The 55,665-nt window shown below is 58.7% G+C and carries 55 protein-coding genes and 2 tRNA genes (2 of these 57 running past the window's edge); 31 read left to right on the forward strand and 26 right to left on the reverse strand.

The genetic code is table 11. The features are described 5' to 3' along the window. Window positions 1-363: the beginning of a class I SAM-dependent methyltransferase gene (locus ACR0NZ_RS09780; RefSeq protein ID WP_480518561.1), read on the reverse strand. 375 nt of this gene lie to the left of the window's left edge; 363 of the gene's 738 nt are visible here — the first part of the coding sequence; it begins with the start codon at window positions 361-363; its stop codon lies off the left edge, out of view. A gap of 390 nt (window positions 364-753) precedes the next feature. Between ACR0NZ_RS09780 and ACR0NZ_RS09785 the strand changes: the two genes are divergently transcribed. The 6 genes from ACR0NZ_RS09785 to ACR0NZ_RS09810 all read left to right on the forward strand — a co-directional run bounded on the left by ACR0NZ_RS09785 (window position 754) and on the right by ACR0NZ_RS09810 (window position 6,705). Then, complete coding sequence (locus ACR0NZ_RS09785) at window positions 754-2,328, forward strand: lysine--tRNA ligase (protein WP_480475248.1); 1,575 nt, start codon at window positions 754-756, stop codon at window positions 2,326-2,328. Between the two features lie 48 nt (window positions 2,329-2,376). Next, window positions 2,377-2,778, forward strand: coding sequence for a DUF4864 domain-containing protein (locus ACR0NZ_RS09790; protein WP_480518563.1), 402 nt, complete (start codon window positions 2,377-2,379; stop codon window positions 2,776-2,778). Between the two features lie 138 nt (window positions 2,779-2,916). Continuing rightward, window positions 2,917-5,205: a glycosyl hydrolase family 28-related protein gene (locus ACR0NZ_RS09795; protein WP_480518565.1), complete on the forward strand. Its 2,289-nt coding sequence runs from the start codon at window positions 2,917-2,919 to the stop codon at window positions 5,203-5,205. 140 nt (window positions 5,206-5,345) lie between these two features. After that, a complete protein-coding gene (locus ACR0NZ_RS09800) occupies window positions 5,346-5,672 on the forward strand; it encodes an antibiotic biosynthesis monooxygenase family protein (RefSeq protein ID WP_480475254.1) in 327 nt (108 codons plus the stop codon). 64 nt (window positions 5,673-5,736) lie between these two features. Next, complete coding sequence (locus ACR0NZ_RS09805) at window positions 5,737-6,144, forward strand: universal stress protein (RefSeq protein ID WP_480475256.1); 408 nt, start codon at window positions 5,737-5,739, stop codon at window positions 6,142-6,144. Between the two features lie 132 nt (window positions 6,145-6,276). Next, complete coding sequence (locus ACR0NZ_RS09810; protein WP_480518567.1) at window positions 6,277-6,705, forward strand: excalibur calcium-binding domain-containing protein; 429 nt, start codon at window positions 6,277-6,279, stop codon at window positions 6,703-6,705. Between the two features lie 15 nt (window positions 6,706-6,720). Here ACR0NZ_RS09810 and ACR0NZ_RS09815 read toward each other — a convergent pair whose 3' ends face one another. Both ACR0NZ_RS09815 and ACR0NZ_RS09820 read right to left on the reverse strand, forming a co-directional pair. Beyond that, window positions 6,721-7,428 (reverse strand): ORF6N domain-containing protein, encoded by a 708-nt coding sequence (locus ACR0NZ_RS09815; protein WP_480475260.1) that lies wholly within the window; start codon window positions 7,426-7,428, stop codon window positions 6,721-6,723. A 110-nt stretch (window positions 7,429-7,538) separates the two neighbouring features. After that, window positions 7,539-8,330, reverse strand: coding sequence for a formate/nitrite transporter family protein (locus ACR0NZ_RS09820; protein ID WP_480518569.1), 792 nt, complete (start codon window positions 8,328-8,330; stop codon window positions 7,539-7,541). A gap of 256 nt (window positions 8,331-8,586) precedes the next feature. Here ACR0NZ_RS09820 and ACR0NZ_RS09825 point away from each other — a divergent pair, with 256 nt between their 5' ends. Then, the gene (locus ACR0NZ_RS09825; protein WP_209507883.1) at window positions 8,587-8,877 is read left to right on the forward strand and encodes an antibiotic biosynthesis monooxygenase family protein; all 291 of its coding nucleotides are present in this window, start codon (window positions 8,587-8,589) and stop codon (window positions 8,875-8,877) included. Window positions 8,878-9,163: 286 nt separating this feature from the next. Here ACR0NZ_RS09825 and ACR0NZ_RS09830 read toward each other — a convergent pair whose 3' ends face one another. Beyond that, entirely contained in the window at window positions 9,164-9,694 is a 531-nt protein-coding gene (locus ACR0NZ_RS09830) for a hypothetical protein (RefSeq protein WP_480518571.1), read from the reverse strand. 2 nt (window positions 9,695-9,696) lie between these two features. After that, complete coding sequence (gene uvrB / locus ACR0NZ_RS09835; RefSeq protein WP_480518573.1) at window positions 9,697-11,883, reverse strand: excinuclease ABC subunit UvrB; 2,187 nt, start codon at window positions 11,881-11,883, stop codon at window positions 9,697-9,699. A gap of 269 nt (window positions 11,884-12,152) precedes the next feature. Between uvrB and ACR0NZ_RS09840 the strand changes: the two genes are divergently transcribed. The 12 genes from ACR0NZ_RS09840 (at window position 12,153) to ACR0NZ_RS09895 (ending at window position 23,201) form a co-directional block, all read left to right on the forward strand. Further along, window positions 12,153-12,464 carry an ETC complex I subunit gene (locus tag ACR0NZ_RS09840; RefSeq protein ID WP_480518575.1) on the forward strand — a complete coding sequence of 104 codons (312 nt, stop codon included), beginning with the start codon at window positions 12,153-12,155 and terminating at the stop codon, window positions 12,462-12,464. Continuing rightward, complete coding sequence (locus ACR0NZ_RS09845; protein ID WP_480518577.1) at window positions 12,465-12,941, forward strand: GNAT family N-acetyltransferase; 477 nt, start codon at window positions 12,465-12,467, stop codon at window positions 12,939-12,941. Between the two features lie 21 nt (window positions 12,942-12,962). After that, window positions 12,963-13,039 (forward strand) — tRNA-Arg (locus tag ACR0NZ_RS09850). A gap of 386 nt (window positions 13,040-13,425) precedes the next feature. Further along, window positions 13,426-14,439 carry an inositol 2-dehydrogenase gene (gene iolG / locus ACR0NZ_RS09855; protein WP_480518578.1) on the forward strand — a complete coding sequence of 338 codons (1,014 nt, stop codon included), beginning with the start codon at window positions 13,426-13,428 and terminating at the stop codon, window positions 14,437-14,439. A gap of 124 nt (window positions 14,440-14,563) precedes the next feature. Beyond that, on the forward strand, window positions 14,564-15,484 hold the full coding sequence (locus tag ACR0NZ_RS09860) for a sugar ABC transporter substrate-binding protein (protein WP_267364100.1): 921 nt from the start codon (window positions 14,564-14,566) through the stop codon (window positions 15,482-15,484). Between the two features lie 68 nt (window positions 15,485-15,552). Continuing rightward, window positions 15,553-16,659, forward strand: coding sequence for an ABC transporter permease (locus ACR0NZ_RS09865; protein ID WP_480475272.1), 1,107 nt, complete (start codon window positions 15,553-15,555; stop codon window positions 16,657-16,659). 1 nt (window position 16,660) lies between these two features. Continuing rightward, window positions 16,661-17,482: an ATP-binding cassette domain-containing protein gene (locus ACR0NZ_RS09870; protein ID WP_480475274.1), complete on the forward strand. Its 822-nt coding sequence runs from the start codon at window positions 16,661-16,663 to the stop codon at window positions 17,480-17,482. Between the two features lie 151 nt (window positions 17,483-17,633). Continuing rightward, a complete protein-coding gene (iolD, locus tag ACR0NZ_RS09875) occupies window positions 17,634-19,466 on the forward strand; it encodes a 3D-(3,5/4)-trihydroxycyclohexane-1,2-dione acylhydrolase (decyclizing) (protein ID WP_480518580.1) in 1,833 nt (610 codons plus the stop codon). Further along, on the forward strand, window positions 19,463-20,362 hold the full coding sequence (gene iolE / locus ACR0NZ_RS09880) for a myo-inosose-2 dehydratase (RefSeq protein ID WP_480518582.1): 900 nt from the start codon (window positions 19,463-19,465) through the stop codon (window positions 20,360-20,362). The genes iolD and iolE overlap by 4 nt, the downstream gene beginning before the upstream one ends. A gap of 47 nt (window positions 20,363-20,409) precedes the next feature. Beyond that, window positions 20,410-21,591, forward strand: coding sequence for a phytanoyl-CoA dioxygenase family protein (locus tag ACR0NZ_RS09885; RefSeq protein WP_480518584.1), 1,182 nt, complete (start codon window positions 20,410-20,412; stop codon window positions 21,589-21,591). A gap of 48 nt (window positions 21,592-21,639) precedes the next feature. After that, complete coding sequence (gene iolB, locus ACR0NZ_RS09890) at window positions 21,640-22,446, forward strand: 5-deoxy-glucuronate isomerase (RefSeq protein ID WP_480518586.1); 807 nt, start codon at window positions 21,640-21,642, stop codon at window positions 22,444-22,446. Continuing rightward, window positions 22,443-23,201 (forward strand): SDR family NAD(P)-dependent oxidoreductase, encoded by a 759-nt coding sequence (locus ACR0NZ_RS09895; protein ID WP_480518589.1) that lies wholly within the window; start codon window positions 22,443-22,445, stop codon window positions 23,199-23,201. The genes iolB and ACR0NZ_RS09895 overlap by 4 nt, the downstream gene beginning before the upstream one ends. A 15-nt stretch (window positions 23,202-23,216) precedes the next feature. On the opposite strand, the gene ACR0NZ_RS09900 is transcribed toward ACR0NZ_RS09895, so the two are convergent. The 3 genes from ACR0NZ_RS09900 to iolC are packed head-to-tail and all read right to left on the reverse strand — an operon-like array spanning window position 23,217 to window position 25,879. Beyond that, window positions 23,217-24,056, reverse strand: coding sequence for a class II fructose-bisphosphate aldolase (locus ACR0NZ_RS09900; protein WP_480518591.1), 840 nt, complete (start codon window positions 24,054-24,056; stop codon window positions 23,217-23,219). After that, window positions 24,053-24,889 carry a 5-deoxy-glucuronate isomerase gene (locus ACR0NZ_RS09905; RefSeq protein WP_480518593.1) on the reverse strand — a complete coding sequence of 279 codons (837 nt, stop codon included), beginning with the start codon at window positions 24,887-24,889 and terminating at the stop codon, window positions 24,053-24,055. Before ACR0NZ_RS09905 ends, ACR0NZ_RS09900 begins: the two co-directional genes overlap by 4 nt. A 9-nt stretch (window positions 24,890-24,898) precedes the next feature. Continuing rightward, the gene (gene iolC / locus ACR0NZ_RS09910) at window positions 24,899-25,879 is read right to left on the reverse strand and encodes a 5-dehydro-2-deoxygluconokinase (RefSeq protein WP_480518594.1); all 981 of its coding nucleotides are present in this window, start codon (window positions 25,877-25,879) and stop codon (window positions 24,899-24,901) included. A gap of 111 nt (window positions 25,880-25,990) precedes the next feature. On the opposite strand from iolC, the gene ACR0NZ_RS09915 reads away from it, so the two are divergent. Both ACR0NZ_RS09915 and ACR0NZ_RS09920 read left to right on the forward strand, forming a co-directional pair. After that, on the forward strand, window positions 25,991-27,094 hold the full coding sequence (locus ACR0NZ_RS09915; RefSeq protein WP_480518597.1) for a Gfo/Idh/MocA family protein: 1,104 nt from the start codon (window positions 25,991-25,993) through the stop codon (window positions 27,092-27,094). Between the two features lie 37 nt (window positions 27,095-27,131). Continuing rightward, complete coding sequence (locus ACR0NZ_RS09920) at window positions 27,132-28,265, forward strand: Gfo/Idh/MocA family protein (RefSeq protein WP_480518598.1); 1,134 nt, start codon at window positions 27,132-27,134, stop codon at window positions 28,263-28,265. On the opposite strand, the gene ACR0NZ_RS09925 is transcribed toward ACR0NZ_RS09920, so the two are convergent. From ACR0NZ_RS09925 to ACR0NZ_RS09945, 5 genes are all read right to left on the reverse strand, one after another. Beyond that, complete coding sequence (locus ACR0NZ_RS09925) at window positions 28,266-29,264, reverse strand: LacI family DNA-binding transcriptional regulator (RefSeq protein WP_480518600.1); 999 nt, start codon at window positions 29,262-29,264, stop codon at window positions 28,266-28,268. Window positions 29,265-29,489: 225 nt separating this feature from the next. Beyond that, the gene (locus ACR0NZ_RS09930) at window positions 29,490-30,272 is read right to left on the reverse strand and encodes a dimethylarginine dimethylaminohydrolase family protein (RefSeq protein ID WP_480518602.1); all 783 of its coding nucleotides are present in this window, start codon (window positions 30,270-30,272) and stop codon (window positions 29,490-29,492) included. 3 nt (window positions 30,273-30,275) lie between these two features. Continuing rightward, entirely contained in the window at window positions 30,276-31,880 is a 1,605-nt protein-coding gene (locus ACR0NZ_RS09935) for a 5-guanidino-2-oxopentanoate decarboxylase (protein ID WP_480518604.1), read from the reverse strand. After that, complete coding sequence (locus ACR0NZ_RS09940; RefSeq protein WP_480518606.1) at window positions 31,877-33,061, reverse strand: pyridoxal phosphate-dependent aminotransferase; 1,185 nt, start codon at window positions 33,059-33,061, stop codon at window positions 31,877-31,879. The genes ACR0NZ_RS09935 and ACR0NZ_RS09940 overlap by 4 nt, the downstream gene beginning before the upstream one ends. Next, the gene (locus ACR0NZ_RS09945; RefSeq protein ID WP_480475304.1) at window positions 33,058-33,714 is read right to left on the reverse strand and encodes a TetR/AcrR family transcriptional regulator; all 657 of its coding nucleotides are present in this window, start codon (window positions 33,712-33,714) and stop codon (window positions 33,058-33,060) included. Before ACR0NZ_RS09945 ends, ACR0NZ_RS09940 begins: the two co-directional genes overlap by 4 nt. Before the next feature lie 77 nt (window positions 33,715-33,791). Between ACR0NZ_RS09945 and ACR0NZ_RS09950 the strand changes: the two genes are divergently transcribed. Genes ACR0NZ_RS09950 through ACR0NZ_RS09965 form a run of 4 tightly spaced genes read left to right on the forward strand, consistent with a single transcriptional unit; the run spans window position 33,792 to window position 36,949 of the window. Further along, complete coding sequence (locus ACR0NZ_RS09950; protein WP_480518608.1) at window positions 33,792-34,589, forward strand: ABC transporter ATP-binding protein; 798 nt, start codon at window positions 33,792-33,794, stop codon at window positions 34,587-34,589. Between the two features lie 39 nt (window positions 34,590-34,628). Continuing rightward, window positions 34,629-35,393, forward strand: coding sequence for a transporter substrate-binding domain-containing protein (locus ACR0NZ_RS09955; RefSeq protein WP_480475308.1), 765 nt, complete (start codon window positions 34,629-34,631; stop codon window positions 35,391-35,393). Window positions 35,394-35,402: 9 nt separating this feature from the next. Beyond that, complete coding sequence (locus ACR0NZ_RS09960; RefSeq protein WP_480475310.1) at window positions 35,403-36,155, forward strand: ABC transporter permease; 753 nt, start codon at window positions 35,403-35,405, stop codon at window positions 36,153-36,155. Then, entirely contained in the window at window positions 36,152-36,949 is a 798-nt protein-coding gene (locus ACR0NZ_RS09965) for an ABC transporter permease (RefSeq protein WP_480518610.1), read from the forward strand. The genes ACR0NZ_RS09960 and ACR0NZ_RS09965 overlap by 4 nt, the downstream gene beginning before the upstream one ends. 322 nt (window positions 36,950-37,271) lie before the next feature. Here ACR0NZ_RS09965 and ACR0NZ_RS09970 read toward each other — a convergent pair whose 3' ends face one another. The 4 genes from ACR0NZ_RS09970 to ACR0NZ_RS09985 all read right to left on the reverse strand — a co-directional run bounded on the left by ACR0NZ_RS09970 (window position 37,272) and on the right by ACR0NZ_RS09985 (window position 42,893). Further along, window positions 37,272-38,687 (reverse strand): FAD-binding oxidoreductase, encoded by a 1,416-nt coding sequence (locus tag ACR0NZ_RS09970; RefSeq protein WP_480518612.1) that lies wholly within the window; start codon window positions 38,685-38,687, stop codon window positions 37,272-37,274. Between the two features lie 103 nt (window positions 38,688-38,790). After that, window positions 38,791-39,048 carry a DUF4242 domain-containing protein gene (locus ACR0NZ_RS09975; protein WP_209504668.1) on the reverse strand — a complete coding sequence of 86 codons (258 nt, stop codon included), beginning with the start codon at window positions 39,046-39,048 and terminating at the stop codon, window positions 38,791-38,793. Window positions 39,049-39,074: 26 nt separating this feature from the next. Continuing rightward, window positions 39,075-42,671: an adenylate/guanylate cyclase domain-containing protein gene (locus ACR0NZ_RS09980; RefSeq protein WP_480518614.1), complete on the reverse strand. Its 3,597-nt coding sequence runs from the start codon at window positions 42,669-42,671 to the stop codon at window positions 39,075-39,077. A gap of 146 nt (window positions 42,672-42,817) precedes the next feature. Further along, window positions 42,818-42,893 (reverse strand) — tRNA-Val (locus tag ACR0NZ_RS09985). A 256-nt stretch (window positions 42,894-43,149) separates the two neighbouring features. Here ACR0NZ_RS09985 and modA point away from each other — a divergent pair. The 3 genes from modA to modC are packed head-to-tail and all read left to right on the forward strand — an operon-like array spanning window position 43,150 to window position 45,724. Then, complete coding sequence (gene modA / locus ACR0NZ_RS09990) at window positions 43,150-43,929, forward strand: molybdate ABC transporter substrate-binding protein (protein ID WP_480495557.1); 780 nt, start codon at window positions 43,150-43,152, stop codon at window positions 43,927-43,929. A 5-nt stretch (window positions 43,930-43,934) separates the two neighbouring features. Next, a complete protein-coding gene (gene modB, locus ACR0NZ_RS09995) occupies window positions 43,935-44,627 on the forward strand; it encodes a molybdate ABC transporter permease subunit (RefSeq protein WP_480476900.1) in 693 nt (230 codons plus the stop codon). Continuing rightward, entirely contained in the window at window positions 44,624-45,724 is a 1,101-nt protein-coding gene (gene modC / locus ACR0NZ_RS10000) for a molybdenum ABC transporter ATP-binding protein (protein ID WP_480518616.1), read from the forward strand. Before modB ends, modC begins: the two co-directional genes overlap by 4 nt. A 2-nt stretch (window positions 45,725-45,726) precedes the next feature. Here modC and ACR0NZ_RS10005 read toward each other — a convergent pair whose 3' ends face one another. Together ACR0NZ_RS10005 and ACR0NZ_RS10010 are read right to left on the reverse strand one after the other, a co-directional pair. Continuing rightward, complete coding sequence (locus ACR0NZ_RS10005) at window positions 45,727-46,653, reverse strand: Hint domain-containing protein (protein ID WP_480518618.1); 927 nt, start codon at window positions 46,651-46,653, stop codon at window positions 45,727-45,729. Further along, window positions 46,654-47,166, reverse strand: coding sequence for a toxin-activating lysine-acyltransferase (locus ACR0NZ_RS10010; RefSeq protein WP_480518620.1), 513 nt, complete (start codon window positions 47,164-47,166; stop codon window positions 46,654-46,656). Between the two features lie 182 nt (window positions 47,167-47,348). Here ACR0NZ_RS10010 and ACR0NZ_RS10015 point away from each other — a divergent pair, with 182 nt between their 5' ends. Beyond that, window positions 47,349-47,756 carry a hypothetical protein gene (locus ACR0NZ_RS10015; RefSeq protein WP_480495565.1) on the forward strand — a complete coding sequence of 136 codons (408 nt, stop codon included), beginning with the start codon at window positions 47,349-47,351 and terminating at the stop codon, window positions 47,754-47,756. A 3-nt stretch (window positions 47,757-47,759) separates the two neighbouring features. Here the strand turns inward: ACR0NZ_RS10015 and hemF are convergent, their stop codons facing one another. From hemF to clpS, 4 genes are read right to left on the reverse strand one after another with little or no spacing between them, the layout of a single operon-like run. Beyond that, window positions 47,760-48,644 carry an oxygen-dependent coproporphyrinogen oxidase gene (hemF, locus tag ACR0NZ_RS10020; RefSeq protein ID WP_480518622.1) on the reverse strand — a complete coding sequence of 295 codons (885 nt, stop codon included), beginning with the start codon at window positions 48,642-48,644 and terminating at the stop codon, window positions 47,760-47,762. A 5-nt stretch (window positions 48,645-48,649) separates the two neighbouring features. Then, on the reverse strand, window positions 48,650-49,450 hold the full coding sequence (locus tag ACR0NZ_RS10025; RefSeq protein ID WP_480475342.1) for an SDR family NAD(P)-dependent oxidoreductase: 801 nt from the start codon (window positions 49,448-49,450) through the stop codon (window positions 48,650-48,652). Window positions 49,451-49,487: 37 nt separating this feature from the next. Further along, complete coding sequence (locus ACR0NZ_RS10030) at window positions 49,488-50,453, reverse strand: class I SAM-dependent methyltransferase (protein WP_480475344.1); 966 nt, start codon at window positions 50,451-50,453, stop codon at window positions 49,488-49,490. Between the two features lie 44 nt (window positions 50,454-50,497). After that, the gene (gene clpS / locus ACR0NZ_RS10035) at window positions 50,498-50,839 is read right to left on the reverse strand and encodes an ATP-dependent Clp protease adapter ClpS (RefSeq protein WP_480475346.1); all 342 of its coding nucleotides are present in this window, start codon (window positions 50,837-50,839) and stop codon (window positions 50,498-50,500) included. A 93-nt stretch (window positions 50,840-50,932) separates the two neighbouring features. On the opposite strand from clpS, the gene ACR0NZ_RS10040 reads away from it, so the two are divergent. Together ACR0NZ_RS10040 and ACR0NZ_RS10045 are read left to right on the forward strand one after the other, a co-directional pair. Continuing rightward, a complete protein-coding gene (locus ACR0NZ_RS10040) occupies window positions 50,933-51,634 on the forward strand; it encodes an HAD family hydrolase (RefSeq protein WP_480518624.1) in 702 nt (233 codons plus the stop codon). Between the two features lie 279 nt (window positions 51,635-51,913). Further along, complete coding sequence (locus ACR0NZ_RS10045; protein ID WP_480475350.1) at window positions 51,914-53,308, forward strand: D-alanyl-D-alanine carboxypeptidase family protein; 1,395 nt, start codon at window positions 51,914-51,916, stop codon at window positions 53,306-53,308. 54 nt (window positions 53,309-53,362) lie between these two features. Here ACR0NZ_RS10045 and ACR0NZ_RS10050 read toward each other — a convergent pair whose 3' ends face one another. From ACR0NZ_RS10050 to ACR0NZ_RS10060, 3 genes are all read right to left on the reverse strand, one after another. After that, the gene (locus ACR0NZ_RS10050) at window positions 53,363-54,610 is read right to left on the reverse strand and encodes a hypothetical protein (protein WP_480518626.1); all 1,248 of its coding nucleotides are present in this window, start codon (window positions 54,608-54,610) and stop codon (window positions 53,363-53,365) included. 150 nt (window positions 54,611-54,760) lie between these two features. Further along, entirely contained in the window at window positions 54,761-55,522 is a 762-nt protein-coding gene (locus ACR0NZ_RS10055; protein WP_480518628.1) for a LamB/YcsF family protein, read from the reverse strand. A gap of 12 nt (window positions 55,523-55,534) precedes the next feature. Further along, window positions 55,535-55,665, reverse strand: partial view of a 5-oxoprolinase subunit C family protein gene (locus tag ACR0NZ_RS10060; protein WP_480475356.1) — the final stretch only. The gene runs 868 nt beyond the window's last position; only the last 131 of its 999 coding nucleotides appear in the window; the start codon falls outside the window, past its right edge — the gene reads right to left on this strand; it ends in the stop codon at window positions 55,535-55,537.

Below are 55,665 nucleotides of genomic sequence, written 5' to 3' on the forward strand. Positions count from 1 at the left end.
GATAACGAAATCGACACCGGTCATGGCCGTGATGTCCAGGCGCAGGGCGCGGATGCGTTGCAGCAGAGCCCCGGTGCCGCAGCCGACGTCGCAGATGCTGTTGCCAACAATGTCGCTGGCGATCCGGTCAATGCAGGCGTCGGAATTGTCAGTACCATCATGCACGCGCGGGTGTTCCCGGTAGAGCGTTTCGTATTCTTCGTCCGTCAGAAAAGGCGCGCGTTCGCGGAACGCTGCCAGCCGGGTAATGTGTTCCCCCCAGACACGGCGCGCAAGCCAGTGAAAAGCGGCGCTGTCGCGAAGGATCGGCGGGACGATATCCTCGAGCACAAAGCGGATTAGGTTGCTGGTTTCGCGTCGCATCTAGTTTCCTTTGGTCCCGGGGAGGTTTCCCGGCGTCTTTCTATCGTAGCACCGCAGTGCAAACACGTGAAATATCCGGGTCAGGTCAAAGCCTGTCGCCCGTGTCTTTTATGTTTCGCGCGCCAAACCCATCTTATGAGTGTGGCTGGAGTAAGGCTTGCGGATGGAAAAACCGGTACGGGATTGCGGACGCTCCTGGCGTGGATCAGAGGCTGAGGGCGGGCAGTACAGTCATTTAGCGGCAAAACCCCGTGACAAGGCGGTTTTCCACGGGTTCCGGGCAGTTAAAACACGGGTGCTTTATTGACTCATGCTGCACTGGCACAATAGGAGGAGCCGGTCGGGTTGCGTGGTGCAGCCGCGACCGTTTCCCCAATGGAGCACATTGAAATGTCTGAACTGCGCGAAACCGCGATGTCGTCCAAGGCCTGGCCCTTTGAAGAGGCGCGCCGGTTGCTTAAACGCTATCAGAAAGGTGCTCCGGAAAAGGGGTATGTGCTGTTTGAAACCGGATACGGCCCGTCGGGCCTGCCGCATATCGGCACGTTCGGCGAGGTGGCGCGGACCACGATGGTCAAGCGCGCCTTTGAAGCGCTGTCGGATATCCCGACCAAGCTGATCTGTTTTTCGGACGATCTGGACGGGATGCGCAAGGTTCCCAGCAACGTGCCGAACCCCGAGGCGCTGGAAGAGCATTTGCAGCGCCCGCTGACCTCGGTTCCTGATCCGTTTGGCGAATTTGACAGCTTTGGCGAACACAACAACGCGATGTTGCGCCGGTTCCTTGATACCTTCGGGTTCGAATACGAGTTCTACTCGGCACGCGACTTTTATCGCTCGGGCCAGTTCGACGAGATTCTGAAGCGTGCGGTTGAACGCTACGACGACGTGATGGCCATCATGTTGAAAAGCCTGCGGGAAGAACGCCAGCAGACCTATTCGATCTTCCTGCCGATCCACCCGGAAACCGGGCGGGTTCTGTATGTGCCGATGAAAAAGGTCTGCGCCGAAACCTATACCGTTACCTTCGATGATGAAGACGGCAAGGAATGGACCGTTCCCGTCACCGGCGGCAACGTGAAGCTGCAATGGAAGCCGGATTTCGGGGCGCGCTGGGCGGCACTGGGCGTTGATTTCGAGATGTACGGCAAGGAACACGCGACCAACGAAAAGATCTATGACGGGATCTGCCGGGCCTTGGGTGGCCGCGCGCCCGAGCATTTCAGCTATGAGCTGTTTCTGGATGAGAACGGACAGAAGATTTCGAAATCGTCGGGCAATGGTGTGTCGATTGACGAATGGCTGACCTATGCGCCGACCGAGTCGCTGGCTTATTTCATGTACCAGAAGCCCAAGACGGCCAAGCGGATGCATTTCGACGTGATCCCGAAAGCCTATGATGAGTATCATCAGCAGCTGCGCGCCTATCCGGGGCAGGACCTGAAGGCCCAGTTGAACAACCCGGTCTGGCATATTCACGGCGGCGACGTGCCGGAATCGACCCTGATCGTTCCCTTTGCGATGCTGCTGAATCTGGCATCGGTTTCCGGTGCCGAAGACAAGGAGGCGCTGTGGGGCTTTATTCGCCGCTATGCGCCCGAGGCAACGGCAGAGAGCCATCCCGATCTGGACAAGGCTGCTGGTTTCGCCGTGCGGTACTTCAACGATTTCGTCAAGCCGACGCGCAAGCATCGCGCGCCGACGGATCAGGAGCGCGAGGCGCTGGAAGCGCTGAAAGCGGCGCTTGAGGCGTATGATGGCCCGACCGAGGATGAAGCGTTGCAATCGGTGGTCTATGCCATCGGCCGCGAGCGGTTTGATCCGATGAAAGGATGGTTCTCGGCGCTTTATGAGGTACTGCTGGGGGCCTCGCAAGGGCCGCGCTTCGGGGGCTTTATCGCGCTTTACGGCGTGCCCGAGACCATCGCGCTGATCGACAAGGCACTGGCCGGAGAGCTGGTCTGATTTGACCTGAACCGGCATGGGGCTATTCTTGGCACAGGAGGTGGCCCCATGCGTCGACTACTGCTTGCATTATCCCTGAGCGCCGGGCTGGCGTCGGGCGCATTTGCGCAGAGTGCCGAGATCGAGGCCAATATCGCGGCGCAGATACAGGCCTTCCGGGCGGATGACTTTGCGACCGCCTTCACCTTTGCCAGCCCCAGCATCCGGCGTCTGTTCCGAAACCCTGACAATTTCGGCGCGATGGTGCGCAATGGCTATCCCATGGTCTGGCGTCCTGCTGATGTGCGTTTTCTGGAACTGCGCGAGGTTGATGGCGCGCTGTGGCAGAAGGTGATGATTACGGACGGTAACGGGCGGGTGCATCTTCTGGACTATCAGATGATCCCGCTGACGGAAGGCTGGAAGATCAACGGGGTGCAACTGTTGGGTGCCGCTGACCCTGCGGCCTGAGGCAACACCACCGTCACGGTGATATGAGCCGTGATTAATTCCTTTTCGATATCCAGACTGTCGCGTTCGGGGCGGACCTGAACACGGGGTTTGAACGCGTCGCCGGATTTGCGCGACGCGATTGGGAAAGGGTTTTCAATGAACAAGGCAATCACCGACGGCATCGTGTTCATGCCGCCTCAATTCGCGAATGGTCTGACGGTTTGGTCTGCGGGGGACGGAACACCCGGATCGCCCACATATGGCGGGTCCGGCACCGGGGTATTTGTTCCGGCGGATGCGGATTTTGCCGGTTGTCTTGAAATCCTGAAGGTCAACACAACGCAGCAATTGCGTTACATGGGGCAGACGCCGATCCTGCCCGGTTGCTATTTGCAGATCAAAGCCCGGGTCAAGGCGATCAGTGGCCCGTTGCCGTCGGTGCGCATTGCAGCTTGGGCCGGTGGCGCGGGTGATGTGCACGTAGCAGGTGTTGTGGAGCAGGGGCCGGCCACCCAGCTGTCGGGCTATGGCACGGTACACGAGATCACCGCGATTGTCGGCACCGGCCAGCGCCCGGGCGTGGACATGCCCTGGGGGCTGGCCGCCCTTTACGGGCATTTCGGCCTGGATATCGAAGGGGCCAACGGCGCGCTGGTGCGCGTCGATGATCTTGAGATCACCGATGTCACCGGGTTCTTTCTGCGCGAGATGATCAGCCTGGTCGATGTTCGCGACTTTGGTGCCGTTGGTGACGGTGTGACGGATGACTCGGTTGCGTTTGAGGCGGCGGATCAGGCCGCCGGTGGCCGCCGGGTCTTTGTTCCGCAGGGCACCTATCACCTTGCGGAGAACACCAGCATCGATGCGGAGATTGAATTCGAAGGCACCGTCACCATGCCGGATGACAAGATGCTGTTGCTGACCAAGGATTTCCATCTGCCCGCATATATCGATGCGTTCGGAGATGAGGAGCTGGCCTTCAAGAAGGCGTTTCAGGCGCTGCTGAACAATTCGGGCCACGATTCGCTGGATCTGGGCGGGCGCAAGATTTCCGTTTCCGCGCCGATCGACATGGCCGCTGCGGTTCCCAACAAGCAAAGCGGCTTTTCCACGCGGCGCGTGATCCGCAACGGGCAGTTCGATGTCAAAAGCGGAACCGCCTGGGACACAGAAACCTTCACCTCTGTCGCCACCTATGACCCCCTGGACAAGACACGTCTGACCAACGTCGCCAATGTGGCCAATATTCCTGTGGGATCGCTGGTTGAGGGCAGTGGTGTCGGGCGTGAGGTTTACGTGCGCTCGAAAAACATAGGCGCCGGTGAGATAACCCTCAGCGCGCCGATCTATGACGCCGCCGGTACCCAGACCTTTACTTTTCAGTCGTTCAAATACCTGCTGGATTTCAGCGGTTTCGATACGTTGCGGAAGTTCGGCATGGAACAGATCGAGTTTCAGTGCAACAGCCGGTGCAGCGGTATTCGTCTGGCGGCTTCGGGCAGTACGTTTTCGCTGAAAGACTGTTTTATCAGTCGCCCGAAGGATCGGGGCCTGACCTCGACCGCGACGGGGTGCAAGGGACTGCTGATCGACAATTGCCAGTTCCTGTCCTCAGAAGAGGCGCTCGACGTGACGGACCGGAACTCCATCGGGCTGAACACCAACTCGAACGATGTGAAGCTGCGTCACAATCAGGCGGTGCGGTTCAAGCATTTTGCCGTTCTGGGCGGTGGCACCAATTTGGTTCTGGGCAACCATTTCTTTCAGGGCGACGGCATCCCGCAGGGGGTCCGTACCGCGGGGCTGATCATGATCGGTACCTACAACACCTCGACCATTGCCGAGAACTATGTCGACAACTGCTTTATCGAATGGACCAATGAACGGGATGCGGCACCCACCTATACCAGCGGGTTTTCGTTCAGTTCGATGAGCATCACGGATAATATCTTTTTCTCGAGCGATGCACCGGCCTGGTTCAGTTATATCATCATCCGTCCCTATGGCGCTGGCCATTACCTGAATGGCGTGACGGTGACCGGCAACAAGTTCCGCGCCACCAGCGGTTCGATCGATCGGGCGGAACGGGTCGATACATCTTTTGCCGATCTGGACAATAACAGGCATTCGAACGTGACCTACGAGAACAATACCTATCACGGGATTGCCAAGAGATCATCGAACCCGCTGCGCGTCCGCAGCCAGCAGAACTCGGTCGCGAATGTCTGGTCAGTTTCGGCAAACGGGGAATTGCCATTTGGCGGCAAGGCGCGCGGCTGCGATGGGGTCACTGCCATCGGGTCGCTGACCGGGGTGTTCAACAACCTTGTCTATTCGGTCCCTCATGTTTTGACCGAACAGGGGGCCAGTGGTGACAGTCTTATTCTGCGCTGGCCGGATCACCTGAAAGGCGAAGTCTCGGTCACGATGCGCATGGAGCGTTGAAACAGCGGCTGGTCGCCCATACCGGGTGGCCAGCCGCCTGACAAACGGGCGCAGAAAAGCGCGGATTGGCGCAGCGGCAAGGAAATAGGCGACGTTTCAATCTGATGTGCTAGGCTTGGGGAAAGAAATGGAGAATCCCGATGCCGAAAATCGCCAAAAACGCCAGTGTTCAGACAGTTATCACCACGTTTGAAATGACGCCCGGCACCTGTCAGGACCTTTTGGAGGCGCTGACCGACGCCTATTCCGAGTTCATCTCGAAGCAGCCCGGCTTTGTTTCTGCCGGGCTTCATGTGAATGATGCGCAAACCCGGATTGCCAACTATTCGCAATGGCAACGCCGCGAGGATTTCCTGGCCATGCTGCGGACCGCCGAGATGCGCGACCGCAACCGCAAGATCAACGAGCTGTGCAAGAGCTTTGAGCCGGTCATGTATGACGTTGCAGAGACATTTGGCTCTACCTGACCTGAATCAAAGCCTGCCGTGCATGTCTGTTTCAAAGTAAGCCTGCAAAACGGAGGCGCATGCTATGTATCACAACATTCTCGTTCCGATCTCTTTCGATGCTGAAAGAGACACGTCCGGGCCGTTGAAACTGGCCCGGGTTCTGGCCACGCCGGACGCGCAGGTCACATTGCTGCATGTGGTTGAGCATATTCCAAATTATGCAATCTCGTACATGCCGTCCGAATATCTGACCGAGGCCCGAAAGGCGATTCAGTCGGAGCTTGATACGCTGGCGTCGCAATTGCCGAATGCCACGGGCGTCGTGATCGAAGGGCATTCCGGCCGGACCATTCTGGACTGGGCCGAGGCGCATCACCCGGACCTGATCATCGTGGCCTCGCACCGGCCGGGGATGCAGGATCTGCTGCTGGGATCCACCGCGTCCCATATTGTGCGCCACGCCCCTTGCGCGGTGCATGTGGTCCGGTGACGGTCGGACATCACTGACAGTAAGCCGCGTTGTGCCTGTGCGGGCGGCGGTTTCGGGCCGGGCCAGATTTTTTGAACCCGGTGGAACTGTGTTGCCTCGGCTTTGCCACATATTGCCCTTATGGGTCTGGGCATGTTGTTCAAGAAACCAACGCAGGAAGCACCTGACCTGAACCCGCGCTCGGCCAAACGACACCAGCGTGCCGAGGCGGCGCGGCGGCAGGCGCTGTCCCCGCTGAGGATACTGGTCATGGTTCTGCTGCTGCCGCTGACGACCGCGCTGATTGCCACGGGCGTCTTTCTGCGCACCTCGGGCTATGAGCGGGACGAGGCGGTGATCCACCTGTTCGCGCTGGCGGGATGTGATGCGACGCAGGCCATGGGGATCGGGCCGTTCCGCGCAGGACAGCCGGGTTATCATGAGCGCAACGATCCGGATGGTGACGGGGTGGCCTGCGGGTATGCCGAGCTGGAGCTGCCACGTGCGACCAGCGTGCAGGCGCAGGACCAGCCGAAGCCGCGCGAACGGTCGGTGGGAAGCGCCAAGTTCGTGCGCCCCTGAATTCGGGGGAAGGGTCTAGCCTTTCATCGCCTGTAGCAGTTCCAACAACCCTTTGCGGTCGTCGTCACTGGCATAATCGCCGGTGGCCAGCCGTTCGGCGATACGCAGACGCAGGCGTTCCTGTTGGGTGCGGACCTCTTCCCCGGCGGTTTCGGCCAGCGTCTTCATGATCACCGCCACGGCCTGTTGGCGTTTGGTAGTGGGGTTGGCGATATAATCGACAAGGCTCTGCTGCCCGGAATCGAGGATGTTTTCGGCCAGTTCGCGCAGTTGGTCGCCATTGGGCAGCAGCGGGGCAGGGGCCTGTTCGGGGGGCAGGATTTCCGGCACGCTGCGCGGGGTCTCGGCCAGGGCGTTCGCGCCATCGACAAAGGCTTCGGTGATCATCCGCGTGATCTTGATCGCGCGCGGGTCCTTGAACAGGGCCGAGGCGATGGCCACGCCGTAATCGGTATAGACCCACGGATTGACCCGCCGCCCGCCGCGGCCTTTGGGTTTTGAAATCACATTCTGTGATTGCAAATCGGCAACCTCGGCATCGGAAAGCTGAAAGCGGTAGCCTTCGAACAGGTTGGTGTTGCGCGAGACGGCCTGATTGAAGGCACTGACGGATTTTCCGTAGAACTGCGCCAGATCCTCGGCCAGCACCACGCGGGTGCCGCGCACCCTGTGAATGGCACTTTGGACCTCATGCGAGCTGGGCAGGTTTTTCGGGTTCGTCATGGCAGCCGTTTGGAATCACAATTTGTGATTTCAAACGTGGAGGAGGGTGGAGCGGGGTGCAAGGGTGGAGTGTGGGGATATCCCTGCCCTAAACCTGATAAACCGCGTGCTCAGCCGGGCGTATTGCGCAGATAGGCAAAGCGATAGGCAAGCGCGACGCCGCCTGCGCCGCCGACAATATTGCCGATCGTGACCCAGAAGAGGTTACCCATGGCCGCGCCAAAACCGAGGTCGGCACCCGCAAGCGCGCCCTGCGGCAGCAGGTACATATTGGCGACGGAATGCTCGAGCCCCAACAGGACAAATGCTGCAATGGGCCAGAGTACCGCCATGACCTTGCCCACCACCGATCTGGCCGCGAAGCTCAGCCAGACGGCAAGGCAGACCAGCGCGTTGCACAGAACGCCGCGCGTAAAGGCTTGGGTGGCCGAGAGGTCGGCCTTGCCATTTGCGATTGCTGATGCGGTGGCCCCCATGGGCCCGTCCAGCAAACCGGTTGCAGCGAAGGCCAGAGCCAGCGCGATAGACCCGACCAAATTCCCGAGATACACGAGGCCCCAGTTGCGCAGCAGGGCGCGCGGCGAGATTTTCCGGTCCACCGCCGCGATAGTCATCAGGGCATTTCCAGTGAACAGCTCGGCCCCGCCGACGACCACAAGGATCAGGCCCAGCGAGAACACGACCCCACCCAGAAACCGGGCCGGTCCAAACCCCGGGTCAACGCCGGTCATGACCATGGTATAGGCGGCCCCGCCGAAGCCGATGAACACGCCCGCGAGTATCGCCAGAGTCAGTGTCTGGCTGACCGTGAGATGTGCCTTGGCAACACCGGCGGTTTCAACCAGCTCGGCGATCTGGGCGGGTTTGTAGGCGTCAATTCCGGTTGGGTTCTGTGTTTGCATGGGACCCACTTTGCCGACGCATTTGCGTTTCGACATTGATTGGGATCAAGCATCCATCGGTGCAAAAACAACCGCACTGGGGGCGAGGCTGCAACCCTGAAGGGACAGCCGCCCGGATGCAGTGCGGTGTATGGTTGAAAATCGGCGCAAATCGCCGGTATCAATGCGAGATTTCGGACTGCCGTGCTAGAGTACGCGCGGCGGGGCCGTTCCGGCCGTGTTACATGGCAATTTTGCCAGACGACGGAGGAAAGTGATGTTTGCACGAATTACCCAATACAAAATGAAGCCCGGTACGCGCGAGGCGGCGACGGCGAAGATGAATGAATTGAAATCCGACATCATGGGTATGCCCGGCATGCACAGTTTTACCAATGTGATGAACGAGGATGGTTCGGGCTATGTGATTTCGGTGGTCGAAAGCGAGGCGACCTCGAACGCGAATGCGCCCAAAGTGGCCGAGCTGTGGGGCCATTTCGCCGAATTCATGGAAGGCCCGCCGACGCCGGTTGGGTACGACGTGATTGCCCATTGGGATAAGGGGTAACGGTTCGGGCGGGGGTTCCCGCCCTTCTCTTTACAAAAGAACCTTCGCCACATCTTCGGCCAGCACCACGCGGGTGCCGCGCACCCGGTGAATGGCGTTTTGGACCTCATGCGCGCTGGGCAGGGCGTTGGGGTTCGTCATGGCAACCGTTTGGAATCACAATTTGTGATTTCAAACGTGGAGGAGGAGGCGCTGGGCTGCAAGGGTGGAGTGTGGGGTGGAGTTTCCAGTTCACACTTTGGAGGCATCCAGCCGCTCTATCAGGTAAAATCCCATCCCATGCGAACTAAATACCGCCGCCGCAATCAGGTGCAGTCCGATAGCTGGCCTCGTTTTCAGCAACAGCATTGGCGTCAAACTGTAAAATAATATCTCTTAGAAAAGGTGGATGGCACGAGATATCTCTTGCATAAAACTGCCTTCGATCAATCGCAATTATGGAGAACCGTTTTTCGGCTTCTTTAAATTTGATCGAGACGTTGATAATAAACGGATTTTCACCAGCTTCAGGCGCAAATTCATCGCCCAAACCCAGTTGCTCGACTATCCCTAGTGCGGCTGCCTCTTCGAACTCATCCACAAAAATCACGAGCATATCGAAGTCAGACAACTTGTCTGATTTATAGTTGAAATCAATTTCACCTAGATCACTTAATTCCAAGACTTGCCTTAAGAGCACACCGGACATTCCCTCGGCGAGCACCCTCAAAGGTCGCCCCAGTTCGGTCGATCGGTTTTCAGTTTCGGAAATCGCTGGCCCACTTGGCAAAGTCACAAGGACGCTCGAGAACGCAAGCAATATGAACTTTTTAAGCATAGCTATCGTTTTCTCCGCTTCACATTCCCACCCCTTTGCCCCGGCCTTCCAGCCGTTGACCGCCCACGCGATTTCACTGCATCCTCAGACGCTTTCTCGACCGCCCATTGGCGGGCCATAGGGTCGTCGGCGATGGCCAGATCGACCGCTTCCAGGCGTTTGATTTCATCGCGGATGTTGGCGGCCTCTTCAAACTCCAGGTTCTCGGCGGCTTTTCGCATCTGGTCGCGCAGCCCGTTCAGATGCGCCTCGAGGTTGGCGCCATGCATCGGTTTGTCGATGGTGGCGGTGACGCGGTTCATGTCCACGTCGCCCGCATACAGCCCGGCCAGAACATCCTCGACATTCTTTTTCACTGTCGCGGGCGTGATGCCGTGTTCCAGGTTATAGGCCATCTGCTTGGCGCGGCGGCGGTCGGTTTCGGCCAGCGCGCGTTCCATCGAACCGGTGATCTTGTCGGCATACATAATCACCCGGCCATCGGCGTTGCGCGCGGCGCGGCCGATGGTCTGAACCAGCGAGGTCTCGGACCGCAGAAAGCCTTCCTTGTCGGCGTCCAGAATGGCGACCAGCCCGCATTCGGGAATGTCGAGCCCTTCACGCAGCAGGTTGATGCCGACCAGCACGTCGAACGCGCCCAGACGCAGGTCGCGCAGAATCTCGATGCGTTCCAGCGTGTCGATATCGGAATGCATGTAGCGCACCTTGATGCCCTGTTCGTGCAGGTATTCGGTCAGATCCTCGGCCATGCGTTTGGTCAGCGTTGTGACCAATGTGCGATAGCCATCGGCGGCGACCTTGCGCACCTCGTCCAGCAGGTCGTCGACCTGCATCGACACGGGGCGGATTTCGACCTGCGGGTCCAGCAGGCCGGTGGGGCGGATCACCTGTTCGGTGAAGACGCCGCCGGTCTGGTCCAGCTCCCACGCGGCGGGGGTGGCCGAGACAAAGACGGATTGCGGGCGCATGGCATCCCATTCCTCGAACTTCAAAGGCCGGTTGTCCATGCAGGACGGCAGGCGGAACCCGTGTTCGGCCAGCGTGAACTTGCGCCGGTAGTCGCCCCGGTACATGCCGCCGATCTGCGGCACGCTGACATGGGATTCGTCGGCAAAGACGATGGCGTTGTCGGGGATGAATTCGAACAGGGTCGGGGGCGGCTCGCCCGGTGCGCGGCCGGTAAGATAGCGCGAATAGTTCTCGATCCCGTTGCAGACGCCGGTGGCCTCGAGCATTTCCAGATCGAAATTGGTGCGTTGTTCCAGCCGCTGCGCCTCGAGCAGTTTGCCTTCGCCGACCAGCTGGTCGAGGCGCATCCGCAGTTCTTTTTTGATCCCGATGATCGCCTGCTGCATCGTCGGTTTCGGCGTCACATAGTGGGAATTCGCATAGACCCGGATATGGTCCATCGTGTCGGTCTTTTCGCCGGTCAGCGGGTCGAATTCGGTGACCTGTTCCAGTTCCTCGCCGAAGAAGGACAGTTTCCAGGCGCGGTCTTCAAGGTGGGCGGGCCAGATTTCCAGACTGTCGCCCCGCACCCGGAACGAGCCGCGCTGAAACCCCTGATCGTTGCGGCGGTATTGCTGGGCCACCAGATCGGCCATCACCTGCCGCTGGTCGTATTCGTGACCGACCTTCAGATCCTGCGTCATCGCCCCGTAGGTTTCGACCGAACCGATACCGTAGATGCACGACACCGAGGCGACGATGATCACGTCATCGCGTTCCAGCAGCGCCCGCGTGGCCGAGTGGCGCATCCGGTCGATCTGTTCGTTGATCTGCGATTCTTTCTCGATGTAGGTGTCAGAGCGCGGCACATAAGCTTCGGGTTGGTAATAGTCGTAGTAGGACACGAAATATTCCACCGAGTTTTCGGGGAAGAAGCCCTTGAATTCACCGTATAGCTGCGCGGCGAGCGTTTTGTTGGGGGCCAGGATGATGGCGGGGCGCTGGGTTTCCTCGATCACCTTGGCCATGGTGAAGGTCTTGCCCGTTCCGGTCGCGCCCAGCAGCACCTGATCGCGTTCCCCTTCCAGCACGCCGCCCGCCAATTCCTTGATCGCCGTGGGCTGATCGCCCGCCGGATTGAATTCGGTATGCATCACGAATTGCCTGCCGCCTTCCAGTTTCAGGCGGGCGCGCACGTCTTCGGCGGTCAATTGGGTCTTGTCGGAATGGGCGTATGGCATAGGCAGGCTCCGGGCGTCAGGCCCTTACATTTGTTCTTATTTTGTCCAACTGCAAGGGCCGATCCGAATTCATTGCGCGCAATGCGGTCTGAGACTGTGCGGGAGTGAGATGGTGTAATGTTCTTGCATTTGTTTGGCGCGATCCTATCCCAGCCTGATGACAGTTTCTGGCATGAGTTCGCGGGCGAGGGCCGCGACAATTGCAATCTTGCCCCCGGGCGCGCTCTGACGCATAAACAGGCTCAGCCAAGTGAGTACGGAGAGGCGACATGCGCGCACGGATTTACCAGCCCGCAAGAAATGCGATGACCTCGGGGATGGCCAAGACCCGCAAATGGGTTCTGGAATACGCCCCGGCCTCGGCGCGCGAGGTTGATCCGCTGATGGGCTGGACGTCGTCCAGCGACACGCAGGCTCAGGTGCGCCTGAAGTTCGACACGAGGGAAGAGGCGCTGGATTATGCCAAGGCCCACGGTATCGATGCTGAGGTCAGCGAGCCGCACAAGCGCAAACCCAATCTGCGTGCGCGGGGCTATGGCGAGAATTTCGCAACCGACCGGCGTGCCCCCTGGACGCACTGAATGATCGAAATCCGCGAGGCTGACCCGACATCGGACGTATTACGCCCGATTGTCGAGGCGCATTTTGCCCATGGCGAAACTGCGGGACCTGCGGAAAGCAACCACACGATGGACGCCGAAGCATTGGCTGGCCCGGGGGTGCGATTCTGGGCCATTTTTGACGGACAGCAGCCATTGGGATGCGGTGCGCTGAAAGCGCTGCCCGATGGAACCGCCGAAGTGAAATCGGTGCATATTCTGGCGCAGGCAAGAGGGCGCGGGCTGGCGCACGTGCTGATGACGCATCTGGCTGAACAGGCTGGCGCAGAGGGGTGCGAGGCTTTGGTTCTTGAGACCGGGGCGAGCCATCTTCGCGAATATGATGCCGCCCGCAAGCTGTATGAGTCGCTGGGCTATTCCTATTGCGGGCCAATCTTTGGGTATGTTGACGATCCCAACAGCGCATTCATGCGCTTGCCTCTTGAACCCCGCGGGTAAAAACCGCAAGAAGGGCGCAGCGGTCCCTTAGCTCAACTGGATAGAGCAGCTGACTTCTAATCAGCAGGTTGAGGGTTCGAGTCCTTCAGGGATCGCCATTGTCAAACCAGATCAATACCGGACATGCGCCTGCTTTGGTCGGCGCGATGTGATCTTGTGGCTGTTTGGTGTGGTATGAGGGGCTGGACGAGGGGGTCATGCCAGCCCCTCTAAGGGGTCACAGAGTGGTAGTATGTGTTCCTTAAGTACAATCTAACGTGATTCACCGGGCGGCGATATTGGGGGATTCCCGTAGGCTGGCATTTGCGCGGAAAATGCGTGTCGGTCGGGGTAATCCTGTTGAGATCAGACCGGGTTTTTGCGCGGTATTCGCGTTGAGGCTGCGGGAGCCGCTGGCAAAACCGGGGGCGATGCAAAAAATATATTGCAACCGGTTGCAAAGAAAATCATTGTTACGCACAACAACAAGATTCGGGAGAGCTGCATGTTGAGGGTCGGATTGCTGGGTGCCGGGCGTATTGGGCGTGTTCATGCGCAGGCCATATCTTCCCATCCGGGGAGCAGGTTGTGTGCCGTATCCGATGCGCTGCCCGAAGCGGCGAACAACCTCGCGGATGAATATGGGGCCGAGGCACGCAGTTCAGAAGAAATAATCGCTGATCCCGAAATTGACGCGGTTCTGATTGCAACGCCGACGGATACGCATTCCGACCTGATCGAGGCGGCCACGGGCGCTGGCAAAGCCGTTCTGTGCGAAAAGCCCGTCGATCTGAGCCTTCAGAGGGCGCAAGACTGTCTGACAGCCGTCGCGGGGCGCGGCAAACCTGTCATGATCGGGTTTAACCGGCGGTTCGATCCTAATTTTGCAGCTTTGAAGGCCGGTTTGGACGCAGGTGAAATCGGCAAGGCCGAACTGTTGTCGATCACGTCATTTGACCCGGCACCGCCTCCGGTCAGCTATGTAAAAGTGTCCGGAGGACTGTTTCGGGACATGATGATCCACGATTTTGACATGGCGAACTTTCTGATGGGGGATGTGCCTCAGACCGTCACGGCGGTGGGATCGTCGCTTGTGGATGCGGAGATCGGCGCGGCAGGCGATGTGGATACGGCTGTGGTCACAATGACTTACGCAGACGGCCGGATTGGGGTCATCAAGAACTCGCGCCGGGCTGCCTATGGCTATGATCAGCGGGTCGAGGTGCTGGGCTCGGAAGGGTTGTTGCAGGCGCATAACATGCTGGAAAACACCGTCGTGAAATCGACGGCAGATGGCGTAGTGGGCGCAAAACCGACTTATTTCTTTCTGGAACGCTACATGCCGGCCTATCGCGTGGAATGGGCCGCATTTGTTGATGCCGTCAGCGGCGGTTCCGACGTTCCCGTCACGTTGCAGGATGGTGTGGCGGCGCTGGCGATGGCCGAGGCCGCGACCCTGTCAGCGAAGACGGGAAAGCCCGTCCGGATGGAGGAAATTTTGAAACCGGTTGCAAAATGACCAAAATTCTTCAAACTAACAACAGCTCGGCCCTGCGCCGCAGCCACTGAGATTCGGCACAGCCGGATGATTGGGGCCGGTACCCCAACAGAAGATCAGACTGAACCAATGGGAGGAAACTGAAATGAAGAAATTCGTTAAAGGTGCACTTGCCGCGGGGGCACTGGCCCTGGCTACGCCCGCTCTTGCGCAGGACATCGTGGTCGTATCGCATGGCCAGGCCAATGACGCATTCTGGAACGTCGTGAAGAACGGTGTTGAACAGGCTGGCAAGGATGTCGGTGTGAATGTGGAATACCGCGCGCCGGAAACCTTCGACATGGTGGCCATGTCGCAGCTGATCGACGCTGCGGTGAACCAGGAACCTGATGGCCTGATCGTTTCGATCCCGGATGCGGATGCGCTTGGCCCGTCAATCGAACGTGCCGTTGCCGCTGGAATCCCGGTGATCTCGATCAACTCGGGATCGGATGTGTCGAAACAGCTGGGTGCGTTGCTGCACGTGGGTCAGGACGAGTTTGACGCTGGGAAAGCTGCAGGTGAACAACTGGCTTCGATGGGAGGTAAAACCGCGATCTGCGTGAACCACGAAGTGGGCAACGTTGCGCTGGACCTGCGTTGCGCAGGTTTCGCGGAAGGCTTTGGCGGTAATGTCGAAGTTCTGCCAACCTCGAATGACCCGTCGGAAATCGAGTCGAAGGTCTCGGCTGCTCTGGCTGCAAACGAAGCCGTCGATACGGTCATGGCGCTGGGTGCAAGCTCGGCCGGTGAGCCGACTGTTGCCGCTGTCAAAGCGTCGGGCCGTGATGTGAATGTTGCATCCTTCGACCTGTCGGCCAACTTCCTGCAATCGATTGCGGATGGCGACGCGGCCTTTGCCATTGACCAGCAGCAGTATCTGCAAGGGTATCTGTCGGTGAACTTCATGGGCCTGCACGCCAAATACGGCCTGATGCCCGGTGGCAACGTTCCTTCGGGTCCGAACCTGATCACTCAGGACAAGGCCGCGCAGGTGATCGAGCTGTCCGCGCAGGGCATCCGCTGATCCATACCGCAACCTGAACTAAACGGGGCGGCGCGGTGGCGCCGCTCCCACCCAAGTGGGAGGAAACGATGAGTGACTCAGCGCAAATCGCCGGGGACGAAAGGGTCAAGAAAGAACCTTTCATGACCAAGCTCATGAAACGGCCCGAACTCGGTGCGATGGCCGGTGTCGTTCTGGTGGTCATCTTCTTTGCCATCACAGCAGACGATTCGATGTTTACCCTGGCCGGGGTCATGAACTTCATGACACCTGCGGCACAGCTGGGCATTCTAGCAATCGGTGCGGCCCTTCTGATGATCGGTGGTGAGTTTGATCTGTCCATCGGATCGATGGTGGCGTTTGCGGGCCTGTTCTTCGGCGTCTGCGTGGTGACATGGCATCTGCCACTGATCATTGCGATCCCCATGACATTTGTATTCGCGGCATTCGTCGGAGCAGTGAACGGCAATATCGTCATAAGATCTGGCCTGCCGTCCTTTATCGTGACGCTGGCTTTCCTGTTCATTCTGCGTGGCTTGTCCCTTGTTGGCCTCAAAGCGGCGACCGGAGGGTCGACCCAGTTGCGCGGTGTGCGTGACGTGGTTGAAAACGACTGGCTGGCGCCGTTCTTTTCGGGCGAAGCCTTTGGCAGCCTGTTTGCCTGGCTGGCGGCCAATGGCATGATTGACACTTTCAAAAGCGGAGCACCCAAGGTGCCCGGCGTTCCGGTCGAAATCCTGTGGTTCATCGTGCTGGCATTGGCCGCCACCTATGTGTTGCTGCGAACCCCGGCGGGGAACTGGATTTTCGCGGCGGGCGGTGACAGCACTGCGGCATCGAATTCCGGTGTTCCCGTGAGCAAGATCAAGGTGTCTCTGTTCATGCTGACCGCCTGTTGCGCTGCATTGGTAGCCATCATTACGGTGATCGACGCGGGCTCGACCGACGCACGGCGTGGTTTCCAGAAAGAATTCGAGGCGATCATCGCTGCCGTGATCGGGGGCTGTCTGCTGACGGGCGGATATGGCTCGGCCATCGGGGCGTTCTTTGGTTCGATCATCTTTGGCATGGTTGTCATCGGACTGACCTATACGGATTTCGATCAGGACTGGTTCCAGGTGTTCCTGGGCGCGATGCTGCTGATTGCCGTTCTGTTCAACAACGCGATCCGCAAACGCGTAACCGGGGAGCGCTGATATGACCGAAGATACCAAGTTCCACCATGGCGATGCGGCAGGCGATCAGGCCCCCATCGTGGAAATGAAGGATATCGAGAAGCACTTTGGCAACATCATCGCATTGGCGGGCGTCAGTTTCGACGTCAAACCGGGTGAATGCCACTGCCTGCTGGGCGATAACGGCGCGGGCAAGTCGACCTTCATCAAGACCATGTCCGGGGTACATAAACCCACCAAGGGCGAGATCTTTTTCGAGGGCAAACCGCTGCATTTTGACACTCCGCGGGATGCGATGGAGGCAGGCATTGCGACCGTGTTTCAGGATCTGGCGATGATCCCGTTGATGAGCGTCACGCGCAACTTTTTCATGGGGCGCGAGCCGACCAAGGGTAAGGGTCTGCTGAAACGGTTCGATGTTGAACACGCGAATGAGGTCTGCATGGAAGAGATGCGCAAGATGGGCATCAACCTGCGCGGGCCGGATCAGGCTGTTGGCACCTTGTCTGGGGGGGAACGGCAGACCGTTGCCATTGCCCGCGCCGTGTATTTTGGTGCCAAGATCCTGATCTTGGACGAGCCGACCTCGGCCCTTGGTGTGCGCCAGACTTCGAACGTTCTGGCCACCATCGACAAGGTACGCAGTCAGGGCGTCGGCGTGGTTTTCATCAGCCACAACGTGCGTCACGCGCTGGCGGTGGGTGACAGGTTCACCGTTTTGAACCGGGGCAAGACGCTGGGCACAGCAACGCGTGGCGAGATCACGCCAGAGCAGTTGCAGGACCTGATGGCAGGCGGTCAGGAAATGGCCGAGCTAGAAGGATCGCTGGGCGGTACGGTTTAAAGTACAGAACTTGGATGCCCCAATGGGGCATCCATCGGGCGGTGGCACGTGACGCCCCACTTTTTTCAGGCTTTGATACAAAAGCTGGCACCTTCGCAAATGACAAAACCCGCAGGTCGCCAAAGGCGGAGCTGAGTTGAAAGGGATCATGATGAGCAAGACAGTCCGATTGACTGCGGCGCAGGCTCTGGTGCGCTATCTGGGCGCGCAGATGAACGAGGCCGGAGAGCCCTTTATCGCAGGTGTCTGGGCGATTTTCGGCCATGGCAACGTGGCCGGTCTGGGCGAGGCGCTGCACGGTGTGAAAGACAGCCTGCCCACCTATCGCGGTCACAATGAACAGACCATGGCGCATTGCGCGATTGCTTATGCCAAGCAGTTGGGGCGCAGGCGGGCGATGGCGGTCACTTCGTCCATCGGGCCGGGGGCCACCAACATGGTCACCGCTGCTGCTCTGGCCCATGTGAACCGCCTGCCGGTTTTGTTGCTGCCCGGTGACGTGTTTGCCACGCGTGGTCCCGACCCGGTTTTGCAGCAACCCGAAGTGTTTTCGGACGGAACCATCAGCGCGAATGACTGTTTCAGACCGGTCAGCCGCTATTTCGACCGCATCACCCGGCCGGAGCACCTGTTGACGGCGCTGCCGCGCGCCTTCCGCACGATGACGGACCCGGCGGATTGCGGTCCGGTGACGCTGGCCTTTTGTCAGGATGTGCAGGCCGAGGCTTATGACTATCCCGAAAGCTTTTTTGAGCCGCGCGTCTGGTATCAGCGCCGAATTCGTCCGGATGAGGGTGAACTGACACGGGCCGTGGCCGCGATTAAAGCAGCCAAGCGCCCTGTGATCGTGGCCGGGGGCGGTGTGCATTATTCGGACGCGACCGCCGCTTTGCAGCGCTTTGCCGAGGCGCACAACGTGCCGGTGGCCGAGACGCAGGCTGGTAAATCCGCGCTGGCCTGGGATCACCCGCTGAACCTTGGTCCGATTGGCGTCACCGGCGGTGAGCCTGCCAACGATATCTGCGCCGAGGCGGATCTGGTGCTGGGCGTCGGCACCCGTTTTCAGGATTTCACCACCGGGTCTTGGGGATTGTTCGCGAACCCAGAGCGGGAATTGATCAGCCTGAACACCGCCGCCTATGACGCGGCAAAGCACGGCGCGATGCCGCTGCAGTCTGACGCCCGCGTTGGGCTGGGTGAACTGAGCGACGCGTTGGGCGGTTACCGCGCGCCTGATATGCCTGCAACGCTGAAGTCGGAATGGTTTGCCAAGGTCGACGCATTGACCGACGCGCCCGCAGACAGCAATGCGCTGCCCACGGATATGCAGGTGATTGGTGCCGTGCAGCGGGCGGCCAATGAAAACACCGTTGCCATGTGTGCCGCGGGCACGATGCCGGGTGAGTTGCACAAGCTGTGGAAGGCACCGCGCTCCGGTGCCTATCATATGGAATATGGCTTCAGCTGCATGGGGTATGAGATCGCCGGTGCGATGGGCATCAAGATGGCCCAGCCCGACCGCGACGTGATCTGCTTTACCGGCGACGGTACTTACATGATGGCGAACTCGGAAATGGCGACGGCGGCGATGATGGGGATTTCGTTCACCGTTGTGGTCACCGACAATCGCGGCTTTGGCTGCATCAACCGTTTGCAGATGGGAACCGGCGGGGCCGAGTTTAACAACCTGCTGGATCACGCAATCGGCGGCGAAAATTCGGTGATCGACTTTGCCAAACATGCCGAAGCAATGGGGGCGACCGCGCTCAAGGTCAGCTCGATCACCGAGCTTGAGGAGACACTGGCCAAGCGAAGTGACATCAAAGGCCCCTATGTGGTGGTGATCGACACCGATCCCTACCCATCGACCGAATATGGCGGAACGTGGTGGGAAGTGGCGGTGCCCGAGGTCAGCATCCGTCCGGAAGTAAACGAAAAACGTGCGGCCTATGAGGTCGCCATCAAGGAAAGAAACACGAAATGAGCGTGAAGATCGGTATCTCTCCGATTGCCTGGCAGAATGACGATCTGCCAGACCTGACCGCAGCCTACACGATGGAGCAGGCGCTGAAAGAAGCGCGCGAGATCGGCTATACCGGTGTTGAACGGGGCCAGCGGATGCCCGGCGACACCGAAGGGTTGCGCGCCTATCTGGACGCAAACGACATCGCGCTGTGTGGCGGTTGGTGTTCGGGCAGTACTCTGGTCAATGACCTTGAGGCCGAGATCGCCATCGTGCGCGAGCAGGTGGAACAATTTGTTGCGCTGAACAGCCCCTGCATTGTTTACGCCGAGTGTTCAAATACCGTTCAGGGGCAGATCGGAACACCGGTCAATGACCGCCCGAAGCTGTCCAAAGACGAGGTTCTGGCCTATGCGGGCAAGCTGACCGAGCTTGCCAAATGGATGGCAGATCAGGGTATGCCGGTGGCCTATCACCATCATATGGGCACGATCATCGAAAGCGAAGAGGATGTGAACTGGCTGATGCAAGGTTCAGGCCCCGAGCTGAAGCTGTGTTTCGATACGGGTCACTTGCTGTTTGGCGGTGGCGACGTGATGGCCACGCTGAACCGTTGGGGCGACCGGGTGCATCACGTGCATTTCAAGGACATCCGCCCAGACATCGTGCAGGACACGCGCGAGAACAATCGCAGCTTTCTGGATGCCGTAATTGCCGGCGCATTCACCGTGCCGGGTGATGGCTGCATCGACTTTCAGGCCGTAGCCAACGCGTTGAAAGCAATGGATTACAGCGGCTGGATCGTGGTCGAGGCAGAGCAGGACCCCGCCAAGGCGCCGCCCTATGAGTACTCCAAATTGGGCTATGACCACATCGTCGAGGTTTGCGGCAAGGCAGGGTTGGAGATCACCGTTTAATCACCGCCCCTCGGGGCAACACCGAAGCCATGAAAGAGGAGTTTGTCATGGTACATCAAGACCTTGGATATGTCGGCTATTTTGACCGGGAATCCTGTGATCTGGATGAATTCAAGGTGTTGACTTCGCAAAACCTGACAACCGGTGCGGTTCCTCATGCCGCATCGGTGCAAAAGAACGTTCCGATCTATGATATGCACGCTCTGCGCCCGGCGCTGGAGAAGGCAGATCAAAGAAAAGCGCTGCTGGCGGAATGGGCAGGCGTGTTGGACAAATCTGCGGGTGTGATCGTTCTAAAAGGCGCATTTGCGGATACGTCCGTGATCGACCGGGCGACGGCTGTGTTCCAGCAGATCATCGTGGAAGAACGTCAGGGCGGGGCCGGAGAAGGCGACCACTTCGCGGCCTCGGGCGCGAATGACCGCATATGGAACGCATTGCAGAAACAGTGCTTGCGCGACCCCGAGGGCTTTGCACTCTATTTCGGGAATGTGGCCATTGCAGCGGCTTGCGAGGCGTGGCTGGGGCCGAACTATCAAATGACCGCGCAAATCAATCAGGTGCGCCCCGGCGGCAAGGCACAGCAGGCGCATCGGGATTACCATCTGGGCTTTCAAACCGCCGACAGCGCCGCCCGGTATCCGGCCCATGCCCATCTGGTGACGGCCTCGCTGACCTTGCAAGGCGCGGTTGCGCATTGTGACATGCCCGTGGAAAGCGGCCCAACCAAACTGTTGCCGTTTTCGCAGCTTTACGCGCCGGGATATCTGGCCTTTCACGATGCGGCACACCGGGCGTTTTTTGAAGAGAACTACATTCAGTTGCCCCTTGCGAAGGGGGATGCGGTGTTCTTCAACCCGGCGCTGTTCCACGCTGCCGGGGAAAACAGCAGTACGGATATTCAGCGGATGGCGAACCTGTTGCAGGTCTCATCCGCTTTTGGCCGCGCGATGGAGATGGTTGACCGGCAGTCTATGTCGCAGGCGGTGTTTCCGTCGCTGGTCGCCCTGAAACAACGGGGGGCGCTGAGTGCGGCAGAGCTGAATGCCGCTATTGCCGCAACGGCTGAGGGCTATCCGTTCCCGACCAATCTGGACACCGACCCGCCGATTGGTGGCAACGCGCCCGAAAGCCAGGCCGACATATTGCACAGGGCCGTATCGGAAGGGTGGGCCGAGGCTCAGCTGTCTGCCGCGCTTTTGGCCCTGCAAGCACGGCAAGCGGCCTGAGGGCAATACAGGCGGGCCGTTTAGGCCCGCCCAATAAGGAGAACAAGAATGGCAGATCTGCTGAAGAAGCCTATTGGAACCCGTGGCAAAGTACATGACATCACCCCGGACAGTGCCGGATGGCGATATGTAGGTTTTGGGCTCTATCATCTGCAAGCGGGCGACCGGGCGGCCGAGGCGACAGGAGACCGCGAAGTCATTCTGGTGATGGTCGAAGGCAAGGCGCGGATCACCGGGGCCGGGCAGGACTGGGGCGTGTTGGGCGGTCGGATGAAAGTGTTCGAAAAGACACCGCCGCATAGCCTGTATCTGCCCAACGGAACCGAGTGGGAGGCTGTGGCGGAAACCGACTGCGTTGTGGCGGTGTGCTCGGCCCCGAGCAAGGGCGGCCACAAAGCGCGCCGGATTGGGCCGGATGGCATCACCCTGACCGAACGCGGCAAGGGCGTGAATACGCGATATATCAACAATATCGCGATGGAGAACGAGGATTATGCCGACAGTCTGCTGGTGACCGAGGTCTTTACGCCCAATGGGCACTGGTCCTCTTACCCCAGTCATCGACATGATGAGGATGATTTTCCCCGCATCACCTATCTGGAAGAGACGTATTATCACCGCCTCAACCCGGCCAACGGGTTCGGAATTCAGCGGGTCTATACCGATGATGGCCAGTTGGATGAGACGATGGCTGTCTCCGATGGCGATGTTGTGACTGTTCCGCGCGGCCATCACCCTTGCGGCGCGCCCTATGGGTTTGAGATGTATTACCTGAACGTCATGGCGGGCCCCCTGCGCAAATGGCGGTTTGCCCTGGCCCCTGAGGTCGAATGGATCATGGAGCGTGACGGATGAGCCAAGACTTCGCCAATTACCCTAGCCTTGCGGGCAAAACGGTTATCATCACGGGCGGGGCCGGGGGAATTGGTGCGGAAACCGTTCGCGCCTTTGCCGCGCAAGGGGCGAAGGTCGGGTTTCTGGATATCAATGCGGATGCGGGCCTTGCTCTGCTTGCGGAACTGGACGGTGAACACGCCTTTGCGCAATGTGACCTGCGCGATATCGAAGGGATGCGGGCCGCGCTGGAGCAACTGGTCGAGGAGTTGGGCGAGGCGGATGTGCTGGTCAACAACGCCGCCCAGGATGACCGTCACGACTGGCGCGAGGTGACGCCGGACTATTGGGATGAGCGGATGGCGACCAATATCCGCCATATGTTCTTTGCCATTCAGGCTGTGGCCCCGGGTATGATCGCCAAGGGCTCAGGTTCGATCATCAATATCGGATCGAATTCCTGGTGGGAGGCCGGGGCAGGTTTTCCGGCCTATGCCACCGCCAAATCGGCGGTGCATGGCCTGACCCGCACCATGGCGCGCGAATTGGGCGATCACCGCATTCGTGTGAACACGGTGGTGCCGGGCTGGATCATGACCGAGCGCCAGAAGAACCTCTGGGTCACGCCCGAAGCGCTGGCCAAACAGGTCGACCGCCAATGCCTGCCCGATCCGATTGAGCCTGTCTATGTCGCGCGCATGGTGCTGTTTCTGGCCTCGGATGACGCTGCCATGTGCAGCGCGGGCAACTTCATGGTCGAGGGGGGGTCGATCTGAGGACGAAAGCGCGCGTCAACGTTGCGGCGGCGCGCCAAAGGCACGGATGACCATGCGCGCGGCGGCTTCGACCGGATCGTGGGTTTCTTTCAGGATGGTCACGCGGTCAAACCGTTCGGGATCGCGATTGACAGCGTCTCGCAGGGCATTGCCGAAGGCCATGCGCAGCTCGGTCCCGATGTTGAACTTGCAGATTGAGGTTTCGCGGGCCAACTTCATACGCTGATCTACCGGCACACCCGATCCGCCATGAATGACCAGAGGCACTGTGGTCAAGGCGTCGATCTCGGCGATGCGGGCTTCGTCCAGACCGCCTTCCTTGTTTTGTTGCAGGTGGACGTTGCCGACCGATATCGCCATGGCATCCACACCGCTTTCACGTGCGAACTGGGCGGCTTCTGCCGGGTCGGTGCCGTTTGATCCTTCACCGCCCGAGTACCCGACAAAACCAATCTCGCCTTCGCAGGAAATCCCTGCCGCATGGGCCATCTCGGCAATTGCGGCGGTTTCATCGATGTTTTGCTGCAGGGGTTTGCGCGACCCGTCGAACATCAGGGACGTAAAACCGCTGTCGAGCGCGATCTTGCAGTCTTCGAACGTATAGCCGTGATCCAGATGCGCAACGACCGGAACCGAAGCGTTTTCGGCGAGATGCCGGAACATCTTGCCCAGTACAGGCAGCGGAGTGTGGTCGCGGCAGCTGGGTCCGGCTTGCAGGATCACGGGCGCATTCTCGGCCTCGGCCGCGGCCACATAGGCGCGCATATCTTCCCAGCCGAGTGTGACCAGCCCGCCTACGGCATAGCCCTGTTCATAAGCGGGTTGCAGGACGTCTTTCAGCGTGACGAGGGTCATTTGAATTTCGCAATCATGTCTTTGATGCCGGGAATGGTTTCGATCTGATAGGCATGTGTGGGCTGGAAATACTGCACCAGAGAACGCTGGGTCAGGCCGCCGAGAATGGTGAAATAATACATCTCGTACCCCGGCAAAACGCAGCAGGGGTGATAGCCCTTGTCGATGCAAACGGTCGATCCATCCACGATGTGATAGGCGTCACCCGGCTGGTTATCTTCGCGCTGCAACATCTGAAGGCCCGAGCCCCAGTTGGGCTTGAACCGGAAATTATAGGTCTCATCGTGGCGGGTTTCGTCCGGCAGGCGGTTGGTGTCATGCTTGTGGCTGGGAAAGCCCGACCAGCCGCCCTGACCGACGGTGAACAGCTCGCTCACCAATAGGCGGCCGACCTTGTCGTGGTGCTTTTGGCCAAGGATGTGTTTGATTTTGCGGTGAGTTTTGGTGTCGTCGCTGCCATATTGCACAAGGTCGTGTTCGCGCACATCGAACGGGTCCAGCACCTTGTCATATTTCGCACCGGCAATGAACACTTCGGTCGCGTCAGAAAGGCAGACCATCTGCACCTTTGCGCCGACGGGTACGTAGACGCCCTCGGGCTCGCCATCCCAGACATCTTCGCCCCGGTTGCCCAGCCTGGGGAAGGAAACGCCTTCGACATCCACATCGACGCTGCCGGTTGCAGGGACGATGCAGGTCTCGTAGCCCGGCACCCGGTATTCGAACGCCTCGCCTTTTTTCAGTTTGACGATGTTGAAATAGTTCAGCGGAACGGTCGGATCGCCGGCGTCAACGATGGGCTTGTTCTGATTGTCATGGGGCGCGATATGCATGGGATACTCCTATGTGGTCAGACCGGAGTGAGAGGCGAGGAACGCGTTCAGTTCGGGGGTCGTGGGCATAGCGGGGGCGCAGCCGGGTTTGGATACGACAATAGATGCGCAGGCGGAACCGCGCATCACCGAGTCTTTCAGCGAGTGCCCCGCCGCGATCGAAGCCAGAAGCCCTGCCATGAAACTGTCACCGGCCCCGACGGGCTTGATAGCGTCCACTGGGTAGATCCCGGTTTTGATTTCTTGCCCATCCGCCAGCGTCACGGCGCCTTTTTCGCCCATCTTGTAAATGACGACCCGGCCCGGTTTTTTGGCGAGGTCCTGTGCCTTGGCAAAGCCCTTTTCCAGACCTCCGGCCATGAAGCCGAACTCTTCATCATTGCCGACAATCAGGTCACTGGCTTCGCCCGCACGGGACAGAACGTCAGCGGCAATTTCCGGCGAAGGCCAGCTGTAGGGGCGGTAATCAACATCGAAAATGATCGGAAGACCAGCTTTGCGCGCATTTTCAAACCCTCGGAACGTGGCGCTGCGCGAGGGTTCGGATGCAAAGACGGTGCCAGCCGAAATCAAGGCCGAGAAGGATGAGTAATCAACCCTGTCCACATCCGCGTCAGTAACCTGAAAATCGACCGCTCCGTTGCGGTAGATGACATTCTGAAAGTTCTCGGTCCGGCTTTCATACAGGGCCAGAGAGGTGCGATACTCGCCCCCCAACACGCGGATATAAGAGGTATCTACCCCGTAATGTTGCAACCGGTTGAGGCAGAACCGACCAATTGCATCGTCCGAGATGGAGGTGATCAAGGATGCCTGGCTGCCCAGCTTGACCAGACCGGCACAGATATTCGCGGACGAGCCGCCAAGATCGGCATGGAACGTATCGGCCTCTTCGCTTTTGACACCGACCGGGTCTGCGTAAAGGTCCATACCCGCACGCCCCAGAACGGCAAAGCGATTTCCTTTGATGCCGTCTATCAAAGCGCTCACGTCATGTCCTCCGGCAAAGTGGGTGGGCAAAGTTTGGACCTTGCGTTGAATCGATTCACACGATACTGATTTTGCAACCGGTTGCAAACACAATGTGCGAGGCCATGGCAGATGCCTGAAATCGGAGTGGGAATCGTGGGTGGCGGTTATATGGGCAAGGCCCATTCCGTCGCGATGTCGGCCGTCGGAGCGGTTTTCAACACGGCGTTGCGCCCCCGGCTTGAGGTCATCTGCGCGTCGAGCCCGGACAGTGCCGAACGCTACCGGGCGGCCTATGGATTTCAGCGGGCAACCGATGACTGGCGCATGTTGGTTGAAGACCCCAAGGCCGAGGCAATCGTGATCGCCTCGCCTCAGTCAACACATCGTCAGATCGCAGAAGCGGCTTTTGCCTTGGGCAAACCGGTCTTGTGCGAGAAACCATTGGGCGCATCGCTTGAAGACAGTCGGGCGATGGTTGCTGCGGCCGAGGCTTCGGGGGCGGTGAACATGGTGGGGTTCAACTATATCCGCACACCCGCCAGCCAATATGCCCGCCAGTTGATTACCGATGGCGCGATTGGTGACATCACGTGGTTCCGGGGCGAACATACCGAGGATTTCTATGCAGATCCGCAGGCCCCGGCCACCTGGCGCACGACCGGTATGGCCAACGGCACAATCGGCGATCTTGCCCCGCATATGGTCAATGGCGCATTGGCCTTGGTCGGGCCCATTGCGCAGGTGATGGCCGATGTTGAGACCGTTCACAAAACCCGCCCCGGTGGTGCGGTAACAAATGACGACCATGCCCAGATGATGTGCCGGTTCGAAAACGGGGTCATGGGAAGCCTGTATTTCAGCCGCGTCGCGACGGGGCGGAAAATGGGCTATGCCTATGAAATATCAGGCACAAAAGGCGCAATCCGGTTCGATCAGGAGGACCAGAATGCGCTGTGGCTGTACAAGCGCGAAGGGCCCGAAGCCGCGCGCGGGTTCACCAAGATCCTGACCGGCCCCGCGCACCCGGATTATGAGCCCTTCTGTCAGGGTCCGGGTCACGGAACCGGCTATCAGGATCAGATCATCATCGAGGCCAAGGACTTTTTACAGGCCATCCATACCGGCGAGGCGATCTGGCCCACGTTCCGCGACGGGCATGAGGTCAACCGCGTGCTGGCCGCTGCGCTGGCCTCGTCCGATCAGCGGCAGTGGCAGGACATCAGCGATTTCTGATCGCTCTACGAGACAATTCCAATGAGAGACAATGACCATGGCTAAGTTGAGATGGGGCATGATCGGGGGTGGTGAAGGCAGCCAGATTGGCCCCGCGCACCGCTTGGGGGCACAGGCTGACGGGTTGTTCGAATTTGCGGCTGGCGCGCTGGATCACCGGCCCGAGGTGGGCCGCGAATACGCGCAGCGATTGGGTGTTGCTGCCGATCGTGCCTATGGCGATTGGCAAGAGATGCTGGCGGGCGAAAAAGACCGCGAGGATCGGATTGATCTGGTAACCATCGCGACGCCCAATTCGACCCATTTTGAGATTACCAAGGCCTATCTTGAGGCAGGCTTTAACGTGTTGTGCGAAAAGCCGATGACCATGACGGTGAAAGAGGGCGAAGAGATTGTGCGCGTGGCCGAAGCCTCGGGCAGGATCTGTGCAGTGAACTACTGTTATTCCGCCTATCCGATGGTGCGTCAGGCCCGTGCGATGGTGCGCGCAGGCGATATCGGCAAGGTGCGTCTGGTGGTGACCAATTTCAGCCACGGCCATCATGGCGATGCCACAGATGCGGATAACCCGCGCGTGCGCTGGCGCTATGACCCTGCGATGGCCGGGGTTTCAGGGCAGTTTGCCGATTGCGGCATCCATGCGTTGCACATGGCCAGTTTCATCTGTGACGATCAGGTGAAAACCCTGTCTGCCGACATGGCCTCGACCATCGTCAGCCGTGAGCTGGAAGATGATGCAATGATCAACTTCCGGATGGAGGGCGGCACGGTTGGACGCCTTTGGACGTCATCAGTGGCGATCGGGCGGCAGCATGGCTTTGACATTCAGGTCTTTGGCGAAACCGGTGGGCTGCGGTGGGCGTCCGAACAGCCCAATCAGTTGATCTATACTCCGGTCGGCGGGCGTACTCAGATCATCGAAAAGGGTGAGGGCGGTCTGCACGATGAGGTGCAACGCCTGTCGCGTGTCGCCATTGCGCACCCCGAGGGTTTTCCGCTGGCGGTCGCCAACATCTATTGCGATCTGGCGGATGCGATCCGTGGTGAAAGACGCGACGGTCTGCCCGGTGCGGCAGATGGGCTGCGGTCCATTGCGGCCGTCCACGCGGCTGTTGCGTCGGGCAAGGCCGATGGCGCATGGCAGGACGCGCGCCCGCCGATGTTTCGCTGATCAGGGGCGGGGCCGCAATGTGCCCCGTTCGATCACGCGGCAGGGGAAAATGCGGGCCTCGGGATAGCGCTGAGGCTCTTTCAGCATCTCAACGACCAGATCGACGGATGAAGTGATGATCTGTTTGATCGGCTGGTGGATCGTTGTCAGGTTAACGCTTTCCCAGCGCGACATCTCCATGTCGTTCAGACCGATGATTCCAATGTCCTGACCCGGTTTCAGCCCGTGATCGGCCAGTGCGGACAATGCGCCAACAGACAGGATGTCATCGCCGCAGAAATACGCCTCGGACGGGGTGTTGGCCAACAGGCGCAACATTTCGGCGCGGCCGGCCTCGAAGGAATAAGCCCCTGCGAAACAATGGCTTACTTCGATATCGGGGTGGTCTGCCAGTTCTTCCATGAACCCGCGATACCGGTCAAGTGCCGAGGTTGCATCTTCGGGCCCGCCCAGATAGCCGAGACGCTTGTATCCGCGCGCCAAAAGCTCGCGCGCGGCCATGCGCCCGCATTCTACGTTGTCGATTCCCACCACATGCACTTCGGGCGAGGTGGCCGAGCGGCCAAATGTATGCACCACCGGTACGCCCGCATCGTGGAACGCCTTGGCAAAGCTGGGCGGCAGCGTCGAAGACGCAACGATGGCCGCGTCAACCGAATACTGGCGCAGCATGCGGACCGAGTTTGCGGGCTCGGTCTCGTCCGTCAGGTTCACAATCAAAGGGCGTAGCCCGCGTTCCTGCAAGGCGCGGGTGAACTGATCGAACACCTCAAGAAAAATAGGGTTGTGAAAGTTGTTCGAAATCAACCCGATCAGTTTGGTGCGCCCGGTTGTCAGGGACGAGGCGAGGGCATTGGGGCTGTAGCCAAGCTCTCGCGCGGCCTTTTCAACTTTACTGCGTGTTTTTGCAGAGACCGAGGCGCCTTCGGTGAAGGTGCGCGACACCGCAGATCGCGATACGCCAGCCAAGGCGGCGACGTCTTTCAGGGTCACGCTCACGCAGTGCGGCTCCGGTCGTTGATGGTCAGAGATATCAAGGTGTTTTGCATCAGAGCTTCATTATGCACCATCGCAAAAGTCTTGCAACCGGTTGCAGGTCGCACTTGGCGGACGAGATCATCGACAGCCACCTATGTTTATGAGCGAATGGCGGGAAAGGAAAGACCGGTACGGGCGACAGTTTTCGCAAGAAACACCAAGGATCGAACGCTACCGGTTACACTCCTAAAATCTTAGCGAAAGGCAGGACATTCCTCCATCCAGCTTTGCGCAGTCGATGTTGTCGATTTCAACGACCTCATACCCTTCACGATCTAACATCTCAGCTGTGCGTGGGAAGCCAGCGGCCATCAGCACCAGATTGTTGAAGCGGATCGCATTGGCGGCAGCTTCCTCTCCGTCCGCAACATGCAGCACCCGGTAGCCCTCGAAACAGCCCGAGGCATCCAGCCGTCGGGTCGACAGTATTGTTTCGGCGTCCATCAGTGAACAATCTGTCTTGAAGTGTAAGACGCCCTCGGGCGTGAACACCTCGCGCAGTTTGTGCCCCCACTCCGAGGTGATTTTCGCCAGCTCGGCGACACCTTCCGCGTCGGTACGGTCTGACCGGCCCACCAGAATTTCGCGACCGGTAACAAGGATATCTCCACCCTCGATATGGCCGGGGCCCTGGATTTCCAGAACCGTATCGTAGCAGCCGTGAAGGGTCGGTGCCATTTCAGCCACTTCACCCATCCGCGAAGGTGCGCCAGGTCGCATCAGTATCGCACCTTGCGGCAGGCAAAGGGCTGTATCCTCGACAAATTGTGCGTCGGGAAACGCGTTCAGGGGATCCAGTTCGATTACCTCGGCCCCGGTGCTTCTCAGTGCTGCCACATATGCCTTATGCGCCGCTGTCATCCCGTCGAAATCCGGGTTTCCGATATCTTCTGCACGCAACCCGCCTGCAATAGTCGGAGCCGGACGGCGGGTGATGGCGCGGGAAAACTCAAAGGTTGGGTCTGACATGTTTCAATCTTTCTGAGCTGCGAATTTCGGAGTGGTGACTTCGATCATTACCGGCCCGTTCTGGGCGGCAGTTTGGCGCAATGCCTGCGCGACAGCCTGCGGTTCAGCTGGAACCGAAGCGAATGGAATGCCGTATGACTTGGCCGTTGCTGAAAAATCGGGAGGCGAGGGATCACATCCTATGACTGTTACGCCCGCATCCTGCATTGACGTGGCAATTTCCTGGTATCCATGATTGTTCCAGATCACGAAGGTGACCGGCAGGTCTTCGTCGACTGCTGCCATAATCTCAGGCAGAGAAAACTGCGCGCCTCCATCGCCCGCGATGCATATCACACGTGCTGTGGGATCGGCGACCGAAGCGCCGATGGCTGCGGGGATTCCATAGCCCAGTGCGCCGTACCCAGTTGCCGCGTTAAACCAGCCTCCGGCCCGGTCGTGGTCGTAGAAAAGATTGCCGGCATAGATCGGTTGGGTGGAATCTCCGACCATTAGCGCGTTCGGGAGCGCAGAGCGCATTGCGTTGAGGATTTCTACCTGTTTGCGATAGTCCGGACCAATCTCCGCCCAGGCGGCGTCACGTGTTTTGCCTGCACGTTCCGTACCGTCGCTTTGCTTTGGCTTGTGCGGTAAAGCGTCAACCAGCGCTGATACAGCCAAGTTGACGTCACCTTGAATGATGAGCGCTGCCTCATGTCGCGTCAGTTGCTCGCTGCATCGATCAACCCGTATCAACCCTGACATTTCAGCAATTTGGCCGGTGGCATACATATCATAGTCGGTTGGCCCCAACTCAGTTCCCAGTGCAAGGACGCAATCGGCGCTTTCTATCAAGCCGCGTACGGCGTTCAGGCTGGGGCTTGCCGGAACGGTCAGCGGATGCCTGTGCATCAGGCCGCGCGCGTTGACGGTTTGCACCACGGGGGCATCCAGAGCTTCGGCCACTACCTGCAATCCAGCCTCTGCATGCTTTGCGCCGCCGCCCGCCAGAATGACAACGTTCTTCGCTTTGGCCAGTTGCTTTGCGGCTTGGGTGATCAAAGCCGGGTCAATCGGTGAGACCGAGACAGGCGGTTCGACCGGTGTTTCCTGATAATCTGAAGCTGCGATATCCAACGGAACTTCGATATGCACCGGTCCGGATCGACCGTTGGCGAGGGTGTGGAACACGCGGTCCAAGACCGGGTCCAGAGCGTTGGTGGCGGAAACTTGTTCGGACAGCAACGCAACGGTCCTGGCCAGTCCCAACTGGTCTGGCAATTCATGCAGATGCCCTAAACCCCTGCCAAGAGATGCGGTTTTGTTGACACCGGACACCACCAGCATCGGTATTGAATCCGCGCGGGCCTGCGCCATCGGCGTCAATGTATTGGTCAATCCAGGCCCGGTGATCACAAAGGCCACACCCGGTTTGCCTGACACGCGCGCATAGCCGTCGGCCATAAACCCTGCACCCTGTTCGTGTCTGGGTGTAACGTGACGAATGCCCGAGCCTGCAAGCCCGCGGTAAAGCTCGACCGTATGAACGCCCGGAATTCCGAACACGCAGGTCACATCCTTTTGGCGAAGCCTTGCAACCAATGCTTCGCCCACGGTCATTTCACTCATGCAACCTCGCGTGATTTTCTGTTGGCGTGGTCGATGATGCGAGAGACCGCAGTGGCAAAGTTGGTGTCACTGATCGTCAGGGCCACTCGCACCCAGTCTTTCAAGCTGTCCCCAAAGGCGGAACCCGGCATGACAGCCACCCCGGTCTGCAACAGGTCCCAGGCATAGGCTTCGCCGTCCAACCCGGTGGCGGAGACGTTGATCATGGCGAACATTCCCGCCTGAGGCCGGTGAACGGTCAGATCCGTTTCTGCTTCGAGGCGATCAGCCAAAAGCGTGGCGCGCGCCGAAAAACGGGCGGCCATGCCGGAGGCAACCTCGGACCCGTCGCGGATCGCCTTTTCAGTCATATCGGCGATAAAGGGCTGATTGCCGAAAAGCATGGTCTCGGAATAGGGCAGTAGCGCTTCGCAAAACGCGGCTGGCCCGACACACCAGCCACTGCGGAACCCCGGCGCGGCATGTGATTTCGAGATGGATGATACGCCTATGACACGATCCGCCAGTTCCGGGTCTGCCAGTGGCGACACAAATCTGGCCCCGTCAAAGATCAGTTCTTCATAGACCTCGTCCGAGATAATCCACAAATCATGCGCAATCGCGAGCTGTCCGATCTCGGCTAGCTCCTCGGCGGTCAGGATCGCGCCCGTTGGGTTGTGTGGCGTGGTCAGAAGAATGGCGCGGCTGCGCGGTGTTACGCGTACGGCGATATCTTTGGCCTGCATGCGAAACCCGTGTTCCGGGCGCAGCGGTACGGGCACCATTTCCGCCCCAGAAGCACGCACGACCCCTTCGTAGGTTGCATACATCGGATCACCGACCAGAACTTCGTCACCGGCCTCGGCAACGCCGGCCATGGCAGCGAACAATGCGGTCTGCGTTCCGGGAAAGCACAGAAAATTCTCGGGCCCGAAAACGCGTCCGCGGGAAGCCGAGTAACGGGCGGAAAGCGCGTCAAGCAAGCCAGCTTCGCCACGGCCATTGGAGTAGCCCGTTCGCTGGGCCCGTAGTGAGGTTACGGTGGCTTCGACCAGCGCGTCCGGCACCGGCACGTCCGGTTCACCTATCGTCATTTCGACGATGTCCGCTCCGGCCTTAATAAGGTCGCGCGCTTTCAGATGTACGCCCCATTTGGCGCCACCCAAGCCCGCTAACCGTTCTGTCACAGATGTGGTCTTCATGGTTGTTCCACCTCTTTGATCAATGGGATACCGACGATAGCACTGACGGAATCCAATCCGATCTGCGCCAATTGACCTTCGGAAAATTCATCTGGAAGCGCACCGCCTTCCAGCCAAAGACCATCGATAACCGCGTTGCAGGCAATGGCCAGTTGCACGGCTTGCGGCGTGGTGACTGGACGTCCGGTTTCTTGCAATGCGGCGACGATCAGCTTTTCAAGCTGATCCCGGAAATAGTTATAGGTTTGCTGGTGGATGCGTTGCATTTTCGGATCACGCTGCACCTTGTTCAGGAAGCCGGCCCACAAGGCCACAGCGCTTGGATCAACGATTGGCGGTCGCAGCGACGCATCAACGAAGTTGGTCAACTGAGATACTGCGCTGCCTTTCCCTGACGACGCAGCTGTCTGATCGGTCAGCGTATTCATGTGATGTTCGTACGCAGCCTGAACCAGTTCCTCCTTGGATGAGAAATAGTGCCGGATCAGCCCTTGGGTCACGTTCGCGCGGGCCGCGATCTGACGCACAGTGGCACCCCGAACGCCCATCTCGGCAATCAGGTCCAAAGTCGCCAGGATAAGCGCCTCGCGCCGAAACTCGGCAGATTCACGTGTAAATTTACGGCTGTCGTCCTGCACGTCCGGGCCATCCATGGTACGGAATTATTATACACTTGCATAATTGCGAGATTCGAGGCTTACTGCAAGCTGAAATCAGAAGATTCTTGGATATGGACACAGCCAAAGCAGCAACACCCGCACGCGAAGCAACCACGTCTGAAGAGGCGATAAGGGTTGAGGACCTGCACAAGTCTTTCGGCACGCTGGAGGTTTTGAAAGGTGTCTCGCTGACAGCGAACAAGGGCGATGTCGTTGCCATCATCGGGGGCTCAGGCTCGGGCAAATCCACGATGCTGCGCTGTATCAACTTTCTGGAAACACCAAGCTCGGGAAAGATCACGATCGGCGGTGAGCTGGTTGAAATGCATGCCGACGGCAGCCCCTCGAACCGCCGCCAGATCGAACGTATCCGTACACGGCTGGCGATGGTTTTCCAGCAGTTCAATCTGTGGACACACCGTACGCTTCTGGAAAACGTGATCGAGGTGCCGGTACATGTCCTTAAGGTACCAAAGGCCGAAGCTATCGCTCGGGCGCATGACCTGCTGAAAAGGGTAGGGCTGGGGGACAAGGCCGACACGTATCCGGCCTATCTGTCAGGCGGTCAGCAACAGCGCGCTGCCATCGCACGCGCGCTTGCGGTGGATCCTTCCGTAATGCTTTTCGATGAGCCAACTTCGGCGCTTGATCCAGAGCTTGTAGGCGAAGTTCTGACCGTAATCCGGGATCTTGCAGCGGAAGGGCGCACAATGCTGCTTGTGACCCACGAAATGAAATTTGCGCGCGAAGTCGCGAACCACGTCGTCTATCTTTTCGAGGGCCGCATTGAAGAGCAAGGCCCACCTTCCGAAGTCTTCGGAAATCCAAAATCAGAGCGATTGAAGCAGTTCCTCAGCTCGGTCGCCTGATCCAGAAAAACAACATAATGAACCAAAGGGAGTAACAAAATGAACGTCAAAAAACTGCTCGCGTCCGGTCTTGCCGCCGCTGTCCTTTCGGCTGGTGTTGCCAGTGCAGAAGAGGTCAAGATCGGCATCGCGGCCGAGCCTTATCCGCCCTTCGCGTCGCTGGACAGCTCAGGCAACTGGGTTGGTTGGGAGATCGATGTCATCAATGCAGTTTGCGCCGCCGCGGAACTTGACTGTGTTATCACGCCGGTGGCCTGGGACGGTATTATCCCCTCGCTGACCGGACAGCAGATCGACGCCATCATGGCCTCGATGTCGATCACCGAGGAACGGTTGAAAACCATTGATTTCAGCGATCCTTACTATAACACACCTGCGGTTATCGTTGCCGATAAATCGATGGATATCGAAGCAACCCCGGAATCGCTGGCGGGTAAAGTCATTGGCATTCAGGCTTCGACGATCCACCAAGCCTATGCGCAGGAATACTTCAAGGATTCCGAACTGCGCGTCTATCAAACTCAGGATGAGGCCAATCAGGACTTGTTTGCCGGTCGGATCGACGCCACACAAGCTGACAGCATTGCGATGGCCGATTTTGTGAATTCGGATGCCGGTGCTTGCTGCGAAATCAAAGGTGCCGTGAAGGACGATCCCGCCATTTTGGGGCGTGGTGTCGGTGCGGGCGTTCGTAAAGGGCAGGATGACCTGCTTGCGGCGTTGAACAAGGGCATCGCGGCAATTCTTGCCGATGGAACGCACGAGAAGATCACGTCGAACTATTTCTCGACCAGCATCTACTAAGCCGTTGCCGTGACCGGATTTCTGGAATCACTTGGTTTGGCGCAGAGCGCAGAGCTTTTGTCGCTCTCGCCACCGGGGTGGGGGGCCAATCTGCTACGCGGATTGTCCCACTCATTGCAGATCGCTTTTGGCGCATATGCACTGGGCCTCGTGATCGGATTGTTCGGAGCGTATGGCAAACTTTACGGCGGGAAGGTCACGCGCGACCTTCTTGCCATTTACACGACCGTGATCCGGGCCGTGCCGGAACTGGTCCTGATCCTGATCCTGTATTACGTAGGATCCGATATTATCAACAAAATATCTGCTGCCATGGGTGGTGGCCGGGTTGAGATCAACGGAGTTGCCGCAGGCATTTGGGTGCTGGGCGTCGTTCAGGGCGCGTATGCGACCGAGATTCTGCGCGGTGCCATTCAGGCGGTTCCGCCCGGTCAGATCGAAGCGGCGAAATCCTACGGAATGCCGGCATTCATGACCATGCGGCGCGTCACGATCCCCGCCATGATGAGCTTTGCGGTACCGGGTCTGGCCAACTTGTGGCTGATTGCAACCAAAGACACCGCATTGCTGGCCGTTGTCGGCTTTAACGAGCTGACACTGGAAACGCGCCAGGCGGCCAGCAGCACGCGGGCCTACTTTACCTTTTTCCTGGCGGCGGGCTTCCTTTATCTGATGGTTACGCTGTTTTCGGGTGGAATCTTTGCGCGGATTGAGAAATGGGCCCGGCGCGGTCAACCCGCTCTGAACGGAGGCAGCAGATGATCGACCTCAGATCTCTGATGCAACCCCATCGTATCGTGATGATGCTGATCTTTGCCGGGATCGTGGTTTGGTGCGCGATGACATTGCGGTGGGACTGGATACCCAATTATGCGCCGCTTGCATTGCAGGGAATCTGGGCCACGCTCTGGCTGCTGGTTGTCACGATCGTTTTTGGTTTTTTACTGGCTGTACCCCTTGGGTTAGCGCAGGCCGTTGGGCCATGGTACCTTGCGGCACCTGCAAAGGCGTTTTGTACCATCATTCGCGGCACGCCGCTGCTTTTGCAGCTTTGGCTGCTGTATTATGGCCTCGGCTCTCTGTTTCCGCAGTTTCCATGGATACGATCATCTGAACTTTGGCCGTACCTGCGTCAGGCTTGGCCCTATGCGGTGCTGGCGTTGACACTTTCTTATGCGGGTTACGAAGGTGAGGTCATGCGCGGAGCCTTCAAGGGCGTTGCCAAAGGACAGCTGGAGGCGGCCAAGGCGTTTGGTATGCCAAGGCTGACGATGTTTCGCCGTATCTGGTTACCACAGGCAATCCGCAATGTTCTGCCGACTTTGGGCGGTGAAACCATCCTACAATTAAAGGCAACACCGCTGGTCGCCACAATAACCGTGGTTGATATCTATGCCGTGTCGTCCCGTGTGCGCGCCGATACGTTTATCGTCTACGAACCGCTTATCCTGTTGGCCGTATTCTACATTCTCATAGCGGGCGTAATTGCCTTGGTTTTCCACTGGCTGGAGGTGAAGGTTCTGGGAACCGGACGCCGCAATGGGCCCATCGGATAGTTCTAGCAAGAAGCCGAAGGAAACTTGCTCTGCGATTAGCGAAGCGGTTATTCGATGAATTGCTCCTAGCGACCGAGATTGCAGGCTTAAGCGTAAAACAGGTGTTTGAAACGGGATCAGGGAAGTTGGTTTCGTTCGCGATCCGTGAATTCAACGCGCTTGTGCATCTAGGATAGCTGCACGAAAAGAGGGCATGATTGCCAGCGCGGCCATAGGTGAGAGGAACCGCTTGGCGCGATTATTGGCCAGCGACACAATTTGCGTGGTGCTAAGACAAGAGTCTCAACATCAATGCCGATCGGGTACTACCACTATGGTTGTCTTACGTTGGTAGAATATTGTGGTTCATCCTGAACAAATTGGTGGGATCGTACTTTCCTTTGATCTTGGAAAGTTTTTCGCCGTTCACACCATAAGCGCCGGTCACGTGGTCTGCCTGGTCTTCAGGCATGAAGTTCACATAGGCACTGCCTGTTGAGTATGGTTTCATCTGTTCGTACAGCTGGCGTGCCCACCCGATGCAGGTGTCATCCTTGTCAGGGTCCTCCCATCGCGTGTGGACATTCATGATGAAATGCGCAGATCTTTGCGGGTAGGCGGTAGAAGCGGGCTCAACGCGGGCCATCGCGCCACCGACATGAGCAATGAAAACCTCACATGCTGGGTCAGGAAGGGTGGAAATCGCGTCCAGCAGGTCCGTGATGGCGGCCGGGGGCAACGTGTTGAAGTCATGACTTTTCCAATAGTTGCGGACGCCCGGCGACAACAGGGGATCAAACGCCGCCTGCCAGTCCACGAACCTGTGCGGTGAAATGACATCCACAATCGGTTCACCCAGCGCGCGCAAGGCCGACATCGCTTTTTCACCCTCATCCATCGGGCCGCTATAGCACGCCGCGAAAATCAGCACCTCGCGCCCGTGCCACTCTTCCGGCAGGAACGGGAGTGGCGGCGCTTTTCGCATCACGCTCCAGACGGTGAGCTCATCGGGGGAGGTGTCTGCAATGGCCACAAACGCGGAAAGCAGCTCTGGTGCCTTTTCGATCGGGTGCACGATCAGGCCGGACAGGATATCGGGCCCAAGATCATGCAACTGGAATTCGAATGAGGTGACGACACCGAAGTTTCCGCCACCACCACGAATGGCCCAGAAAAGTTCCGGGTGGCTCGTGGACGAGGCGGTGACGATCGCGCCATCCGCCGTCACGACTTCTGCCGACAGAAGGTTGTCGATCGTCATGCCGAATTTCCGCGTCGTCCAGCCAAAACCGCCACCCAGGGTCAGCCCGGCGATGCCGGTGGTCGAATTGATGCCTGTGGGGACAACAAGACCATGGGCCTGTGTTTCGCGATCAACGTCTCCAAGCAACGCACCAGGTGCAACGCGGACAGTTTTGCGGGCAGGGTCCACGTGAACCGAACGCATCTGGGACAGGTCCAGCATGACGGCCTTGTCCGCGACGGCGTGCCCTGCAATCTGGTGCCCACCTGATCGAACGGTCATCATAAGGCCTGCTTGTCGGACGAAGTTTATTGCCTTCTGGACATCGCTTGCCCCCATCGCACGGATCACGAAGGCGGGGTAACGCTCGAACATGCTGTTCCAGGTAATCCTGGCTTCTTCATATTCCGGGGTTCCCGGCAGGTAGACCCCACCGCGCAGTGAAGTGTCAAGCGCGTCCAAATCGCCTTGATCCACAGTCGCGATACGTCCGTCGAGTGCTTTCAGGTCAAACATGCTTAAGCCTCCCTTGTTTCAGGAAAGGTTTCGCGCACGGCTGCCTCGTGAATTTGTTATTGCCCTGAGAAGGGGATACTTGGTTGTGGGGGAAAGCTGGTCGTCAGGCAAATATTCCCGGATCGATCCGATCTACCGGCGTGATGACATCGGCAGGAATGTTTAGACGCTCGGCCGCTTTTCGCAGGCTTTCTTCATCCGGGGCTTCGTAAAGGCAGTATGTTTTGCGCTTATCTGCGCTGAGGAAGGAAAAGATCCATTCAATGCCGACTTCGTCGTTGATTTCTTTGATGTGAATTTTGTCGTTGTCGCTGATATTCAGCTGTTCCGCAAAATTTCGTTCAATGATGTATCGTGGCATTATGCCCCCCAAGCATTTTCCGGACCTTAACTGGCTACCCCTTCGAGCTTTGACTTAAGGGAAACCATACTCAATTTCTGTGATATTGCCAACGCTTCCCCTTCCAGTTGAAACGCCAGTTCCAAATCGCTGGGGCGGCCCTGTTGTCTGAGTGCTGATGCATACGCTGCCTTGGAATGCGCAATCCAAGGTGGGCAATTCATCCGCGTGTCAATCTCGATGGCTTTCCGGAACATCTTCCCGGCAATTTCCCAGTCTTTCAGCACCGTTGCCAGTCTCCCCAAGCGTCTGGCTGCGGCACCTGTGCAAACTGTGGTTGCCCCTGCGGTGATCGTCAGGTCTTCGTAAGGTTGCAGCATACTGTAAAGCGTCTGGGCATGACCCGGATGCCCGACAGCCACGCAGATGTCAGCAAGATAGGACAGAGTTGTTGAATACATGGCATCTGGCGGCAGGTCGAAGCCGTTTTCCGCCATTTCATTCAGTATTCTTTCAGCCGGTTCCGTGTATCCCAGTTCGGCTGCGATAAGGCCAAAACCAGGCTTCCACGAGATGTCTTCGGGACTGTCGGTCATCAGTTTCTTAATCACAGGCGCGACCTCGTGCAGGCGGTTCTGCTCGCGGCGGATGGTAAACATCTGAACGCCGAAAACGCCCTCGACATGTTCGCCGTGCGTTTTTCGACCGATCTTGACCGCTTCGGTGGCGTGCTTTTCAGCCTGAACAAAGTCGCCGTCCATGATTGCAACCATGGCGCGTGCGTGTTTTTGAACCCAATAGAGTTGCAGATGATTGTCCTTTTCGGAAATCGCCGTCAGCAATTCGAGTGAGTTGTCCAACAGGTCGCGGTCGGCCATTTCAGCGCCGACAAACAGGCTGAGCGTCCGGTCGCGGCCCTGATCAATACTGCCAAGGTGTTCCGCTACCTGATGCATGGCGTCCAGGTTTTCACGCCAATGTCGTGCCTCTTGCCCGTTGCGCGCAACGAATGGCGCCCCAAAATGCATCATCATTACCGAAAACTGGGATTTATGATCCCCAAGCTTCGCCGCCAGTTCCATGGATTGCTGACCAAAGCGGGTGCCTACGGAAAACTGGCCGACAAACATATACGCCCGCGCAAGTTGGCTCATCAACCGGCACCGCCTGACTTCGTCATTGTCAGACAGGTCTTTCAGCGCCTTTTCACAAAGGTCAATCGCTTCGTGATGTCGCTTGCTCGTCATCATGCACGAGTCAGCAAAATGATTGGCTGCATCGGCTGCCAGCTCCACATCGTGGAGTTTCTGGGCAGCGGTAGATGCACTTTTCAGAACCGCTATCGCCTCGGACAACTGACCCTGGCTGTCATGGCTGCGGCCAACCAGGATCATGCCCCTGACCATTTCCGGGCAGGTTTCCGAGTTCAGCTGCTTAGCCGCTTTGAGCGTCTCCTGCGCATTAGTCATCGCTTCCTGGCTGGCTGACCGGGCCAACGCCATTTCAGCCGCAGCTTCCCATTTGTCGAATGCGGCGCGCCATTCTTCTGCTTCTGACAGATGGCGGGCCACCAGCTCGGGCCGGCGTTCGATTTCAGCAGATCGCATCGCGATCAGTGCGCGGGCAACGTCTGAATGTTGCTGCCTGCGGGTAGAGCTTAACATGGATTGATATGCCGTATCGCGGATAAGGGCATGGCGGAACACGAAATGCCCGCGGTTGTTTCCGCTTTCAAAGATCAGTCCCGTTCGCGACAGTTCTTCGAGGCGAAGATTGATATCTGCGCGTTCCAGCCCCATCGCGGCACTTAACAAATCTGGTTCAAATTCCCGCCCAATGACTGACCCCGTCAACGCGACCTGTTTGGCCTCGGGCGAAACTGCATCAAGCCGCGCCATCAAGGCGCCCTTCAGCGACGATGGTATGCGGACTTGTCCCTGCTCATCTGCATTCACGATCGCCTGGGTCAATTCTTCGACAAACAGGGGCACACCGTCAGTCTTTTCGATGATCGTCGCGATCAAGGCATCGTCCGGGTCCTTGCCAGTGATATTGCGGACCAGATCCGAGACATCAGCAGAACCGAACCGGCGCAGCAGGAGTGTTTGAACATGCGTGTCCCCGTCATCGCGGGCCAGGTCCCACCCGGGTCTGTGGGTCATCAGGATCATCAGGGGAAGATCGGTGCAAATCGCCTTGAACCGCTCCAGCAGGGCTTGCGTCGAGGGATCGATCCAATGTGCATCCTCAACACACAGAATAACCGGGCGCACGCTTGCCCGGACCTGCACCGTATGGATCAGGGTTTGGATCGTTATGTCGCGTTGCTCCTGCGGCGACATCTCGAGAACTTCACGAGCCAGTGCGCTGCGCGGCGCGACCAGCGCTGCAAAGACAGGCAGAACCTGTTCCCAGTCCAGACCTTCCCGGCCTTCCAGCAGCTTCCTGACATGCTCCAGAATTTGATTGTCATCAAAATCCGGTTCAACACCTGCATCCTGCGAGATTCGCTGGGTGACCGGATGAAAGGGGCTGCTGGTCAGATAGGGAGAGCAGTTCAGCCTTATCACATCGGCCTGTCCGGTTGCCGTGACATCCGCAAGAAACCCCTCAGTCAGGCGCGATTTTCCTATTCCCGCCTCACCCGACAGCAGAACCACCTCACCATGACCGCTTTGGGCGCGCTGCCACGATTGCAACAGGATACCCTTTTCGTAGTCCCGGCCAATCATGGTACTGTCGGCGTCATCCTTGTACGACGCGCGAAACCGGCTTTCCGCGCTGCGTTCCGATACGACCTTCAACAAGGTCCGAGGGTCTTTGAACCCCTTCAATTGAGTTGATCCAAGGGTCTCGAACTCGAATATCCGGTGCAAGGCGGCTTCGGTTTCTTCCGCAGACAAAACCACCGAGTTCGGCAGGCCGTGTTCCTGTATCCGCGCCGCCAGATTGACCGCCGGCCCGGTCATGGCACCTTCCTCGTACGAGTTTTCGCCGATCGTGTCGCCGACCACGACATCGCCGCTCGCGATACCCAGTCTGACCGACAAACGCTCACCGTCAGGAGTGTTGAGCTCTTCAACCCGGTGGACGCACTCAAGCCCCGCCTTTATTGCGCGAATGGCGTGATCTTCGTAGGCTGTTGGCCAGCCGAAAAACACAAGAAGACCGTCGCCAAGGTATTTCGCAACATAGCCACCATACCTGCTCACTGCCCCCGCGACGGTATCCTGATTGTTCTGTAGCAGATCCCGCATGTCTTCGGGATCAAAACGGTTGGTCAGCTCTGTCGAGCCGACCAGATCCGCAAACAAGACTGTCAGATGACGCCGTTCAGCCGCGGGCGCGATGGGCTTTTTCGTCGGTGCAGCTTCGCCCTGCACGACATCAACGGCGGATGGCCGAGTATTCTCGCGGGTGGGCTCTCCTGCGGCAGGCGCTGATGAAGACAGGTGACCAGAGCCAGCCAAATCCTGAACTGCCGCAAGGATGATCTTTCGGTGACCAAGACTTACCCCAAGCTCTTTCAGGTCGTCGCCTGTCAGCAGTGGCAGAACCCGCGCATCAATGTCGTTTACCGCAAAAACATCTGCGTACTGACCCAGTCCGAGGTCGTTAAGCCACGTGTCCATTTCATCCGACATATTCGGATCATGCTGAGATACGCGTCACTAATCAAGAAAACGCTATTTAAACTGCCGGGCGATCAATGCGCAGCGGACACGGTTTCATGCGCAGCATAGCAATAGATGCCAGTCGCGTAAGACCTTGATACACTGTGGGGAAAGGATGGTGGGTGATGAGAGACTCGAACTCCCGACATCTTCGGTGTAAACGAAGCGCTCTACCAACTGAGCTAATCACCCGTGACGCTGCATGTAGCCAAGCCAGCGGGCGTGCGCAAGAGGGTCTGTGAGATTTTTATTCCGCGATGGGTTGCGGATAGGAAATGCCGCCCCCATCAACGCGTGCCTGGGGTGACCACAGGTTGACGAGGCTGGCCGGGGTGGGTTGCCAGCGCCTGATCTGGATCAGCGGGTGTAAAAGATCAAAGGCGCTTGCAAGCGCCCTATGGCCTCCGATATGCCCGAAGAGACTGCAACTTTCCGGTCGGGAGCACACATGATCCTACCCTTCGCCTGCCGTATCTGGATGGTGGCACTGGTCCTTGGCGCATTTGTGCTGGCTCCGGTCCGGGCCGGGGCAGAAGGGGTTTTGGTTTTTGCCGCAGCCAGCCTCAAGACCGCTTTGGACGAAATCGCGACGGAATACACAGAGCGGACGGGTCACGATGTCACCGTGTCCTACGCAGCGTCTTCAGTGCTGGCGCGTCAGATTCAGCAGGGTGCGCCTGCGGACATTTTCATCTCTGCCAATGCCGACTGGATGGATTATCTGGAACAGCAGGGCTTGTTGCAGCCTGGGACACGGTCGGATTTGCTGGGCAACAGTCTGGTTCTGATCGGCGCTGCGGGGCGTCCTGTTCTGGGTGACATTCGGGTGGTTCATGACCTCAGGGCCGAGCTGGGCGAAGGCTTTCTGGCCATGGCGCTGGTCGATGCGGTGCCCGCCGGTATCTACGGCAAGGCGGCTTTGCAGGGGCTGAATCAGTGGGAGGCGGTGCAGGACCGAGTGGCACAAACCGACAATGTGCGCGCTGCGCTGGCCCTTGTGGCAACGGGTGCCGCGCCTCTGGGGATCGTTTATCGATCGGATGCGCAGGCGGAACAGCGGGTCAGTGTTGTGGCCAGTTTTCCCACCGACCTGCACCCTCCGATCATCTATCCGGCGGCGATGACAGGTAATGCCACAGGTGCGGCGCGGGCTTTTCTGGATCATCTGCACGGCGATGCGGCTTTGGCAATTTTTCAGGAGCAGGGATTTTCCCTGCCGGGCGGGTGATCGCGTTGGAGTGGTTGGGCCCCGCTGAAGCTGAAGCGCTGAAGCTGTCGCTGCGCGTGTCGTTCTGGGCGACGCTGGCCACTTTGCCGTTCGGCATTTTTGTTGCCTACATTCTGGCCCGCTGGCGGTTCCCCGGGCGGCAGGTTCTGAATGGTCTGGTGCATTTGCCTTTGATCCTGCCGCCGGTAGTGACGGGGTATCTGCTGTTGCTGACTTTCGGCATTCAGGGGCCGTTGGGGCGGTTTTTGGCCGAGTTCGGCATTGTGGTCGCCTTTCGCTGGACTGGGGCCGCGCTGGCCGCAGGTATCATGGCGTTTCCGCTGATGGTCCGGGCGATACGTCTGTCGATCGAGGCGGTTGACCCGAAGCTGGAACAGGCTGGGGCGACGCTGGGGGCGTCGCGGCCTATGGTGTTTCTGACCGTAACCTTGCCGATGATCCTGCCCGGTGTCATCGCCGGGGCCATTCTGGCCTTTGCCAAGGCCATGGGTGAGTTTGGGGCCACGATTACATTCGTGTCGAATATTCCGGGACAGACGCAGACATTGCCATCGGCTGTTTACGCCTTTTTGCAGGTACCGGGGGGCGAGGCTGCTGCAACAAGGCTGGTCCTGATCTCGATCGTCATCGCCATGGGCGCGTTGCTGCTGTCGGAATATGTGGGACGGCGCGCCGCCGCGCGGGTGGCCGGATCATGAGCTTGTCTGTTCGTTTGCACCATCAACTGCCGGGGATCGATCTGGAGGTCAGTTTTGACGCCCCATCCGGTGTGACCGTGCTGTTCGGGCGTTCCGGGTCGGGCAAGACCACGATTGTCAACGCGGTGGCCGGATTGCTGCGGCCGCGCGCGGGCAGGGTGGCCGTGGATGACTGGGTGTTGTTTGACACCGATAGGGGGCATTGGCTGCCGCCGCACCGGAGGCGGTTGGGCTATATTTTTCAGGAGGGGCGGTTGTTCCCGCATCTGACCGTGCGCCAGAACCTTGCCTATGGCCGGTGGTTCGCCCCTAAAAGCGCGCGGCGGGAAGACCCGGAAAAGGTCATCGAGATGCTGGGGATCGGCCACCTTCTGAACCGCCGTCCAGCCGGGTTGTCAGGGGGCGAAAAACAGCGCGTGTCGATAGGCAGGGCGTTGCTGGCCAGCCCGCGGCTGATCCTTGCGGATGAACCGCTTGCGGCGCTGGACGAGGCCCGCAAGGCGGAGATCCTGCCCTATTTCGAGCGTCTCAGGGATGAGGTGTCTGTCCCGATCCTGTATGTGACCCACTCGGCCGACGAGGTGGCCCGTCTGGCCACATCGGTTGTCGCTTTGCAGGATGGCAGGGTCGTCCGCCACGGCCCCGCGTCCGAGGTTCTGTCTGACCCGACTGTGGCACCGGCAGGTGTGCGCGCGATCGGTGCCGTGCTGGAGGTGCAGGTGCTGAAGCACCACACCGACGGGTTGACCGAGCTGAACGCAAATGGCGCGCGTCTGTTTCTGCCACGTATCGGGCAGGAGGTCGGCACGCATCTGCGAATTCGCATTCCGGCGCAGGAGGTGATCCTGTCCGTCCAAAAACCCGAGGGTCTGTCGGCATTGAACGTGCTCAGCGGGACGGTCGACTCGATCCGGTCGGGCGAAGGTCCCGGTGCGATCGTGTCGGTCAGGACACCGGCAGGGACTGTTCTGGCGCGGGTCACGCGCCGGTCGGTTGCGGCGTTGAACTTGCAGCCGGGCAGCACATGCCATGCCGTGATCAAGACGGTTGCGCTGGCCCCGCAGAATGTCGGTGGCCGCATCGGGACCGGCACCTGACCTCAGGCAAGTGCGCGGGCTTCGTGTTCCAGCAGGATAAGGCGTGCGGCGCGTCCAAACCCCTGATGTCCAGAGCAGGGACGGTCGGGAAATATTGCGGCCAGTTCCTGAAGCGCGTCGGATGAAAGTGTATGTAGCGCCTCTTCCCCCAGAAACAGGCTTTCTGCTTGTGCTCCATCCGCCGAAAGGATTTCGTGCCGATCCAGCAGGATGTGCAAATACTCGACCGTTTCAACCGAGGTATCGAGCCCTATTCCATGCCATCGGCACAGGTGCTTGGCGGCAACCAGCGCTTCGGCGGTTCCGAAAAGCAGCTCAACCCAGGGGCCCTTCACCAGAATACGGTGCTGCTGAGACACCAGCAGGTCTCGCGCGGGGGTGTTAGGCCCCAGACTGCCTGCCGAGATGCGAACGGGCCGTATCGCAGGTTCGGTGCGCAATCGGTCGGGCGGGATCGTGCTGCTTTCGATCCAACGAACAGGTTGCAACCCGTGATCGGCTGTCGCCACCTTGTCCCCGACGTTCAGGGACTCGATGGCACGGGGACCGTCCTCAGCCTCGATCAGGGTTCCAGCTGCGAAACAGACGCCTTCGATCCTTATGACCACTTCGACCGGATCCGGAGAGCCGGTAAACGGAAGTGTGACAGGACCGGTTTGCGTTGTCCCTGAGACGCTGATGAAGAAGGAGTCAAAGACAACTTCACCATTGTCGAGGCTGTCGAAATACGTCGGATCGACCGTATAGGTCCACTCTCCGGTATTTGGGTCTATCGTCGCGGTGCCGTTGGCAGGAGGTGTCGCAATCGTCCAGGTTTGGGTCAGCGGCGTGAAGTTTCCGTTGTTCAGGGTGGGTTGCCCCATCGCCACATTGGGTGGGGACCCGGTCACGTCGCCGGTCAATTCACCAGTGATCGGAACTGAAACCAACTAGACCTCGCCTTGTTGCAACACCCGCTCAAATTCCTTTTTTCGGTACAGGCGCATATGAACCTCGCCTGCTTCGTCCCGCGTCCATTCGACAATCCGGTTGCGTGTCATGTCGCTGTCCATTCGGTTGGTGCGCACGCGCGGATGCGGGATCTCTTGCTTGAGGATATCAACAATCTGACTGGTCTGTCCAAACGGCGCGACAAGGTCGATGATCCAAAAGGATGACCCGCTGGTAAAATCCTTGTCCGTCAGAAAGGTTTCTTTCACCGCATAGCGATACTCGGCCTCGGGGCTGAGACCGGCAAAAGTGACAAATCCGCGGGGAAAGCCATTCTGTCTGAAGATCTGGTATTGGCCCAGACGAAACGGGGTTTCGAACGCATAAAGAACCTGCGCAAGGTTACGTTTCTGGTGCGTTTTCGTAAGCCCCGCGAGATAGAACATCGCACCCAGATCCGCATATTTCTCAGGCGGGAAATCGAACCAGTCTTTTGGAAAGCTCTTGGTCAACGGAATTGCCGATAGTTTGATGTGTTATAAATGCTTTCGGGTAGTGTACTCGTTTCCGGCGATATGAATAGTGGGAATTCCCCAAATAACTGTGTCCGCGTAGCTGGTGTGCCCCACTTTACTCGTAGGGTGTCGTGGTTATGCTATCGGTATTGGTGCCATTGTTTTGGGATATCTGGATCATGCGTTTTCTCAAGCCATTCATCGCTGCCACATTTATTTTAGCGCCTGCGGTGGCCGGGGCCGTTGGGTTCGGCCTGTCAGTCCGGCCGCAGTTCCGTACCGAGATCACGCCCTTGCCGAACGGCGTTTACGAGGTGAAGGCTGTCGGATCATCCGCGCCTGTCAATTATTGGTGCGGGATCGGAGATTATGCCATTCGCACACTTGGCGTTCCGAACTCGCAGAGGATCTATATCTGGCGGGCGTATGAACCCGGCGTGCGAACAGTGCAGTTCTCCATGACCCCGCCGCCGGGGGCCGATACGAAACCCGGCTATTCGATCACGGTCAAGAAAGTCGGGGCAAACATGTCGGCGGTGTCGGCACAGAACTACTGCTACGACAATTTCATCACGGACCCGTTCTAATCGTCAGACCCATTTTGCCATCGGCGGCAAGCTCATCAGAACGGCATCCGGGTCATGCCCGGTTTCCAGACCGAATTTTGTGCCCCGGTCATAGACAAGGTTGTATTCCGCATAAAGGCCGCGATGCACCAGTTGGGTGGTCTTGTCCGCCTCTGAGAAGTTCTGAACGCGGCGCTTTTCAACCAAGGGCAGGAAGGCGGGCAGAAAGGCTCTGCCAATATCCTGTGTCAGGGCGAAATCCGCCTGCCAGTCACCGGTGCAATAGTCGTCCATGAAGATCCCGCCGACGCCGCGCGCGCGTTTGCGGTGAGGGATGTAGAAATATTCGTCGGCCCAGTCCTTGAGGCGCGGGTAATGGGCGGGTCCGTGCGGGTCCAGATGCGCCTTTTGCGTGGCGTGGAAATGCGCGGTGTCCTCGCGATACTCGATGCAGGGGTTGAGGTCCGAGCCGCCACCGAACCACCAGGCATGGGGTGTCCAAAACATGCGTGTGTTCATGTGAACCGCCGGGGTATGGGGGTTCTGCATATGGGCCACAAGGCTGATCCCCGACGCCCAGAAGCGCGGGTCTTCGGTCATTCCGGGGATGCCTTTGCGCGCCGCCATTGCCTGTTGCGCACGTTCGCCCAGCGTGCCGTAGACGGTCGAGACATTGACACCTACTTTTTCAAACACTCGACCGCCGCGCATGGCCGACATCAACCCGCCGCCCGCGTCTGACCCATCGTCCGACTGGCGTTTGGTTTCCTTGACCTCGAACCGCCCGGGTGCGGCATCGGCAAACGGCCCGTTGGTGTGGCTGTCTTCGAGGGCTTCGAACGCTGCAACGATGTCATCGCGCAATTGGCGAAACCAGGCGGAGGCGGTAGATTTTTCTGTTTTGAACATGGGTCTTAATGTGCAGGGGCCGCGACTGGGTCAAGCAGGGTACGGCCACCGTCGATTGTCAGGATCTGCCCGGTGACGAAACCGGCGGCATCAGACGCAAGATATTGCGCGGTTTCCGTCAGTTCCGTGGCCGAGGCGATACGGGCCAGGGGTGTGTGCTTTTCGATATCGACGCGGTAATCGCGATTGTCCTTGAGGGTCGATTGCAGTGATGCGCTCATGACCGAACCCAGCGCAATCGAGTTGACGCGGATCCGCTTCGGAGCCAGCGCGACCGCAAGGGATCGGGTCAACTGGTCCAGTGCTGCGGTCGAGACGGAATAGGCCATCAGATCGGGGTGGGTCCGTCGGGCTGCGATCGAGGACAGGTTGATGATCGTCCCTGCCGGGTTTTCGAGATCGCCGTCGGCCTGCTTGATCATGCGCTTTGCAACCAGTTGGCTGAGCCGCAAGGCGGGCATCAGGTTCTGGTTCAGCAGGGTGCGCATCGAATCGTCATCCGGATCCAGCGGATCAGACGGGATCACTTGCCGTGCACCGTTGACCAGAATATCCACCTGGTCGAACGCATCCAGCGTCGCAGATAACAGGTTGGCAATGGTCAGCTTTTCGCGCAGATCGCCCGCAAAATATCGGATATTGCTGTCTTCGGCTTGTTCTCCAAGTTCGTCGATCAGGCGTTTTTCGTCTATGTCGGCAAACATGACATTTGCGCCCGCATCCGCGAAATGCCGCCCGATGGCCAGGCCGATGCCACTTGCCCCGCCCGTTACGATTGCTGTCTTGCCAGCGATGGAAAAGGACATCCGAATCCTCCTGAATTGGGGCGCAGGTTAACGGGCCTTAACGCCGAGGGCGAGAGGCCTGGAATACCTTGAACCGGTTGTCGCCGGCAATTTCACCGACCTGAGCGAAATGTTCGTTCAGTGTAGCTTCGTAGGGAAGGTGCCGGTTGGCGACCATCCAAAGGGTTCCGTTGCGTGTCAGATTGCGGGCGGCGGAGGTTATAAACCCTTGCCCCAAGGCGGGATCCGCGCTGCGTGACGTGTGAAATGGCGGGTTCATCACAACGGTGTCGATAGGCTCCGGCGCGGTCCAGGATACGGCATCGCTCCAGTGAAAATGCGCCTGGGATTGGGTGACATTAAGCCGCGCGCAGGTCAGCGCCGCATGGTCCGCTTCGACCAGATGCAGCGAGGTTACCCCGCCGCGTTTCAGGATCTCCGCAGACAGATATCCCCATCCCGCCCCGAGATCCGCCACGCGGGGGCCAAGCCGGTCAGGCAAGGTCTTCAGTAACAGGGCCGAGGCAGGATCAACTCCGTCCGCTGAAAACACACCCGGTGCCGTGTAGTATCCGCCAACCATCTGCTGTTTCTGCGCGGCCCAGTCCACAAAGGCCAGATCATCGGCCTGAAACCAGAAAATCTTACCATGTGCTTTGGAAATCGGTCCCTCGACCGGAACCCGCTTGCGCACATCCTTCAATATGCTGTCCACACCATCGGTCTTGGCACCGTCGATGACAACCAGGCCGCTCGCCCGCGCACAGGCCTGTTGAATCAGCGACCGTGCCAGTGCCTTGGCGCGGGGCAGAAAGACAATGGCGTCCTGACAAGGACCGTCCGCGTCGGGCACCGTTGCAAAACCCTGCGCGGCGAAATGGTCGTGAAAGGGTTTGAAGGGCTGCACAATCTGCGCACCGTCCCCCAGAGCAGACAGATCATGGTCGGGCGTGGGGCAGATCACACTAAGAGGGGGGGACAGCGTCAGGCCGTTTTGCAAGGCAAGTTCCAGACGAGGGGACATGGGCAATTCCGGCTGAGTGAAGGGAAAACGTCAGGCCAAAGGCCTTACTCTTCGCGTTCCATTGTGCATTGCAAAGGGTGCTGGTGCCTGCGGGCAAAATCCATCACCTGACCAACTTTGGTCTCGGCAATCTCGTGGCTGAAAACCCCGACAACGGCTACACCTTTCTTGTGAACGGTCAGCATGATCTCGAACGCCTGTGCATGGGTCATGCCGAAGAAGCGTTCAAGTACATGCACCACAAACTCCATCGGTGTATAGTCGTCGTTCAGCAACAGGACCTTGTATAAAGGCGGACGCTTGGTTTTTGGGCGTGTCTGTACCAGGACGGACGCGTCACTGTCGTCGTCCGGCTTGTCAGACATCATCCAGGTCATTTCAAGCATCGTGTGCAACTGTCCGATTCAGGCTTGGGGTTTATCTTGGCGCTTATATAACGTGTGCATGGCCGGTGAAAAGAGCAAGCGGACGTAAACAGGATGACGACCAAGCTGACGACAATCGGGTTTGATGCGGACGATACCCTTTGGCATAACGAACGGTTTTTTCAGCTGACGCAGGCTCGTTTTGCTGAACTCTTGGCCGATCATGCCAATCGTGATCACCTGATGGAGCGACTTCTTGCTGCTGAAAAACGCAATATTCAGCGCTATGGGTATGGCATCAAGGGGTTTGTCCTGTCGATGATCGAAACTGCGATCGAAGTTACCGAAAGCCTCGTTCCTGCGTCGGTCATCCGGCAGCTGATCGAAGCAGGGCAAGAAATGTTGGCCCATCCGATTGAGCTGTTGCCCCATGCCCGCGAGGCCGTCGAAGGTGTTGCCGATGCGTACCGGGTCATTCTGATCACCAAGGGCGACCTGATCGATCAGGAACGCAAACTGGCCCAGTCCGGGCTGGGCGATCTGTTCGATGGTGTCGAAATCGTATCCGAAAAGACCCCCGAAACCTATCGGTTCGTATTCGACCGTCACGGTGATGGCCCGACTGCCGCGATGATGATCGGCAATTCCATGCGCTCGGATGTCGTGGCCCCCATTCAGGCCGGGTGCTGGGGTGTCTATGTGCCCCACGGTCTGGTTTGGGAGGTGGAACATGCCGAAGCCCCTGTCGACAGCCCCCGATTCCGCGAGTTGAGAGATTTGGGCGATCTGGCCGATCTGCTGCGCGACCTGAAGTGATGTTGCCTTTTCGCCTCAGTTTCGCATAAACCCAGCCGCATCCTGACGCAGCTTCGCTTTTATCGCGCATCTGGTGGTCTTGATGGCTGTATCCGCAAGATATAGTCTCTGCCGGGACATGAAACGAAACCGCGAAAACCTCAGCTTTCGGTTTATTTCATTGGGTCGCTGTGATAGCCTTGGGGATAATAAAACAAACATTGCTGACCGGGAAAACCCGGCGGCGCGAGGCAGACAGAGGCAAAGATCGTGCAGATTCGGCGGACAGTTCCGGCCCGAATGGGCTTTTTCCTTATAGCGTTGCTATGTGTGCTGGCGTTTGCGCCGCTCAGGTCCATGGCGGCGCCTTATGCAGCTATGGTGATCGACGCCCGAACTGGCGAGGAGCTGCATTCACGCAATGCGGATGCGCGCTTGCACCCGGCCTCGCTGACCAAGATGATGACGCTGTATATCGCGTTTGAGGCGGTGCGAAACGGCGAGATCACGCTGGATACACCCGTTCGGATTACCCAGAAGGCAGCGGCCGAGCCCCCGTCGAAACTGGGCCTGCGCGCGGGCCAGACGATTGCGTTCCGCTATCTGATCCGTGCTGCTGCGGTAAAATCGGCCAATGACGCGGCTACGGCGATCGGCATTGCCATCAGTGGCTCGGAAGCGGCCTTTGCCCGCCGCATGACCCGAACCGCCAAAGCGATGGGCATGAGCCGCACAACTTTCAAGAATGCGCATGGTCTGACTGAGGCAGGGCACCTGTCCAGCGCGCGCGACATGACCACGCTGGGACGGCATCTGCTGTACGATTACCCGCAGTATTATAACCTGTTCTCGCGCCAATCGACGGATGCCGGTATCAAGACTGTTCCCAACACCAACCGCCGCCTGCTGGCAGCCTATAAGGGTGCGGACGGAATAAAGACCGGATACACACGTGCGGCGGGGTTCAACCTGGTGGCGTCGGCCAAACGCAAGGATGAGCGTATCATCGCAACTGTCTTTGGCGGAAAATCCGGAGAGTCGCGGAACGCCAAGGTTGCGGAACTGCTGGATCTGGGGTTTCGCCTTGCCCCGTCGCGCGCACCCATTCGCAAGCCTGAGCGCCCGGTTTATGCGGGCAATGCCGGGTTGGGGGGCGATACCCAAGTCGCAGCGCTGAGCGGCGCACCGAAATCCAGCCTGCGCCCGCTTGGGCGCCCCAGCGCCGCGACACAGGTTGCAAGTGCGGTTGCGGCATCGGCAGACCAGAACAGCGACCGTATCAGCAGCGGCATTGCCGCAGCGATTGCCGAAGCGGATATAACCCCAGCCGCCCCACCAGTTGAAACATCCGATACCCGACCGGCGCTGCGCCCGGACAATCTGGTGCTGGCCTCGACCGAGCCCGTCAGCCAGCCAGAGCCCGAGCAGGAAGTGGTTACCCGCCTGTCTTCGTCCGGTGGGCATCTGTGGGGGGTCAATGTGGGCCGCTACACCACACGATACGAGGCCGAGAAGGTTCTGCTGAAAACGGCGCTGTCGGAGATGACCACGCTGGATGGCAGTCTGCGCAAGGTCAGTCAGAGCTCGCGCGGCTTTGACGCGACATTCCAAGGCATGACGCGGGAACAGGCCGATCTGGCGTGTCGCCGCCTGCAAGCCCGCAATGTCACCTGTTTCATGATCGGGCCATCATAAGGTCCGGCATATTCTCTCCTGTTGGGTCTGGGCTGCGGTCATCCGCAGCCTTTTTTAATCGAAGACGTGACCGTGCTGATATTGCTCGTCCTGTCCCGCGGCGGCGGTCAGGGCGGCGACATTGTCCTTGGTGAAGAACCCGTCATACTTGTGACACCGTTCGATATATTCGGTGATCAGCAGCGTGTTCTTCGAGTGTTTTGAGAAGATCTGCTTCAGGTTAGGGTCGTCTTTGCATTCGCCCACTACATGCGCCAGGAACGGCACGCCCTTGTCCTTCAGCGTGTTCACGACAAAGTCAACATTCTTTTCCCCGGCGCCATGATCGCCATCCTTGATCTCGACTGCCATGTGATGCAGGCGACGGCCAAAATTGCGCACAAAATCTTCGGTCGGCATCGGCAGCTTGGCGAATGAGTTGACGAAGGACGGCGTGTTATTGGCCGTGAAAACCTTGGCCGGGGATTTCTTGTCATCATCCACATTGGCGTTGCGGTTCACGTTGGTGGACGAGTTCATGTCGAAGATGTTGTAGGCCCCCCAGAAATAGTAGGGCACCATGGTCAGGAATTCGAGGATCGCATCCTCGCGCTCACCCGCCAGCACGCGCGTCGCCAGATGATCAATGCCCAGCATCAAAGGCGCGATTTTGCTGTCCGATCCGAAAGCGGCGGCCTGATCCAGCCGGGCTTGTTCCGCGTCACTCAGCAACACGCGATCACCAAGGCCCAGGCTGTCTGTGTCGTTGAAATCATGTGTCGAATATCCGACCCGGTTGCAGGTGAAATCCGAAGGGGTCGTGAACCGGAAGCCGTTCAATGTGTAGAACGGGTTTTCGGTGTCTCCGGCATATTCGAAGCGGATGTTCTGATCCTCAAGCGTCCCGGTCAGCGCCTTCAGATCACAGGCCGCGAAAACCTCGCCAACATACCGCGTTTGGGGTGTGTTGCGGGCCAGCGGGTACATGCGATTGATGCGGGGAATAAAGTCTTCGAAACCCGGGCTGTGCGGGGCCATCACGATCAGCGCGGGATAGTCGGGATGCGAATGCAGGATCGAGAATTTGTGGGTCTGCCCCAGATAGCTGGCGGTGTGGCGATAGGGTGTCATGACGTAAAGCTCGACGAGGGTATCGAACAGCGCGTCGGTTTCGATCTGCATACAGATTGCGCGCATTGGCCCGACCTGATCGGCGATGCCCGAACTTGTCCGGCGCTCGTAGATTTTCGGAAGGTATTGCGCAAAGAAGTCCGAGTTCTTCTTGTCGCCCCGGGGTTGATAGGACATCAGATCAAAGGACATTCGACTACCTCCTTGCGCGGAACCCCGACCGGGGCGAGCTATCGTTTGAAATTGTAGGTTTTAGAACATGTGCTTGCCCGTCATGCTAGGCGCTGAGAGCTGTACGGGCAACAGTCGTGAAATTGGGTTGCCGACGTTAACGCATGATGTTCAGCGGGTGAATTTCGTGACCTCGACACCGCCCCCGATCAGGTTGTCGCGAACCGAGCGAGCGATTTGAACCGCGGTCGGGCCGTCTCCATGAAGGCAGATCGTGTCGATGGATGTTTCCAGCCGCTTGCCGCTTTCGGTGATGATCGCACCTTCGCGGACCATGTTCAGGATGCGAGGTCCGGCGACGTCGGCGTCGTGGATGACGGCGCCGGGCAGGCTGCGATCGACCAGTGTTCCGTCGTCGTTATATGCACGGTCAGCGAAAATCTCGCCCACCCAATTGCACCCGAGCTCACGCACGGCTGCTTCCTGTTTTGTCGCGGCCAGCACCATGACGATGATATCGGGATCAACATCCAATGCGCCCTGATAACAGGCGCGCGCCATATTGATATCGGCTGAACACATATTGGCCAGCGCCCCGTGCAGTTTCAGGTGCCGTACCTTGGTGCCAACCGCCGTGGCCATGCCGATTGCGGCCCCCAACTGATACCGGACCAGATTGCGCAGGTTGTCATGGGGCAGCTTCATGTTCCGCCGGCCAAACCCCTGCAGATCTGGAAAGCCGGGATGTGCGCCGATGCCTACGTCGTTTTCGGCCGCCAGTTTCATCGTTGATGCCATCACATCCGGATCACCGGCATGAAACCCACAGGCGATGTTGGCCGAGGTGATGATTTTCAACAGGCTTTCGTCATCGCCCATTTTCCAGGGACCAAAGCTTTCCCCCATATCGGCATTCAGATCGACGCTTGGCATTGGCACATCTCCTTAGTCGGTGGCAGAGATCACTCCGCCGATCAATTGGTAGGACAACAGGTCCGGTATGTCATGGGGATCACGCACCAGTGCCTCGACTTTTGAGGGCAGGCGCGCAAGGTCTGACAGGAACGCTTTGTGCA

The sequence above is a fragment of the Ruegeria sp. AE3 genome (genome assembly GCF_056542225.1).

What these genes read in the sequence shown, in the direction of transcription:
- ACR0NZ_RS09800 (WP_480475254.1), top strand. Translation starts at nt 5,346, where the DNA reads ATGCCGAAAATCGCCAAAAACGCCAGTGTTCAGACAGTTATCACCACG.
- ACR0NZ_RS09940 (WP_480518606.1), bottom strand. Translation starts at nt 33,061, where the DNA reads ATGAAGACCACATCTGTGACAGAACGGTTAGCGGGCTTGGGTGGCGCC.
- ACR0NZ_RS09975 (WP_209504668.1), bottom strand. Translation starts at nt 39,048, where the DNA reads ATGCCACGATACATCATTGAACGAAATTTTGCGGAACAGCTGAATATC.
- ACR0NZ_RS09885 (WP_480518584.1), top strand. Translation starts at nt 20,410, where the DNA reads ATGGTACATCAAGACCTTGGATATGTCGGCTATTTTGACCGGGAATCC.
- ACR0NZ_RS10040 (WP_480518624.1), top strand. Translation starts at nt 50,933, where the DNA reads ATGACGACCAAGCTGACGACAATCGGGTTTGATGCGGACGATACCCTT.
- ACR0NZ_RS09980 (WP_480518614.1), bottom strand. Translation starts at nt 42,671, where the DNA reads ATGTCGGATGAAATGGACACGTGGCTTAACGACCTCGGACTGGGTCAG.
- ACR0NZ_RS09895 (WP_480518589.1), top strand. Translation starts at nt 22,443, where the DNA reads ATGAGCCAAGACTTCGCCAATTACCCTAGCCTTGCGGGCAAAACGGTT.
- ACR0NZ_RS09865 (WP_480475272.1), top strand. Translation starts at nt 15,553, where the DNA reads ATGAGTGACTCAGCGCAAATCGCCGGGGACGAAAGGGTCAAGAAAGAA.
- ACR0NZ_RS10030 (WP_480475344.1), bottom strand. Translation starts at nt 50,453, where the DNA reads ATGTCCCCTCGTCTGGAACTTGCCTTGCAAAACGGCCTGACGCTGTCC.
- ACR0NZ_RS09830 (WP_480518571.1), bottom strand. Translation starts at nt 9,694, where the DNA reads ATGCTTAAAAAGTTCATATTGCTTGCGTTCTCGAGCGTCCTTGTGACT.
- ACR0NZ_RS09785 (WP_480475248.1), top strand. Translation starts at nt 754, where the DNA reads ATGTCTGAACTGCGCGAAACCGCGATGTCGTCCAAGGCCTGGCCCTTT.
- ACR0NZ_RS09790 (WP_480518563.1), top strand. Translation starts at nt 2,377, where the DNA reads ATGCGTCGACTACTGCTTGCATTATCCCTGAGCGCCGGGCTGGCGTCG.
- ACR0NZ_RS09840 (WP_480518575.1), top strand. Translation starts at nt 12,153, where the DNA reads ATGCGCGCACGGATTTACCAGCCCGCAAGAAATGCGATGACCTCGGGG.
- ACR0NZ_RS09930 (WP_480518602.1), bottom strand. Translation starts at nt 30,272, where the DNA reads ATGTCAGACCCAACCTTTGAGTTTTCCCGCGCCATCACCCGCCGTCCG.
- ACR0NZ_RS10055 (WP_480518628.1), bottom strand. Translation starts at nt 55,522, where the DNA reads ATGCCAAGCGTCGATCTGAATGCCGATATGGGGGAAAGCTTTGGTCCC.
- ACR0NZ_RS09845 (WP_480518577.1), top strand. Translation starts at nt 12,465, where the DNA reads ATGATCGAAATCCGCGAGGCTGACCCGACATCGGACGTATTACGCCCG.
- ACR0NZ_RS09945 (WP_480475304.1), bottom strand. Translation starts at nt 33,714, where the DNA reads ATGGATGGCCCGGACGTGCAGGACGACAGCCGTAAATTTACACGTGAA.
- ACR0NZ_RS09965 (WP_480518610.1), top strand. Translation starts at nt 36,152, where the DNA reads ATGATCGACCTCAGATCTCTGATGCAACCCCATCGTATCGTGATGATG.
- ACR0NZ_RS09825 (WP_209507883.1), top strand. Translation starts at nt 8,587, where the DNA reads ATGTTTGCACGAATTACCCAATACAAAATGAAGCCCGGTACGCGCGAG.
- clpS (WP_480475346.1), bottom strand. Translation starts at nt 50,839, where the DNA reads ATGCTTGAAATGACCTGGATGATGTCTGACAAGCCGGACGACGACAGT.
- iolD (WP_480518580.1), top strand. Translation starts at nt 17,634, where the DNA reads ATGAGCAAGACAGTCCGATTGACTGCGGCGCAGGCTCTGGTGCGCTAT.
- ACR0NZ_RS10045 (WP_480475350.1), top strand. Translation starts at nt 51,914, where the DNA reads ATGGGCTTTTTCCTTATAGCGTTGCTATGTGTGCTGGCGTTTGCGCCG.
- ACR0NZ_RS10025 (WP_480475342.1), bottom strand. Translation starts at nt 49,450, where the DNA reads ATGTCCTTTTCCATCGCTGGCAAGACAGCAATCGTAACGGGCGGGGCA.
- ACR0NZ_RS09970 (WP_480518612.1), bottom strand. Translation starts at nt 38,687, where the DNA reads ATGTTTGACCTGAAAGCACTCGACGGACGTATCGCGACTGTGGATCAA.
- ACR0NZ_RS09955 (WP_480475308.1), top strand. Translation starts at nt 34,629, where the DNA reads ATGAACGTCAAAAAACTGCTCGCGTCCGGTCTTGCCGCCGCTGTCCTT.
- ACR0NZ_RS09915 (WP_480518597.1), top strand. Translation starts at nt 25,991, where the DNA reads ATGCCTGAAATCGGAGTGGGAATCGTGGGTGGCGGTTATATGGGCAAG.
- ACR0NZ_RS09815 (WP_480475260.1), bottom strand. Translation starts at nt 7,428, where the DNA reads ATGACGAACCCGAAAAACCTGCCCAGCTCGCATGAGGTCCAAAGTGCC.
- iolG (WP_480518578.1), top strand. Translation starts at nt 13,426, where the DNA reads ATGTTGAGGGTCGGATTGCTGGGTGCCGGGCGTATTGGGCGTGTTCAT.
- ACR0NZ_RS09860 (WP_267364100.1), top strand. Translation starts at nt 14,564, where the DNA reads ATGAAGAAATTCGTTAAAGGTGCACTTGCCGCGGGGGCACTGGCCCTG.
- modA (WP_480495557.1), top strand. Translation starts at nt 43,150, where the DNA reads ATGATCCTACCCTTCGCCTGCCGTATCTGGATGGTGGCACTGGTCCTT.
- ACR0NZ_RS09900 (WP_480518591.1), bottom strand. Translation starts at nt 24,056, where the DNA reads ATGACCCTCGTCACGCTGAAAGACGTCCTGCAACCCGCTTATGAACAG.
- ACR0NZ_RS09870 (WP_480475274.1), top strand. Translation starts at nt 16,661, where the DNA reads ATGACCGAAGATACCAAGTTCCACCATGGCGATGCGGCAGGCGATCAG.
- iolE (WP_480518582.1), top strand. Translation starts at nt 19,463, where the DNA reads ATGAGCGTGAAGATCGGTATCTCTCCGATTGCCTGGCAGAATGACGAT.
- ACR0NZ_RS09935 (WP_480518604.1), bottom strand. Translation starts at nt 31,880, where the DNA reads ATGAGTGAAATGACCGTGGGCGAAGCATTGGTTGCAAGGCTTCGCCAA.
- modC (WP_480518616.1), top strand. Translation starts at nt 44,624, where the DNA reads ATGAGCTTGTCTGTTCGTTTGCACCATCAACTGCCGGGGATCGATCTG.
- hemF (WP_480518622.1), bottom strand. Translation starts at nt 48,644, where the DNA reads ATGTTCAAAACAGAAAAATCTACCGCCTCCGCCTGGTTTCGCCAATTG.
- ACR0NZ_RS09905 (WP_480518593.1), bottom strand. Translation starts at nt 24,889, where the DNA reads ATGCATATCGCGCCCCATGACAATCAGAACAAGCCCATCGTTGACGCC.
- ACR0NZ_RS10015 (WP_480495565.1), top strand. Translation starts at nt 47,349, where the DNA reads ATGCGTTTTCTCAAGCCATTCATCGCTGCCACATTTATTTTAGCGCCT.
- ACR0NZ_RS09805 (WP_480475256.1), top strand. Translation starts at nt 5,737, where the DNA reads ATGTATCACAACATTCTCGTTCCGATCTCTTTCGATGCTGAAAGAGAC.
- ACR0NZ_RS10050 (WP_480518626.1), bottom strand. Translation starts at nt 54,610, where the DNA reads ATGTCCTTTGATCTGATGTCCTATCAACCCCGGGGCGACAAGAAGAAC.
- ACR0NZ_RS09795 (WP_480518565.1), top strand. Translation starts at nt 2,917, where the DNA reads ATGAACAAGGCAATCACCGACGGCATCGTGTTCATGCCGCCTCAATTC.
- ACR0NZ_RS09920 (WP_480518598.1), top strand. Translation starts at nt 27,132, where the DNA reads ATGGCTAAGTTGAGATGGGGCATGATCGGGGGTGGTGAAGGCAGCCAG.
- uvrB (WP_480518573.1), bottom strand. Translation starts at nt 11,883, where the DNA reads ATGCCATACGCCCATTCCGACAAGACCCAATTGACCGCCGAAGACGTG.
- ACR0NZ_RS09810 (WP_480518567.1), top strand. Translation starts at nt 6,277, where the DNA reads ATGTTGTTCAAGAAACCAACGCAGGAAGCACCTGACCTGAACCCGCGC.
- ACR0NZ_RS09820 (WP_480518569.1), bottom strand. Translation starts at nt 8,330, where the DNA reads ATGCAAACACAGAACCCAACCGGAATTGACGCCTACAAACCCGCCCAG.
- ACR0NZ_RS09950 (WP_480518608.1), top strand. Translation starts at nt 33,792, where the DNA reads ATGGACACAGCCAAAGCAGCAACACCCGCACGCGAAGCAACCACGTCT.
- iolB (WP_480518586.1), top strand. Translation starts at nt 21,640, where the DNA reads ATGGCAGATCTGCTGAAGAAGCCTATTGGAACCCGTGGCAAAGTACAT.